The organism is Mesorhizobium sp. (assembly GCF_017306585.1).
Lineage (GTDB): Bacteria > Pseudomonadota > Alphaproteobacteria > Rhizobiales > Rhizobiaceae > Mesorhizobium.
On record NZ_JAFKIC010000119.1, the window covers coordinates 37,023 to 92,517 of the forward strand.

The 55,495-nt window shown below is 64.2% G+C and carries 58 protein-coding genes (1 of these 58 running past the window's edge); 37 read left to right on the top strand and 21 right to left on the bottom strand.

Going from position 1 to position 55,495, the window contains the following annotated elements; all coding sequences use genetic code 11:
• The 5 genes from J0I79_RS09320 to deoA all read left to right on the top strand — a co-directional run.
• Positions 1-677 (top strand): ABC transporter permease (locus J0I79_RS09320; RefSeq protein WP_292856734.1); only part of this gene is annotated, 677 nt, incomplete at its 5' end.
• A 1-nt stretch (position 678) separates the two neighbouring features.
• Positions 679-1,749, top strand: a complete 1,071-nt coding sequence (locus J0I79_RS09325) for an ABC transporter permease (RefSeq protein WP_292856736.1) — start codon at positions 679-681, stop codon at positions 1,747-1,749.
• Between the two features lie 67 nt (positions 1,750-1,816).
• Complete coding sequence (gene cdd, locus J0I79_RS09330; protein ID WP_292856738.1) at positions 1,817-2,209, top strand: cytidine deaminase; 393 nt, start codon at positions 1,817-1,819, stop codon at positions 2,207-2,209.
• Positions 2,210-2,222: 13 nt separating this feature from the next.
• On the top strand, positions 2,223-3,032 hold the full coding sequence (locus J0I79_RS09335) for a purine-nucleoside phosphorylase (RefSeq protein ID WP_292856740.1): 810 nt from the start codon (positions 2,223-2,225) through the stop codon (positions 3,030-3,032).
• A complete protein-coding gene (deoA, locus tag J0I79_RS09340) occupies positions 3,032-4,348 on the top strand; it encodes a thymidine phosphorylase (RefSeq protein ID WP_292856742.1) in 1,317 nt (438 codons plus the stop codon). The genes J0I79_RS09335 and deoA overlap by 1 nt, the downstream gene beginning before the upstream one ends.
• Here deoA and J0I79_RS09345 read toward each other — a convergent pair whose 3' ends face one another.
• The 3 genes from J0I79_RS09345 to J0I79_RS09355 form a co-directional block, all read right to left on the bottom strand.
• Complete coding sequence (locus J0I79_RS09345) at positions 4,349-4,912, bottom strand: TIGR02281 family clan AA aspartic protease (protein WP_292856744.1); 564 nt, start codon at positions 4,910-4,912, stop codon at positions 4,349-4,351.
• A 224-nt stretch (positions 4,913-5,136) separates the two neighbouring features.
• The gene (gene upp, locus J0I79_RS09350; protein ID WP_137932929.1) at positions 5,137-5,766 is read right to left on the bottom strand and encodes a uracil phosphoribosyltransferase; all 630 of its coding nucleotides are present in this window, start codon (positions 5,764-5,766) and stop codon (positions 5,137-5,139) included.
• Between the two features lie 145 nt (positions 5,767-5,911).
• Positions 5,912-6,886 (bottom strand): adenosine deaminase, encoded by a 975-nt coding sequence (locus tag J0I79_RS09355; RefSeq protein ID WP_292856747.1) that lies wholly within the window; start codon positions 6,884-6,886, stop codon positions 5,912-5,914.
• Positions 6,887-7,020: 134 nt separating this feature from the next.
• On the opposite strand from J0I79_RS09355, the gene ubiE reads away from it, so the two are divergent.
• The 3 genes from ubiE to coaBC all read left to right on the top strand — a co-directional run bounded on the left by ubiE (position 7,021) and on the right by coaBC (position 10,991).
• A complete protein-coding gene (gene ubiE / locus J0I79_RS09360) occupies positions 7,021-7,797 on the top strand; it encodes a bifunctional demethylmenaquinone methyltransferase/2-methoxy-6-polyprenyl-1,4-benzoquinol methylase UbiE (protein ID WP_292856749.1) in 777 nt (258 codons plus the stop codon).
• A gap of 70 nt (positions 7,798-7,867) precedes the next feature.
• The gene (gene ubiB, locus J0I79_RS09365) at positions 7,868-9,442 is read left to right on the top strand and encodes a 2-polyprenylphenol 6-hydroxylase (RefSeq protein WP_292856751.1); all 1,575 of its coding nucleotides are present in this window, start codon (positions 7,868-7,870) and stop codon (positions 9,440-9,442) included.
• A gap of 64 nt (positions 9,443-9,506) precedes the next feature.
• On the top strand, positions 9,507-10,991 hold the full coding sequence (gene coaBC, locus J0I79_RS09370; RefSeq protein WP_292856753.1) for a bifunctional phosphopantothenoylcysteine decarboxylase/phosphopantothenate--cysteine ligase CoaBC: 1,485 nt from the start codon (positions 9,507-9,509) through the stop codon (positions 10,989-10,991).
• A gap of 108 nt (positions 10,992-11,099) precedes the next feature.
• Here the strand turns inward: coaBC and J0I79_RS09375 are convergent, their stop codons facing one another.
• Positions 11,100-11,681, bottom strand: a complete 582-nt coding sequence (locus J0I79_RS09375) for an invasion associated locus B family protein (RefSeq protein ID WP_292856755.1) — start codon at positions 11,679-11,681, stop codon at positions 11,100-11,102.
• 35 nt (positions 11,682-11,716) lie between these two features.
• Positions 11,717-19,426: an autotransporter outer membrane beta-barrel domain-containing protein gene (locus J0I79_RS09380; RefSeq protein WP_292856757.1), complete on the bottom strand. Its 7,710-nt coding sequence runs from the start codon at positions 19,424-19,426 to the stop codon at positions 11,717-11,719.
• A 3-nt stretch (positions 19,427-19,429) separates the two neighbouring features.
• On the opposite strand from J0I79_RS09380, the gene J0I79_RS09385 reads away from it, so the two are divergent.
• From J0I79_RS09385 to J0I79_RS09395, 3 genes are all read left to right on the top strand, one after another.
• Positions 19,430-19,663 carry a hypothetical protein gene (locus tag J0I79_RS09385; protein ID WP_292856759.1) on the top strand — a complete coding sequence of 78 codons (234 nt, stop codon included), beginning with the start codon at positions 19,430-19,432 and terminating at the stop codon, positions 19,661-19,663.
• Positions 19,664-20,460: 797 nt separating this feature from the next.
• Positions 20,461-20,769, top strand: coding sequence for a hypothetical protein (locus tag J0I79_RS09390; protein ID WP_292856867.1), 309 nt, complete (start codon positions 20,461-20,463; stop codon positions 20,767-20,769).
• A gap of 126 nt (positions 20,770-20,895) precedes the next feature.
• The gene (locus J0I79_RS09395; RefSeq protein ID WP_292856761.1) at positions 20,896-21,372 is read left to right on the top strand and encodes an NUDIX hydrolase; all 477 of its coding nucleotides are present in this window, start codon (positions 20,896-20,898) and stop codon (positions 21,370-21,372) included.
• A 45-nt stretch (positions 21,373-21,417) separates the two neighbouring features.
• On the opposite strand, the gene J0I79_RS09400 is transcribed toward J0I79_RS09395, so the two are convergent.
• Positions 21,418-21,612, bottom strand: a complete 195-nt coding sequence (locus J0I79_RS09400) for a hypothetical protein (RefSeq protein WP_292856763.1) — start codon at positions 21,610-21,612, stop codon at positions 21,418-21,420.
• A 264-nt stretch (positions 21,613-21,876) separates the two neighbouring features.
• Between J0I79_RS09400 and J0I79_RS09405 the strand changes: the two genes are divergently transcribed.
• The gene (locus J0I79_RS09405) at positions 21,877-24,369 is read left to right on the top strand and encodes an EAL domain-containing protein (protein ID WP_292856869.1); all 2,493 of its coding nucleotides are present in this window, start codon (positions 21,877-21,879) and stop codon (positions 24,367-24,369) included.
• Here J0I79_RS09405 and J0I79_RS09410 read toward each other — a convergent pair.
• On the bottom strand, positions 24,366-24,917 hold the full coding sequence (locus tag J0I79_RS09410; RefSeq protein WP_292856765.1) for a GNAT family N-acetyltransferase: 552 nt from the start codon (positions 24,915-24,917) through the stop codon (positions 24,366-24,368). The two genes, J0I79_RS09405 and J0I79_RS09410, sit on opposite strands and share 4 nt — an antisense overlap.
• A gap of 251 nt (positions 24,918-25,168) precedes the next feature.
• On the opposite strand from J0I79_RS09410, the gene J0I79_RS09415 reads away from it, so the two are divergent.
• On the top strand, positions 25,169-25,624 hold the full coding sequence (locus J0I79_RS09415; RefSeq protein ID WP_292856767.1) for a DUF2214 family protein: 456 nt from the start codon (positions 25,169-25,171) through the stop codon (positions 25,622-25,624).
• Here J0I79_RS09415 and nth read toward each other — a convergent pair.
• Positions 25,612-26,424 (bottom strand): endonuclease III, encoded by an 813-nt coding sequence (nth, locus tag J0I79_RS09420; RefSeq protein WP_292856769.1) that lies wholly within the window; start codon positions 26,422-26,424, stop codon positions 25,612-25,614. The genes J0I79_RS09415 and nth overlap by 13 nt on opposite strands.
• A gap of 22 nt (positions 26,425-26,446) precedes the next feature.
• On the opposite strand from nth, the gene J0I79_RS09425 reads away from it, so the two are divergent.
• Entirely contained in the window at positions 26,447-26,941 is a 495-nt protein-coding gene (locus J0I79_RS09425) for a DUF2244 domain-containing protein (RefSeq protein WP_292856771.1), read from the top strand.
• Positions 26,942-27,003: 62 nt separating this feature from the next.
• On the opposite strand, the gene J0I79_RS09430 is transcribed toward J0I79_RS09425, so the two are convergent.
• Entirely contained in the window at positions 27,004-27,819 is an 816-nt protein-coding gene (locus tag J0I79_RS09430) for a class I SAM-dependent methyltransferase (protein ID WP_292856773.1), read from the bottom strand.
• Positions 27,820-28,032: 213 nt separating this feature from the next.
• Here J0I79_RS09430 and J0I79_RS09435 point away from each other — a divergent pair, with 213 nt between their 5' ends.
• From J0I79_RS09435 to J0I79_RS09480, 10 genes are all read left to right on the top strand, one after another.
• Positions 28,033-28,911: a bifunctional helix-turn-helix domain-containing protein/methylated-DNA--[protein]-cysteine S-methyltransferase gene (locus tag J0I79_RS09435; protein WP_292856775.1), complete on the top strand. Its 879-nt coding sequence runs from the start codon at positions 28,033-28,035 to the stop codon at positions 28,909-28,911.
• Between the two features lie 222 nt (positions 28,912-29,133).
• Complete coding sequence (locus J0I79_RS09440; protein WP_292856777.1) at positions 29,134-29,604, top strand: hypothetical protein; 471 nt, start codon at positions 29,134-29,136, stop codon at positions 29,602-29,604.
• Positions 29,605-29,626: 22 nt separating this feature from the next.
• Positions 29,627-30,019 (top strand): hypothetical protein, encoded by a 393-nt coding sequence (locus J0I79_RS09445; RefSeq protein ID WP_292856779.1) that lies wholly within the window; start codon positions 29,627-29,629, stop codon positions 30,017-30,019.
• Complete coding sequence (locus J0I79_RS09450) at positions 29,986-30,501, top strand: hypothetical protein (protein WP_292856781.1); 516 nt, start codon at positions 29,986-29,988, stop codon at positions 30,499-30,501. The genes J0I79_RS09445 and J0I79_RS09450 overlap by 34 nt, the downstream gene beginning before the upstream one ends.
• Entirely contained in the window at positions 30,476-30,958 is a 483-nt protein-coding gene (locus J0I79_RS09455; protein ID WP_292856783.1) for a hypothetical protein, read from the top strand. Before J0I79_RS09450 ends, J0I79_RS09455 begins: the two co-directional genes overlap by 26 nt.
• Positions 30,959-31,142: 184 nt before the next feature.
• Positions 31,143-32,048 (top strand): ribokinase, encoded by a 906-nt coding sequence (locus J0I79_RS09460; RefSeq protein ID WP_292856785.1) that lies wholly within the window; start codon positions 31,143-31,145, stop codon positions 32,046-32,048.
• A gap of 9 nt (positions 32,049-32,057) precedes the next feature.
• Positions 32,058-33,506: an amidase gene (locus J0I79_RS09465; protein WP_292856787.1), complete on the top strand. Its 1,449-nt coding sequence runs from the start codon at positions 32,058-32,060 to the stop codon at positions 33,504-33,506.
• A gap of 105 nt (positions 33,507-33,611) precedes the next feature.
• Positions 33,612-34,226, top strand: a complete 615-nt coding sequence (locus J0I79_RS09470; RefSeq protein WP_292856789.1) for a LysE family translocator — start codon at positions 33,612-33,614, stop codon at positions 34,224-34,226.
• A 102-nt stretch (positions 34,227-34,328) separates the two neighbouring features.
• Positions 34,329-34,649 carry a hypothetical protein gene (locus tag J0I79_RS09475; protein ID WP_292856791.1) on the top strand — a complete coding sequence of 107 codons (321 nt, stop codon included), beginning with the start codon at positions 34,329-34,331 and terminating at the stop codon, positions 34,647-34,649.
• A gap of 218 nt (positions 34,650-34,867) precedes the next feature.
• Positions 34,868-35,215 carry a hypothetical protein gene (locus tag J0I79_RS09480; protein WP_292856793.1) on the top strand — a complete coding sequence of 116 codons (348 nt, stop codon included), beginning with the start codon at positions 34,868-34,870 and terminating at the stop codon, positions 35,213-35,215.
• Between the two features lie 6 nt (positions 35,216-35,221).
• Here the strand turns inward: J0I79_RS09480 and J0I79_RS09485 are convergent, their stop codons facing one another.
• Positions 35,222-36,163 carry a nucleoside hydrolase gene (locus J0I79_RS09485; RefSeq protein WP_292856795.1) on the bottom strand — a complete coding sequence of 314 codons (942 nt, stop codon included), beginning with the start codon at positions 36,161-36,163 and terminating at the stop codon, positions 35,222-35,224.
• A gap of 301 nt (positions 36,164-36,464) precedes the next feature.
• Here J0I79_RS09485 and J0I79_RS09490 point away from each other — a divergent pair, with 301 nt between their 5' ends.
• Together J0I79_RS09490 and J0I79_RS09495 are read left to right on the top strand one after the other, a co-directional pair.
• The gene (locus J0I79_RS09490) at positions 36,465-36,890 is read left to right on the top strand and encodes an Hsp20 family protein (protein ID WP_292856797.1); all 426 of its coding nucleotides are present in this window, start codon (positions 36,465-36,467) and stop codon (positions 36,888-36,890) included.
• Positions 36,891-36,966: 76 nt separating this feature from the next.
• Positions 36,967-37,224 (top strand): DUF1150 family protein, encoded by a 258-nt coding sequence (locus J0I79_RS09495; protein WP_137932812.1) that lies wholly within the window; start codon positions 36,967-36,969, stop codon positions 37,222-37,224.
• Positions 37,225-37,293: 69 nt separating this feature from the next.
• Here the strand turns inward: J0I79_RS09495 and ptsN are convergent, their stop codons facing one another.
• The 6 genes from ptsN to lptC all read right to left on the bottom strand — a co-directional run bounded on the left by ptsN (position 37,294) and on the right by lptC (position 42,612).
• Positions 37,294-37,758, bottom strand: a complete 465-nt coding sequence (ptsN, locus tag J0I79_RS09500) for a PTS IIA-like nitrogen regulatory protein PtsN (RefSeq protein ID WP_292856799.1) — start codon at positions 37,756-37,758, stop codon at positions 37,294-37,296.
• A gap of 59 nt (positions 37,759-37,817) precedes the next feature.
• Complete coding sequence (raiA, locus tag J0I79_RS09505; protein ID WP_027043252.1) at positions 37,818-38,402, bottom strand: ribosome-associated translation inhibitor RaiA; 585 nt, start codon at positions 38,400-38,402, stop codon at positions 37,818-37,820.
• Positions 38,403-38,668: 266 nt separating this feature from the next.
• Entirely contained in the window at positions 38,669-40,195 is a 1,527-nt protein-coding gene (gene rpoN, locus J0I79_RS09510; RefSeq protein ID WP_292856803.1) for an RNA polymerase factor sigma-54, read from the bottom strand.
• A 293-nt stretch (positions 40,196-40,488) separates the two neighbouring features.
• On the bottom strand, positions 40,489-41,307 hold the full coding sequence (lptB, locus tag J0I79_RS09515) for an LPS export ABC transporter ATP-binding protein (protein ID WP_292856805.1): 819 nt from the start codon (positions 41,305-41,307) through the stop codon (positions 40,489-40,491).
• A complete protein-coding gene (locus tag J0I79_RS09520) occupies positions 41,307-41,912 on the bottom strand; it encodes an LptA/OstA family protein (protein WP_292856807.1) in 606 nt (201 codons plus the stop codon). Before J0I79_RS09520 ends, lptB begins: the two co-directional genes overlap by 1 nt.
• Positions 41,899-42,612: an LPS export ABC transporter periplasmic protein LptC gene (gene lptC, locus J0I79_RS09525; RefSeq protein WP_292856809.1), complete on the bottom strand. Its 714-nt coding sequence runs from the start codon at positions 42,610-42,612 to the stop codon at positions 41,899-41,901. The genes J0I79_RS09520 and lptC overlap by 14 nt, the downstream gene beginning before the upstream one ends.
• Positions 42,613-42,970: 358 nt before the next feature.
• On the opposite strand from lptC, the gene sppA reads away from it, so the two are divergent.
• The 4 genes from sppA (at position 42,971) to J0I79_RS09545 (ending at position 45,681) form a co-directional block, all read left to right on the top strand.
• Positions 42,971-43,927 carry a signal peptide peptidase SppA gene (gene sppA / locus J0I79_RS09530; protein WP_292856811.1) on the top strand — a complete coding sequence of 319 codons (957 nt, stop codon included), beginning with the start codon at positions 42,971-42,973 and terminating at the stop codon, positions 43,925-43,927.
• A gap of 79 nt (positions 43,928-44,006) precedes the next feature.
• Complete coding sequence (locus J0I79_RS09535; protein ID WP_006200394.1) at positions 44,007-44,291, top strand: integration host factor subunit beta; 285 nt, start codon at positions 44,007-44,009, stop codon at positions 44,289-44,291.
• Positions 44,292-44,345: 54 nt separating this feature from the next.
• Positions 44,346-44,678 carry a DUF1049 domain-containing protein gene (locus J0I79_RS09540; protein ID WP_292856813.1) on the top strand — a complete coding sequence of 111 codons (333 nt, stop codon included), beginning with the start codon at positions 44,346-44,348 and terminating at the stop codon, positions 44,676-44,678.
• Positions 44,679-44,715: 37 nt separating this feature from the next.
• Positions 44,716-45,681, top strand: a complete 966-nt coding sequence (locus tag J0I79_RS09545; protein ID WP_292856815.1) for an ornithine cyclodeaminase family protein — start codon at positions 44,716-44,718, stop codon at positions 45,679-45,681.
• On the opposite strand, the gene J0I79_RS09550 is transcribed toward J0I79_RS09545, so the two are convergent.
• Genes J0I79_RS09550 through J0I79_RS09560 form a run of 3 tightly spaced genes read right to left on the bottom strand, consistent with a single transcriptional unit; the run spans position 45,678 to position 47,263 of the window.
• A complete protein-coding gene (locus J0I79_RS09550; protein ID WP_292856817.1) occupies positions 45,678-46,112 on the bottom strand; it encodes an EVE domain-containing protein in 435 nt (144 codons plus the stop codon). The two genes, J0I79_RS09545 and J0I79_RS09550, sit on opposite strands and share 4 nt — an antisense overlap.
• Positions 46,109-46,504 (bottom strand): VOC family protein, encoded by a 396-nt coding sequence (locus J0I79_RS09555; protein ID WP_292856819.1) that lies wholly within the window; start codon positions 46,502-46,504, stop codon positions 46,109-46,111. The genes J0I79_RS09550 and J0I79_RS09555 overlap by 4 nt, the downstream gene beginning before the upstream one ends.
• Before the next feature lie 54 nt (positions 46,505-46,558).
• Complete coding sequence (locus J0I79_RS09560; RefSeq protein ID WP_292856821.1) at positions 46,559-47,263, bottom strand: YafY family protein; 705 nt, start codon at positions 47,261-47,263, stop codon at positions 46,559-46,561.
• A gap of 132 nt (positions 47,264-47,395) precedes the next feature.
• On the opposite strand from J0I79_RS09560, the gene J0I79_RS09565 reads away from it, so the two are divergent.
• The 7 genes from J0I79_RS09565 (at position 47,396) to J0I79_RS09595 (ending at position 54,732) form a co-directional block, all read left to right on the top strand.
• Positions 47,396-48,481 (top strand): class I SAM-dependent rRNA methyltransferase, encoded by a 1,086-nt coding sequence (locus tag J0I79_RS09565; protein WP_292856823.1) that lies wholly within the window; start codon positions 47,396-47,398, stop codon positions 48,479-48,481.
• Position 48,482: 1 nt separating this feature from the next.
• Positions 48,483-49,340 (top strand): RNA methyltransferase, encoded by an 858-nt coding sequence (locus J0I79_RS09570; protein WP_292856826.1) that lies wholly within the window; start codon positions 48,483-48,485, stop codon positions 49,338-49,340.
• Between the two features lie 13 nt (positions 49,341-49,353).
• Positions 49,354-49,851: a signal peptidase II gene (lspA, locus tag J0I79_RS09575; protein ID WP_292856828.1), complete on the top strand. Its 498-nt coding sequence runs from the start codon at positions 49,354-49,356 to the stop codon at positions 49,849-49,851.
• Positions 49,852-49,907: 56 nt separating this feature from the next.
• Complete coding sequence (locus J0I79_RS09580; protein ID WP_292856830.1) at positions 49,908-50,897, top strand: MDR family oxidoreductase; 990 nt, start codon at positions 49,908-49,910, stop codon at positions 50,895-50,897.
• A gap of 141 nt (positions 50,898-51,038) precedes the next feature.
• Positions 51,039-53,321, top strand: a complete 2,283-nt coding sequence (locus tag J0I79_RS09585; RefSeq protein WP_292856832.1) for a PAS domain-containing hybrid sensor histidine kinase/response regulator — start codon at positions 51,039-51,041, stop codon at positions 53,319-53,321.
• A 171-nt stretch (positions 53,322-53,492) separates the two neighbouring features.
• Positions 53,493-54,380 (top strand): GNAT family N-acetyltransferase, encoded by an 888-nt coding sequence (locus tag J0I79_RS09590; protein ID WP_292856834.1) that lies wholly within the window; start codon positions 53,493-53,495, stop codon positions 54,378-54,380.
• Complete coding sequence (locus J0I79_RS09595) at positions 54,349-54,732, top strand: MmcQ/YjbR family DNA-binding protein (RefSeq protein WP_292856836.1); 384 nt, start codon at positions 54,349-54,351, stop codon at positions 54,730-54,732. Before J0I79_RS09590 ends, J0I79_RS09595 begins: the two co-directional genes overlap by 32 nt.
• Before the next feature lie 2 nt (positions 54,733-54,734).
• On the opposite strand, the gene J0I79_RS09600 is transcribed toward J0I79_RS09595, so the two are convergent.
• Positions 54,735-55,367, bottom strand: coding sequence for a trimeric intracellular cation channel family protein (locus J0I79_RS09600; RefSeq protein WP_292856838.1), 633 nt, complete (start codon positions 55,365-55,367; stop codon positions 54,735-54,737).
• 101 nt (positions 55,368-55,468) lie between these two features.
• Positions 55,469-55,495: the end of a nucleotide exchange factor GrpE gene (gene grpE / locus J0I79_RS09605; protein ID WP_292856840.1), read on the bottom strand. Its footprint extends 606 nt past the window's final position; 27 of the gene's 633 nt are visible here — the last part of the coding sequence; its start codon lies off the right edge, out of view; it ends in the stop codon at positions 55,469-55,471.

The following is a 55,495-nucleotide window of genomic DNA, read 5'->3' on the forward strand; positions in this document are numbered from 1 at the left end:
TCGCGGCGTCGATCATGGTCTACCTGCTGGTCGGCCCGCTCAAGCCGGCCACCTCGCAGGCGCCGCAGACCCGCAACTTCCTCGCCGGCGCGGAATTGCCGAAGCTCAACTGGATCATCGAGCTGTTCGGCGCCAAGATCCGTTCGGCGCCGCTCAACATCACCTTCCTGCTGGCGCTCATCATGGCCTTCCTGGTCTGGCTGCTGATCTGGCGCACCCGGCTCGGCTACGAGATGCGCACCTATGGCCACAGCCCGAAGGCGGCACGCTATGCCGGTATTTCGGAGACCCGCATCATCATCACCGCCATGATGATATCCGGTGCTCTCGCCGGCATGATGGCGCTCAACCCTGTCATGGGCGACCAGCACAATGTGGCGATCGATTTCGTCTCTGGCGCCGGCTTCGTCGGCATCGCGGTGGCCCTGATGGGCCGCCTGCATCCTGTCGGCATCGTGCTGGCGGCGATCCTGTTCGGCATGCTCTATCAGGGTGGCGCCGAACTCGCCTTCGAGATGCCGGCGATCAGCCGCGACATGATCGTCATCATCCAGGGCCTGGTCATCCTGTTCGCCGGCGCGCTCGAACACATGTTCAGGCCTTACATCCAGGCGCTGTTCGCCTCGTTCAGTCCGAGGTCGGTGGGGATGGAAGCGGTCAAGGGAAAGGGCGCCTGAGATGGATACCGTCAACGCCATCGTCCAGGTCCTGGACTCCACCATCCGCCTCTCGGTGCCGCTGCTGCTTGCTTGCCTCGCCGGCCTCTATTCCGAGCGCTCCGGCATTTTCGACATCGGTCTCGAAGGCAAGATGCTGGTCGGCGCCTTCGCGGGTGCCGCCGCGGCCTCCGTCTTCCATTCCGCCTTCATCGGCCTCGGCATGGCCATCCTGATCTCGGTCGCCTTCGCCATGGTGCACGGCTTTGCCTCGATCACCCATCGCGGCAACCAGATCGTCTCGGGCGTCGCCATCAACTTCATTGCCGCCGGCTCGACAATCATCCTCGGCCAGGCCTGGTTCCAGCAGGGCGGGCGCACGCCCGCGCTTGGCCCGGGCGAACGGTTCGAATCGATAACCGCCGACGTGATCTCGAACTTCCTCGCCACGTACAGTTTCAGCACCGCCAGCTTTGCCGATCTGCTAGTTTCGATACGCGGGCTCATCCTCTACCTCCCGGCGCTGTTGTTCGACGCCATTGCAAGAATCCCCGGCATCGGTCCGATATTCGCCGAGCTTGTGCTGGGCCATTCCATCCTCGTCTACTTCGCATTCGCCATGGTGCCGTTCACCTGGTGGGTGCTGTTTCGCACCCGCTTCGGCCTCAGGCTGCGCGCCGTCGGCGAGAACCCGGCCGCCGTCGACACCGCCGGCATTTCCGTCGCCTGGCTGCGCTACCGTGCGCTGATCTGCACCGGCATCCTCACGGGCGTCGCCGGCGCCTATCTGTCGATGGTGCAGAATGGCGGCTTCGTGAAGGACATGACCGCCGGCAAGGGTTATATCGCGCTGGCGGCGCTGATCTTCGCCAAGTGGAAGCCGGTCAACGCCATGTTCGCCTGTCTGCTGTTCGGCTTCCTCGACGCAGCGTCGATCCGCCTGCAGGGCTCGCCGCTGCCCGTCATCGGCAAGGTGCCGGCGCAGTTCATGCAGGCCCTGCCCTATGTGCTCACCGTCATCCTGCTTGCCGGCTTCATCGGCAAGGCGATCCCGCCGCGCGCCGGCGGCGTTCCCTATGTCAAGGAACGCTGAGCGCAATGCTCGACCCGGTGCGCCGAAGCGCCGGGTTTTGGACATGATCATCGGAGAGAACTGCTGAATGTCGCATGATCTGTTCGAAGCCGCCAAGGCTGCCATGGCCAAGGCCTATGCGCCCTATTCGAAGTTTCCGGTCGGCGCCGCCCTGCGCACCGAGGATGGACGCGTCTTTACCGGCGCCAACATCGAGGTCGCCTCCTATCCGGAAGGCTGGTGCGCCGAAACGACGGCGCTTGGCCACTACATCATGGCCGGCGGCGGCAGGATCGTCGAGATCGCCGTGCTCGCTGAACGCATGGCCAAATGTTCGCCTTGCGGCGGCTGCCGCCAGCGACTGGCCGAATTCTGCCGCCCCGACACAAAACTCTATCTCTGCGATAACGCCGGCGTCGCCGAGACAGTGACAATGGGCGATATGCTGCCCTACGGGTTCCGTGGCGACATTCTCAAATAGAGAGCGGGCTGACATGACGGAAAAGACGGTGGACCATCTGATCGAAAGGCTGGACGGCCTGGCGCCGTCGACTGCGATGGTGCTGGGATCGGGGCTCGGCGTCCTGGTCGACCGGATAGAAAATCCGGTCCGTGTCTCCTATGCCGATCTGCCCGGTTTCCCGAGCAGCGGCGTCAGCGGCCACGCCGGCGAGGTGGTGGCCGGCCTTTTTGCCGGCACGCCGGTGCTGATGCTGTCCGGCCGCGCCCACTACTATGAGCACGGTGACGCGGCAGCCATGCGCCCGGTGCTGGAAGTGCTTGCCGGCATCGGCATCACGAAACTGATCCTCACCAATGCCGCCGGCTCGGTCGATCCCGATATGCCGCCGGGCTCGGTGATGCTGATCACGGACCACATCAATTTCTCCGGCACCAACCCGCTGATCGGCGAGCCCAGCGACCGCCGCTTCGTCGGCCTGACCGAGGCCTATGATGCCGGCATCCGCAACGCGATCGAGCGTGCCGCGAAGGCGACCGGCACCCAACTGCACAAGGGCGTCTACATGTGGTTTTCCGGCCCGTGCTTCGAAACGCCGGCCGAAATCCGCATGGCGCGCATCATGGGCGCCAATGCCGTCGGTATGTCGACCGTGCCGGAAGTCATTCTCGCCCGTTTCCTCGGCCTGCGCGTCGCCGCCTGCTCCGTCATCACCAACCTGGCGGCCGGCATGACCGGCGCCGAGCTTTCGCACCAGGAGACCAAGGACATGGCGCCGGTGGGCGGATCGCGGCTGGCCACGGTCCTGCAGCGTGTGTTCCGCGACGGGCTGCTGGAGAGCTGATGCTTCCCCAGGAGATCATCCGCCACAAGCGCGACGGGCAGAGGCTGCCTGCTGCCGAAATCGCGGCCTTCATCGAAGGCGTGACGTCGGGCGCCATCACCGACGGCCAGGTCGCGGCTTTCGCGATGGCGGTGTTCTTCAACGGCATGAACCGCGACGAAGCCGTGGCGATGACGCTGGCCATGCGCGATTCCGGCGACGTGCTCGACTGGTCGGACCTGCCGGGCCCGGTCACCGACAAGCATTCCACGGGTGGCGTCGGCGACAATGTCTCGCTGATGCTGGCGCCGATTGTCGCCGCCTGCGGCGCCTATGTGCCGATGATCTCGGGCCGCGGTCTTGGCCATACCGGCGGCACGCTGGACAAGATGGACGCGATACCGGGCTATGTCAGCCAGCCCGACATCGCCCTGTTCCGCAAGGCGGTGCTGGAGACGGGCTGCGCCATCATCGGCCAGACCGCCGATCTCGCACCCGCCGACCGCCGGCTCTATTCTATCCGCGACGTGACGGGAACCGTGGAATCGATCCCGCTGATCACCGCCTCGATCCTGTCGAAGAAGCTCGCGGCCGGCCTGCGGTCCCTGGTGCTGGACGTCAAGGTCGGCAATGGCGCCTTCATGGAGAAGTCGCGTGACGCCACGGCACTTGCCAATAGCCTGGTCGAGGTCGCCAGCGGCGCCGGACTGAAGGTCTCGGCGCTGATTACCGGCATGAACGAACCGCTGGCCTCGGCCGCCGGCAACGCCGTCGAGGTGCGCAACGCCGTCGATTTTCTGACCGGCCGCCTGCGCGACCATCGGCTGGAGGATGTGACGCTGGCGCTGGCCGCCGAAATGCTGCAATCGGCAGGCCTGGTGTCGTCCAACCAGGACGGCATGCGGCGCGCGACCGAGACGCTGGCCAGCGGCCGCGCCGCCGCGACTTTCGCGCGCATGGTGACGGTGCTTGGCGGCCCCGCGGATTTTGTCGAGAGGCCGGAAAAATACCTGCCGCGGGCGGCAACGGAGTTGGCGGTCCGGGCCTCGGCGGACGGCTTCGTCACCGGCATCGCCACCCGCGATATCGGTCTCGCGGTCGTTGGCCTCGGCGGCGGACGCACACGGCCCGACGACAAGATCGATCCGGCCGTCGGCGTCACCAGGCTGCTGCCTATTGGCGCTGAAGTGCAGGCCGGAGATACGCTGGCGCTGATCCACGCCCGTTCACCGCTCGACGCCGAGGCGGCGGTCGCGACCGTGCTGTCGGCCTATGCGATCGGCAGTTCGAAACCGCCGGCCGACAAGACCGTCATCCGGCGCATCCTGCCGCGCTAGTTACTGCACCAGCAGCAATGTCCCGTTCTCGACCTGATATTTGCCGAGCCGGCTGAGGAAGCTCATGCCGATCAGGTTGGTTTGCAGGGCTTTGTCGTCGAGCACCATGGCTTGCACGTCGTTGACGGTGATGCTGCCGATCTGCAGGCGATCGATCATCGCCACGGCTGCCTTGATCGTGCCGTTGGCGGTGTTGACCTCACGGTTGAAGTCGGACGCATTCAAGGACAATCCGATCCTGCGCGCCGTCGAGCTGTTGATGGCGACCAGCGTCGCCCCGGTGTCGATCATGCCGTCTATCTGACGGCCATTGAGCTTGAAGGTCGACGAGAAATGCCCGCGCCCGTCCGCGCTGACCACCACCTTGCGGCCGGTCGGCAATGGCGCCAGCGGCTTGTCGGGAACGGAGGCCAGGTTGACCTGCGGCTCGGCGTCGGCGGCGGGCTTGGCCGTCACCGCCGACTTCAGCAGATGCTCGAACATCTCTGGGTTCGACTGGTAGACAACCGGGATCGATGCCGATGCACCGGCAAAGACGCTGAGGATGAGAAGCTTGCGCAACATGGATCGGCCCCGCCGCATGACCCCCGAAACCGTGACCGATTTTCGGAAAGGATCATGCGCAAAATCAGAGTGCTACAGCGTCCTTTGCGCGTCCGAGTCGACGCGTGGCCCTGTAGTGAGTGCCAATCCTTTAGCGCTACATGGTATTTGCCGCTTTAACGCAGGCGAAAACCCCGCCATTGCGTAAACATTCGGTAAATCGCCCCGATCGCCTTTGCCGGGTACTACTTGGTCCCGTACATGCGGTCGCCCGCATCACCAAGGCCGGGCATGATGTAGCCCTTCTCGTTGAGCTGGCGATCGATGGACGCCGTGAACACCGGAACGTCGGGATGCGCCTTGGTGAAGCGCTCGATGCCTTCGGGCGCCGCCAGCAGGCACAGGAACCGGATGTTGGTGGCGCCGCGCCCTTTCAGCTTGTCGATCGCCGCAATCGCCGAGTTGGCTGTCGCCAGCATCGGATCGACAACGATGATCAGCCGGTCGGCGAGATCGCTCGGCGCCTTGAAGAAGTACTCGACCGCCTCGAGCGTCTCATGGTCGCGGTAGAGGCCGATATGGGCCACACGCGCCGCCGGCACCAGGTCGAGCAGGCCTTCGAGCAGGCCATTGCCGGCGCGCAGCACCGAGGCGAACACCAGCTTCTTGCCTTCCAGCGTCGGCGCTTCCATCTCCTCGATCGGGGTTTCGATGGTGGTGGTGGTCAGTTCGAGATTGCGCGTGACCTCATAGCCGAGCAGCAGCGATATCTCGCGCAGCAACCGCCTGAAGCCGGCCGTCGAGGTCTCCTTCTTGCGCATGATTGTCAGCTTGTGCTGGACAAGCGGATGATCGACGACGGTGACGCCCTTCATGATGTTCTCCTGATGCGTGTCGCTCCCAAGCACGGATGGACCTTGCGGACATGTCGCGCTTCAAGCTGCTTGGGTGAACCCTAGCGGCAATGCACCGGCCAAGGAACCGCTTGGCCGGCACCGACCACAGTTTTGTCGGGAGAAATCAGCGGGCGGCGCCGTTCAGCCGCGCAAGAAGTGCTGCCTTGGTCTTCCTGTCGACGAAAGCCGCCTCGATGGCCGTTCGCGTGACGTTGGCCAAGGCCTTCTCGTTCATCGCGAAATGATCCGACGCGATATCGTATTCGCGCTTCAGCGAGGTCCAGAAATAAGGTGGATCGTCCGAATTGAGCGTCACCTTGCAGCCCGCCGCCTGAAGCGCGGGAAACGGGTGGTCGGCGAAACTGTCGAACACCTTGAGCGCGATGTTGGAACCTGGGCAGCATTCCAGCACCACGCCCTCATCCGCGATGCGGCGGACAAGGTCCGGGTTTTCGATGGCGCGCACGCCGTGGCCGATGCGCGAGGGACGGATATGGTCGAGCGCGGCCTGGACCGTCTCCCAGCCCGTCAACTCGCCGGCATGCACGGTGATGCCGAGCCCGGCCTCGCGCGCGATCTCGAACGCCCTGACATAGTCTTCCATCTCGCCCATGCGCTCGTCGCCGGCAACGCCGAAGCCGGTGACCAGCGGGTGCCCGCAGCGCGCCGCGAAACGCGCCGCCTGCTCGATCGATTCCACGCCGACATGGCGCACGCCGGTGACGATCATGCGGCCCTCTATGCCGGTCTTGGCCTTGGCGCGCGCCATGCCTTCGCCGAGCGCGTCCGTATAGGCCTTGGGCGACAGCCCGGCCTTCGTCGCATGGTCCGGCGAGGTGAACACTTCCGAATAGATCGCGCCGTCGCGGGCGAGGCTGGTCAGGTAATGATCAGCCAGCCGCGCATAATCCTCCTCGGTGCGAAACAGATCGGCCGAAAAATCGTAAGCCGCGAGGAACGAGGTGAAATCATGCCAGACGAAGGAGCCGTTCTGGATATAGGGCGAGGTATCCTTGCCGTATTTCTGCGCCTGGCGGATGACGAGCTCGGGCGCCGCTGCCCCTTCAATGTGGCAGTGCAATTCCGCTTTCAAAGGCATTCAAACATCCCGTCGGTCAGTCCAGGTCTTCAAAACCCACCACCTGGAAGCGCGGCTGAACACCGCGCCTTAAACAATAGCGCCCGCACCATCGATCGGCTATGGTCCCGCCGGTTTTATGACGGATCAAAAAAATGTCAGTTGAGAGAACCACGGCCGCGGGCGGCATGGAAACCTCCTATGGTTTCAAGCGTGTGGGGGAAGGCGAGAAGCAGTCCCTGGTCAACGATGTTTTCCACAGGGTCGCCAACCGCTACGACCTGATGAACGATCTGATGTCGGGCGGCCTGCACCGGCTGTGGAAGGATGCAATGGTCGCCTGGCTCAACCCGCCGAAGCGGTCGGGCTGGAAAGTCCTGGACGTGGCCGGCGGCACCGGCGACATCGCCTTCCGCATCATCGATGCCAGCCGCGGCAACGCCCATGCCACCGTGCTCGACATCAACGGCTCGATGCTTGCCGTCGGCCGTGACCGGGCCGAAAAAAAGGGCTTGGCTAGCAGCACCGACTTCGTCGAGGCCAATGCCGAGGAATTGCCTTTCCCCGACGCCACCTTCGACGCCTACACCATCGCTTTCGGCATCCGTAACGTGCCACGCATCGATGTCGCGCTTGGCGAGGCCTTCCGCGTGCTGAAGCCCGGCGGGCGGTTCCTGTGCCTGGAGTTTTCCGAGGTCGAGATGCCGCTGCTCGACAAGGCCTACGAGGCCTGGTCCTTCAACGCCATTCCCAGGATCGGCAAGATGGTCACCGGCGACGGCGAGCCTTATTCCTATCTGGTCGAGTCGATCGCGAAATTCCCCAACCAGCAGAATTTCGCGGCGATGATTTCCCGCGCCGGTTTCGATCGCGTTTCCTTCCGCAACTATTCCGGCGGCATCGCGGCACTGCATTCGGGCTGGAAACTTTGAGGCTGCGCCGCATGTCCCAGCCCCGATTTGTCCCGCGCCGGTTCGAGGAACCGGCGGGACGGAAGCGGCCATGAGCACGGTCAGCGCGGGATTCCGGCTCGTGCGCGCCGGCTGGGTGCTGGTGCGCGAGGGCGTCGTTGCCGCCCTGCCGGGCGAGGAACTGTCCGGCCTGCCGAAATTCGGCTGGCGGCTGGCGCGCCTGTTCACCCGCCGCCGCGCGCTCGCCTATGAACGCAGCGACCGGCTGGCCAAGGCCGTGGTCCGGCTCGGCCCGTCCTACGTCAAGCTCGGCCAGTTCCTGGCGACAAGGCCCGACGTTGTCGGCAACGACATGGCGCTCGATCTCGCCATGCTGCAGGACAAGATGCATACCTTCCCGAAGGCAGAGGCGGTTGCCGCCATCGAGGCTTCGCTCGGGCGCAAGATCGGCGATCTCTATGCGCAATTCGGCGATCCCGTCGCTGCCGCCTCGATCGCCCAGGTTCATGCCGCCGAGACAGTCCGCGACGGCACGGCGACCAAGGTCGCGGTCAAGGTCATCCGGCCGGGCGTGCGCCGCCGCTTTTTCCAGGACCTCGAAAGCTATTTCCTGGCTGCTCGCCTGCAGGAGAAATACATCCCCTCCTCGCGCCGGCTGCGGCCCGTGGAGGTGACCGAGACGCTGGCGCAGACCACCAAGATCGAGATGGACCTGCGCCTTGAAGCCGCCGCGCTCTCCGAGCTTGGCGAGAACACCAGGGATGATCCGGGCTTCCGCGTGCCCTATGTCGACTGGGAGCGCACCGGCCGTGACGTGCTGACCATGGAATGGGTCGACGGCGTCAAGATGAACAACATCGCCGGGCTCGAGGCCGCCGGCCACGACTTGAAGGCGATCGCCGCCAACCTCATCCAGTCGTTCCTGCGCCACACGCTGCGCGATGGCTTCTTCCACGCCGACATGCATCCCGGCAATCTGTTCGTCGAGGCCAACGGCACCATCGTCGCCGTCGACCTCGGCATCGCCGGGCGCCTCGGCAAGAAGGAGCGCCGCTTCCTCGCCGAAATCCTCTACGGCTTCATCCAGCGCGACTACCTGCGGGTCGCCGAGGTGCATTTCGAGGCCGGCTATGTGCCGCGCCAGCACAATGTCGCCGCCTTCGCGCAGGCGATCCGGGCGATCGGCGAACCGATCCATGGCCAGCCGGCCGAGACCATTTCGATGGCCAAGCTGCTGACCCTGCTGTTCGAGGTGACCGAACTCTTCGACATGGCGACGCGCCCCGAACTGATCCTGCTGCAGAAGACCATGGTCGTGGTCGAGGGCGTGGCGCGCACGCTCGATCCGGCCTTCAACATGTGGAAGACCGCCGAGCCGGTGGTCGGCGGCTGGATCGCCGGAAACCTCGGCCCGCGCGGCATGATGATCGATGCCCGCGACGGCGCCAAGGCATTGCTGACGCTCGCCCGCCAGGCGCCCGAGCTTGCCGCGCGCACCGAACGGCTGTCGCGCGAGATCGACCTCATGGCCGAGCACGGCCTGCGCTTCGACGAAACCACCGCCCGCGCCATCGGCAAGGCCGAGGCGCGCTACAGCCGCTCCGGCCGGGTCGCGCTGTGGGTGATCGCGCTGACCTTGGTCTACATAGCATGGAAGTTGCTCTGAGTGCATGCAATGCTAGCATTGCTGTCACGTCGCTCATTGCTTATCCTAGGGCAAGGAGCAAACGATGAGCACGATAACAATCCGCAATCTTGACGACAGCGTGAAGCAAGTGCTTCGCGAGCGCGCCGCCGCGCGCGGTGTTTCCATGGAGCAGGAAGTACGGGACGCCCTGAGCGAATCCGTGGCTGCCGCTCCCAGTGCTCAAAGTCAAACGTGGCGATTGGCGGCATCACCTGACGAAATCCTCGCACTCGGGCAGAAATCGGAAAAATCGCCCAGGGCGCTTGTCGACGCTGGACAAAAAACGGTCCCGGCCATGACCCTCTCCGATAAACGCATCCTGCTCATCATCGGCGGCGGCATAGCGGCCTACAAGGCTCTCGACCTGATCCGCCGGTTGCGTGAGCGCGGTGCGGCGGTGCGCGTGGTGATGACGGCCGGCGCCCAGGAATTCATCACCACCCTGTCGGCCGGTGCGCTATCGGCCGACCATGTCTTTACCGAACTGTTCGACCGGAACGACGAACACGATGTCGGCCATATCAGGCTGTCGCGGGAGGCCGATCTCCTCGTCGTCGCTCCGGCCACGGCCGACCTGATGGCCAAGGCCGCCAACGGCCACGCCAATGACCTCGCCTCCACCGTGCTCCTGGCAACCGACAAGCCGGTGCTGATGGCGCCGGCGATGAACCCCAGGATGTGGGCGCATCCCGCCACCCGGCGCAACCGCGCCACGCTGGGCAGGGATGGCGTCGCCTTTGTCGGCCCGGCCAAAGGCGAGATGGCCGAAAGCAACGAGGCCGGTGAAGGCCGCATGGCCGAACCGCTTGAGATTGTTGCCGCCATCGAGGCGCTGCTCGATGCCGGCCCCAAACCACTGTCCGGCCGCAGGATCATCGTCACCTCTGGCCCGACGCACGAGCCGATCGATCCGGTGCGCTATATCGCCAACCGCTCGTCCGGCAAGCAGGGCCATGCGATCGCGGCCGCTCTGGCGCGGCTCGGCGCCGATGTGCACCTTGTTTCCGGCCCCGTAAATATTGCCGACCCGGCGGGCGTAAAGACCATCCATGTCGAGCGCGCGCAGGAGATGCGCGACGCGGTCGAGCAGCTGCTGCCCGCCGATGCGGCGGTCTTCGTCGCTGCGGTCGCCGACTGGCGTACCGAGAATTCGGCCGGCGAAAAGATCAAGAAGGTCGCGGGCGAAAGCCCGCCGACGCTGCGGATGGTTGAGAACCCCGACATCCTCGCCGGGGTCGGCCATCACGGGCAAAGACCCGGCCTGGTGATCGGCTTCGCCGCCGAGACACAGGGCCTCTTGCGCAACGCCGAAGCAAAGCTGGTGAAGAAGGGCGCCGATCTCATCGTTGCCAACGATGTCTCGCACGAAAGCGGCATCGGTCCCTCAGGCGTGATGGGCGGCGACCGGAACCGGGTGCGTATCGTATCGAAGGCCGGCGTCGAGGAATGGCCTGAAATGACCAAGGACGAGGTCGCGGCGCGGCTTGCGGCCCTCATTGCCGAACGGCTCAAAACGACCGTCGTCTGAGCTCTGCGCGCGGCACCGGATTGCTGCCGGATGCCCTGAAAGAACACAGCGCCTGCCGCTTCATGACGGCAGACGCTGCGGATTGTCGAAGATCCGGCGACTTGCCGGTCAGTTGGCCAGCAGTTCAGCCGTGCGGGTGAGCGCGCCGCTGAAGCCGTTGAGCGGGATGGAAAAGCTCACTTGCTGACCCGTGTCGGCGGCAAAGGCGTCGATCTTGAGCGTCGTGCCCGCCTTGAGCATCGGCGTGACGGTCGCATCGAACGCCACCGGCACCAGGCAGCCGACGACCTGGCAGGTGTTGAACGGCAGGCTGCCGTCGAGCTTCTGGTCGTCGATCGTCAGCGTGACGCCCTTGGCGAGCGCAAGCCCGAACGGCAGGGCAAGGGTTCCACTGGCATCCTCGCCGGTCTTGCTCGACAGTTCGATCGCCAGCAGGCGCTGGTTGTTCTGCTTGTTGAATTGCTGATGCGACAGGCTGCAGACCTTGGCCGTGCCCGATATCTGGCAATTGACCGTCCAATCGCCATGGGTTTCGGACAAGGCCGATGCACCGCCAGGCAGTTGCGGGGCGTCGGCCGCGGCCGGAGGCGTTGCCGCCACCTTGTCGCCCTTGGTCTGCGCGGCAACAGCCGGCAACCCTGCGATGCAGGCCGCACCCAGCATCACCGCGAAATACACGTACTTCCTCATCAAGACCCCTCCCGCCCGGCTCCGCCTCGAGCCAGCTAGAAACTGACCTTGAGCGACGCGCTGACTGCGTTCTGTTTTACCGTTTCGCCGAAGGCGCCGTTATACCTGACCGACAGGCCGACGCCATTGACGCCATTCAGCTCTAGCCCGGCGCCGACCCGATAGAGCGGCGAATCGACGGCTTCCGTCAAGTGCAATGCCGGGTTGCCAGGCAGATTCTGCGCCGCGGTGAACTGGCCCTCGATTTCCCACTCCTTGTTGGAGAACTCCGCCCCGGCCCTTCCGTAGACGCGAAGGCTGGCGATGTCGCTGAGCGCGATGTCGGTGCCGATCTCGATAGCGGGCGTTGCAGAATAATAGGTATTGGCGCTGCCGCTGAAGGTGAAGGCCGCAACCGAACCCTCCTCCTGGCCGGAAACACGCAGCCAGCGGGCATCCAGCTGCAGCGTCGGCTGCAGGTAGAACGCACCCATCTCCTGGGTAAAGCCGAGACGGGCCGAGCCGCCGAACATCGCGGTTTTCTGGGTGTAGGTGACGCTGTTGCCGATACCGGGCAGTTCTTCCTCGGGCAGATAGACACCTTCGAGCGTCTCGCCGGGAATGAAGAACGCCGGATCGATATGGGTATCGCGTTCGCCCTGGAACGAACCGGTGCCGCCGCCGAGCGCGAAATCAACGAAGTAGTTCTTGTCGGCATATTTGGCCAGCGCATAGGCCTGCCAGGCCTCGCCGGTCGTTTCCGACAGCTGGGCGCCATTGAACCCGATTTTCGAATCGAACTCAGTCCGGCCGATCGTCGCGCCGAGCGACCAGTTGTGGCCGACCTCGCTGATGCCGCCGAGCGACATGGTCTTCAGCACATCGTCGCGGCTTGTCGTCCCGGCGCCCGCATCGCGGCTGTACTCCGCCTGCGGGCTGATCGAGGCCCATATGCAGCGGCCATCGGGATTCTTGTAGGCGGGCACGCCGGTGCATTCGCGCGCCGCGTCAAGCATCATGTCGGCTTCGCGGTTGATCATGTCGAACGTATGCACCGCGTAGTTCGGCGTCAGCCGCGTCAACGCCGCGCCCAGTTCCTCTTCGTTGGGTAGGAAGCGCAGCATGTTGATCAGCCGGGCCATCGGATTGTCGGGGCTCGATGCAGCCTCGACGTCGTCGAGATACTGCGCCATCTGAAATACGCCGGGATCGGTGGTGCCGGAGCCCGGATCCTGCGCCAGTTGGAGGAAAGTCTTGTTGTCGGTGTAGAGGACCAGGTCGTTACCGTCGACCTTGGTCAGGAAGTTGAAGCCGACATAGGGATGCAGCGTCGTCGGCTTCAGATAGTTGTCGGCCATCGAGGAACCCGTCGCCAGCACGTACTGCGTGAACAGCTTGTCGATGGACAGGAAGTTGAGCGGCGCGGTGCCGTCGAAAATGCCGGCACCGGTCAGGATCAGCTTGTCGGTGATCTGGTTGTTGAGGTCGATATCGGTGACGAAGCTGCCGCTGACGTCCTGCGTGAATGCGCCGGTGACGTCGACCGACGCGACCACGCCGATTCCCTGGTTGGTGTACAGCCCGTCATTGGTGAACAGCCCGCCGCCGAGGTCGATGGTCTTGAGGGCAACCATCGAGGCGCCAGCGAAATTGTGGAAGCTATTGTTGCCGCCGCCAAGGTCGATATTGCCGATGACGCGGCCGAGTGTGTCCCCCGTCGGCGAATTGTCGATATGATCGTCGCCAGACGTGCCGGTGATGGCGAACGGGCTGAAGTCGTCCAGAAGCGATGCCAGGATCGCATCGGTCGGCACGACCGGGCCCGGCGCCAGCAGCAAGGTATGGAACGCCTGGAGTTGCGACGCCTGGACCTGGAATGTCGGATTTGGCCCCATCGCATAGAGCAGGCTGTGATTGGTCAGCGTGTTATCAGCGCCGCCGACGAGCATGGCGGCCACGCCCGTTCCGGACCCGCCGATCGTGTACTTGCCATTGAGATTGATGGTGATGTTGCCTTTGCCATGCTCGGCGGTGCTTTCGCCATAGACGGCAACCGAATCCGCGCCCTGCGCGAACAGGCTGTCGCCCGCCGTCAGGTCGACCGCATGCGCGTTGCCGTCGCCGGTCGCGCTCTGGCCGAACATGGCGTAGGAACTCGCGCCCTTGACCCACACCTGGCTGTCGGTGCTTGCGGATGCCGCGTCGGCATCGCCGATGCCGCCTTGTGAACCGGCCGCCGAACTGCCCATGGCCAGCGAATCCGTGCCGCCCGCGCCGCCGCCACCGCCAACCGCCTGGGCAACGATGCCGTGCGCGCGGTCGCCATCGGTCTCGATGGCGCCCGACTGGATGATTTTGACGATGCCGCCGGTGCCCTTCGTCCCGCCAGGCGTGTTGAAGCCGATCGCATTCGGCCCGCCACCATCGTCGTCAGCGCCGAAGCGGCCGAAACCCGCGCCGCCGAAACCGCCGCCGCCGCCGACCGACTGGGCGAAGATGGCGATGGAATCCTTGCCGGTGGTCGTGATCGTGCCGGTGCGGATGACGGTAACGTTGCCGCCGTCGCCACCATTGCCCCCGGTGCCGCCAATGGCCAGCGCATTCGAACTCTTGCCCTTGGCATCGCCACCGTAGCCGCCACCGCCGCCGATCGATTGCGCGACCACGCCATGCGCGCGTTCGCCATGGGTGATGATGGTGCCGGAAACGGTCACATCGACCTGGCCGCCATTGCCACCATTGCCACCGAAGCCGCCGAGCTGCAATGCAACCGAATTGTCTCCCGCCGTATCAGCCGACACCACGCCGCCATAACCGCCGCCGCCGCCAACCGACTGGGCGAAGATTCCGATCGCCCCGTCCTTCCAGGTCTCGATGGCACCATCATTGTTCACTGTGACGTGGCCGCCATTGGCGCCGTCGCCGCTCGGCAACGAAGCCGCGCCGCCGATCGTCATATCGGCCTTGGATGTGTTGGCCGCCGCGCCCGATGCGCCGCCACCGCCGCCAACCGATTGCGCGAAGATACCGTGCGAAAGATAGCCCAGGGTTGTGATCTGGCCATGATTGTCGACAAGCACGTCGCCGCCGCGGCTGCCTGAGCCACCCAAGCCGCCGATCGACATCGTCACCGAAGTGTCGGCGCTGCCCGTCTCGGTCGAGCCACCACCTGCCGCGCCGCCGCCGCCGCCGATCGATTGTGCGAAGATGCCGTAAGAACTGTCGCCCTTTGTCAGGATCGTGCCCGATGCGGAATTGGTGACATGAACGAGATCGCTGAAGCCGCCATCGCCACCGGCACCGCCGAGGCTGAATGTTATCGCTACATTGGCATCTTTGGCGGACGTACCTGAAGCGCCGCCGACGCCGCCGCTGCCGCCGATCGACTGCGCCAGGATGCCATGCGAATAGGCCTTCTCGGTATGAATATAGCCGTCGTTCTCGACGTTCACCTTGCCGCCATTGCCGCCGACGTTGCCCGATCCGCCAAGCGAGAGATTGACGCTCACTTCCGAGCTGTCGGTCTTGCCGGTGCTCTGGCCAGCGCCCCCGGCGCCACCACCGCCACCCACCGACTGGGCGAAGATGCCGATCGAACGTTCCTGCTTGGTCCAGATCTCGCCTGTGGCAAGATTCGTGACATCAACCTGGAGACCGTTGCCGCCGCCGCCGCCTGCCCCACCGAGCGCGCCACCGATGGCATATTTACCAATGACTCCCGATGTCGCCGACCCGCCGACGCCGCCGCCGCCGCCTATTGAATTGGCGCTGATGCCGTACGAATCCGCGCCATCTGTTACGATCAAGCTGCGGTTCGTCACCGAAACCGTGCCGCCATTGCCGGCCCCGCCCGCGGCAAGGCCGATCGCCGCGCCAATGCCCACCGACGTGTCGCCTTCGCTGCCGCCGCCGACGATCTCCTCGTCGGTGGAAGCCGCGCCGCCGCCGCCACCGCCGCCGCCGACGGACATCGCCAGGATGCCTATGGAGTTGAAGCCTTGGGTCCGAATCTCGCCCGAATTGTCGACATGCACGCCGGTGCAGATGACGTTTCCGTCATTGTCCAGTTTTGAGCACGCCGCGTCGTTACCGGACCCGCCTTTGCCGCCAATGCCGACATTCACGCTAACGCTGGTCTCGCTGGTGCCGCCGACGTGAAATGCCTTGGCATTGCTCGCCCCGCCCATGCCGCCGCCGCCGCCCAGCGATTGCGCCACGATGCCCGAGGAGAAATCGCCCGTCGTCGTCAGGTTGCCGCTGTTGATCACATCGACCGCGCCCGACATATTGCCCGAGCCGCCACCGCCGCCGACACCAACATTGACCGCGACATTGACCTCGCTGCCGCTGAGATCCGCCGTCGCGCCGTTGGTGGAGCCACCATTGCCGCCACCACCACCAACCGACTGCGCGAGGATCGCCGCGCTCATGTCGCCCGCTGTCTGGATTGTCATGGCATTGGTGACATCGACATTGCCGGCGATATTGCCCTTGCCGCCGCCACCTCCAATGCTAACCGTCGCATTGACGCTCACATCGGAGCCGAAACCGCCCGCTGCCGCCCACGAATCGCCGCCGTTGCCGCCGCTGCCGGCGACCGACTGGGCGAGAATGCCGACGGCCTGATAGCCTTTGGTAACGATGCTGCCGCCGCCATTGATGCCGGTTTCGACCGTCACCAGATCGCTAAGGCCGCCATCACCGCCCCAACCGCCAACTGTCACGCCGAGGCTGATGCTGGCGTTGGTGCTGACCGCGCCAGTCATGGTGACTGCCCGGCCGCCGTTGCCGCCGCCGCCGCCGATCGACTGCGCGACGATACCGCCAGAGCCGACCGCGTCGGTATCGGCGATGATGTTGCCATCCGCTTTGACGGTAACCTTGCCGCCGGGGCCGCCATTGCCACCCGCACCGCCAACAGACACGCCTACAGCGGCGGAAGCGTAGAGGCCACCGCTGAAAGCACCAGAATAGGCAGCACCGCCATTGCCACCGCTTCCACCGACAGATTGTGCAAGAATGCCCTTTGAACCAAGGCCCGCGACGTGAATGTCTCCTTTGTGGGTAACGGTAACGTCCTTGCTGAGGTTGGCGTCGCCGCCACCGCCACCGATCGCCACGCTGGCTGCGCCAAACACGCCGGCGGCAAGGGCTCCCGTACTGCCGCCATTGCCGCCGCCGCCGCCGATCGATTGCGCTAGTATGCCATTCGAGAGTGCTCCGCTGGTTGTGATGTTGCTGTTGTTGATGACCTCTACGACGCCACCCTCGCCGCCAGCGCCGCCAGCGCCACCGACGCCGACAGCTGCGAAAAGCCCGGCCGCCAAGGCAAAGCCGCCATCGCCACCTGAACCGCCGACCGATTGCGCGAAGATACCGTTGGACAGGTCGCCACCCGTAACGATCTTGCCGGAGTTGTTTACGAAAACTTTCATGCTCTTGCCGGCCGCTGCGCCGGAGCCACCTAGCGACAAGGACGGGCCACCGGCCGTGACGCTGAACCCGCCCGAACCGCCGCCGCCGCCGATCGACTGCGCAAGCAGCCCGTGCGAATTGTATCCGCCTGTGGTCAGGGCAGCCGAGTTGATGACGTCAACGGTTCCTGCGGTGCCGCCGCCGGCACCCTTGCCGCCGATCCCGATATTGACACCCAGGCCGAGCCCTACGACACCCCCGCCATTGCCGCCGCCGCCGCCGATCGACTGTGCGACCATGGCTGAAGACCGGTCATGCGTGGTGGTGACGGAGCCGCCATTGTCGGTGAGCTTGACCGCGCTGGCGTCACCCGCCGTGCCGCCGCTGCCGCCGATGCCGACGGAGGCTGCCAGACCGAGGCCGCCGACGAAACTGCCATTGCCGCCACCGCCGCCGATCGACTGGACAAGAATGCCGATCGAATCGGCGCCGTCCGTCTTCACCACCGAATTGTCCGTATAGAAGCTCGCGGCCAGACCCTTGCCGCCACCGCCGCCGCTGCCGCCCACGCCAACGTTCACGCCAGTGCTGCCGCTGATCACCGCACCGGCATTGCCGCCGCCGCCACCGATCGATTGCACGATAATGCCTGCGGAACGACCCTGGGATGTGGTCACATTGCCATTGGAGCGCGCATCGACAACGCCGCCGTCACCGGCGGCACCGCCGCTCCCGCCAACACCCACTGAAACGATCGCCGACACCGCGATGGAAAAGCCGCCATTGCCGCCGCCGCCCCCGACCGACTGCACGATGATGCCCGCCGAATCCGTGCCGTGGGTCGTGACATCGGACTGGGTACCGTTGAACGTCACCGCATCACCGATGCCGCCACCGGCACCCTTCCTGCCGATCCCGACGCTGACGCCGGCGCTGCCCGAAACGCTTCCGCCGCCATTGCCGCCGCCGCCGCCGATCGACTGTGCGACGATACCGGCGGAGCGGTCCTGGAAGGTTTCGACACTGCCGCCGGTCGTCATGTCGACCGTGCCGCCCTTGCCGCCCGGTCCGCCTTCGCCGCCAACGCCGACCGAGACGAGTGCCGAGATGGCCAAGGCAAAGCCGCCATTGCCGCCGCCACCACCCACCGACTGGGTCAGTATGCCGGTAGAATCGGTTCCGTGCGTCGTCACATGCGACGTGCCGACATTGTAGATGACGTTGCCGCCCTCGCCCCCGGCGCCACCCTTGCCGCCAACCGAAACCGAGACGGCTCCACTGACTGTATAGGCCCCACCGCCATTGCCGCCGCCGCCGCCAACCGATTGCGTTAGAATGCCGATAGCGGAGGTTCCACTCGTTTCGACCGTCGGACCGGCTGCTGCCTGCTGGACGTTAACGTTCCCGCCATTGCTGGCAGCTCCGCCGGAACCGCCGACGCCGACAGCCGCGACCGGGCCGACACCAATCGCGAAGCCGCCATTGCCGCCGCCGCCGCCGACCGACTGGATGACGATACCATGAGCTCCGTTGCCGCTGCCGTCGGCACCGGTCGTGATGCTGCCGCCGATATTTCCGAAGACATCGCCGCCCTTGCCGCCGCCGCCGCCCGATCCGCCCAATGCGATCGACCCAATCGCGCCACCGCCGTCGCCGCCACCGCCGCCGACAGATTCGACAAGCATGCCGATGGAGCCGACGCCGTTGGTAATAATGGTCCCGGTATTCGTGCCGGTGACCGTACCGCCGTTGTTGCCGTCCTTGCCCGCCCCGCCGCCGCCGAACAGTCCGAACGCGCCTCCACCGTCGCCGCCGCCGCCGCCCACGGATTGGACGACCATTCCGCTGGCATGGTCACCGCTGGTCTCAATCCTGCCGTTGTTGGTGCCGGTCGCCGATCCGCCGATTGTGGCCGGGCCGCCGTTGCCACCGCTTGCAATAATGCCAGGAATAATGCCGCCGGCGCTGCCGCCGCTGCCGCCGGCCGCGCCGGCCGATCGTATCAACATGCCCGTTGAAAAATTTCCGATGGTTGTCACGTTACCATCGTTTGTCGCCTCGGCGCTCCCCCCTGATCCGCCGCCACCGCCATTGCCGGCGTCCTGAGCCGACAAAGGGCTGAGGCCGCTGATACCACCACCGTCGCCGCCAAATCCGCCTTCCGATCGGGCCAGAATGCCAAAGGCGTTCGGACCTGTGGTGCTGATGACGCTTCCCACACCGGCGTTGGCGGTCGCCGAACCGCCGCTGCCGCCGCTGCCGGCATCGCCGCCGCTGGAGACCAGCGCATTGCCAATACCGGTAACCGACCCTCCGTCGCCACCGCGACCACCGATCGATTCGGCGACCAATCCATGGCCGCCAGCCGCGCTGCCTGTCAGGGTTCCAGTGTTACCTGCTGTAACAGTTCCGCCTGTCGCTCCACTATTGCCATCGCCACCAAGCGCTACCGGGGTACACAATGGGCAAATTCCCACGCCAATGGCATTGCCACCCTTACCGCCGGCACCACCAGTGGATATGGCGCCAAAGACTGGACCGCCGCTGGAAATCACCAGGTTGTTGTTGACGACAAGTGGATCCGGTGATGGTGCATGACCGGGACCGCCGTTGGTTCCAGTCACAACAACGTTGCTTCCATTATTGCCCGCAGCGCCGGTGACGGTGGTGACCTGCGCGTGGAGTGAGACCGGCACGAGGGAAACGAGACCAGCCAACGCGGTGAAGGTCAGGAACCGGGATAGGCGCCACGGCCGGATTTCTCGCCCTGCCGATGAAACCGATGTAGCGGGTCCAACTTTGTACAATATCTGCGAATGCGCGGCGTGGGACGAACAAAGTGAAAGGCGAGGCAACGCCTCGCCCGAGTCCGCAGCATGCCCAAACAATTTCGCAATGCTGGAATTGCCCACGCTACCAGAGCGAAATCCAGTCGATGAGCTCGGACGCGATTCGTCCGCAACGACGCTCACGCGCCTTGAAAACAAAGCCATGCACTTACCCCCCGTTTCGCGGTCGCCCTCAATCCCTCCTTGAGTTCGGCGCCGCGTCCATGGTCAGTCCATGCAGTAGAAATGCCGGCACGTTGCAGTAAGGTTCAATGCTTCAGAGCCCGCGCACTCGCATTCCCACTTATGCAGCTCTGGCTCAATTAGAATACATTAACTTGTGCCAGATGGAATCGAAAACTTACGTAAGGGACACTGACCAAAGCCGCCGACATTGCCTAGTCGTCATATGACGACTGTCTAATGGTTCTCGGCCGGGGTGTGGCTCGCGGGTGATGCGGCGGCTATTTCAACCGGCCCAGGCCCGGTTTTATGGCATTGCCGCGTGGACGTCCTATATCAACGGTAGCGGGTGTTCTGTTTCCGGGAATGAGCTGATGTCGGCATTTCGAGCATCAATGGTTTGCATATCGGCCGTAATGGCCACGACAGTCATTGCGGGTTTGTGTCTGCCGGCCTCGGCGCAGATCGTCATTCCCTCGACCAGCGGCGGTGCGCAGATCCAGCAGAACGACCTGCAGGCGTTGCAGAACCGGATCCAGCGGCAGCAATTTCAGCAGCAGCAACAGCAATATCGCGCCCAGGACCGGGTGATCGTCCAGCAGCCGCCGCCTGTCGTGCCGCAGGTCAGGCCGAGCTGCCAGACCCAGATAATCGGCAGCACTGCGGTGAGCACCTGCCGCTGACGCCAGGCTCTGCTTTTATTTAGCCGACTTACATGCTAGGGGCATTCATATGCCCCAGCGGCAGTTTGGATTTTGCAAAGGCGCCGCATCACGCTATGGGGCACTGCACAGACCGGATTTTTATGAATGGCAGCCACCAACAAAAAGGCCGTGCGCAAGGCCAAGAAAGGGGAACGGATCCGCCAGGTGGCGGCCATCCCCTTTCAGCTGAACGAACGCGGCGATATCGAGGTGATGCTGGTCACGTCACGGACGACGCGGCGCTTTATCGTCCCCAAGGGCTGGCCGATGAAGGGCAAGAGCGGACGCAAGGCGGCCGCCATCGAGGCGCAGGAGGAAGCCGGCGTGCTCGGCAGGACGCTGAAGCAGCCGGCCGGCACTTATTCCTACTGGAAACGGCTGGCCAACCGCTTTGTCCGTGTCGACGTCATCGTCTACCTGCTCGAGGTGACGGAGGAACTCGCCGACTGGCAGGAAGCCAGACGCCGGCAGCGCGCCTGGCTGACGCCCGCCGAGGCGGCGATGCTTATCGACGAACCCGACCTCTCGACGCTGGTGAAGACCCTGAAGCTTCCTGATCCCGAGCCGGTCGACCAGGAATAGGCCTATCTCGCTGTCGGCGACCGTGATCCCGAAACATCAGGCGTTTCAGCGCCTGTCTTCGGGCCGGGCCGGGTCCTGCTCGGCGCCATGACGCTGGCCGGTCCGAGCACCCGCGTCGACGCCGCGTTCCTTCAGCGCATGAAACGTCCGCTGCTCGAGGCGGCCGCGCGCGCCACCCGCGCTTTCGGCGAGGACGCCTCCCTGCTCGAAGAGACGAGTGCCCAGGCTGGCTGTTAGCAAGCGACAGCTATCTGCTCGCGAGATCCGGAAGCACCACGAATACACCGGATTTCAAAGCAACTCATGACGCTGCGTAATATTCGGCCGCCTCACCCAAAGAATCAGCCGCCCGGCGGAGCCGAACTATTTATCCGCTGTTAAGCCCCTCATGATAACCGGGTCATGTCGCCCATAGAGCGACATGAGGAAAGAACATCGTCTCAACCGACGGGTGAAACAGTCGGACAGACGCGCTGACAGGATCATGGCACGTCCATGAAGTCGATGAAGCTGTCATCGATGGACGCCAGCCCCCGTCTTCTCGGGCTCGTCTGGCCATTCATCGCGGTTGTCCTCACCCAAGCCCTGGTCGCCAGCCTGAGCCTCTATACGCTTTCGGCGGTACGCGCCTATGTCGGCGGCGAAAGCCAGTGGTCGAAGGGGCAGAAGCACGCCATCTACTTCCTCAGTCTCTATGCCGACACCGGCAGGCAAGAGTTCTTCAACGAGTACCGCGAAGCGATCGCCGTTCCACTGGCCGACCGTTCTGCCCGATTGGCCCTGGAACAACCGGAACCCGACACGAAGGCGGCCCGCGCCGGCTTCCTGCAGGCCAGGAACCATCCGGACGACGTTGCCGGGCTGATCTGGCTCTTCCAGAATTTTCGCGGTTTCAGCTACCTCGACGCCGCCGTGAGGCACTGGACGGCGGCCGACACCATGATCCTGGCCATTCAACGGCTCGGCGACACGATACATGAGGAACTGGGCAAGGGGCCGGCCTCGGCAGGTCAGATCAATGACTGGAAAACACAGATCCACCAGCTCGACAGCCAGATAACGCCCTTGTCCAAGGCTTTCTCCGACAGTCTCGGCGAAGGATCGCGCTTCATCCGCGTTCTGCTCACCTTTGCCAATCTCATCACCGCCGCCTTGCTGATCCTGCTCGCTGTTTGGCGCACGCGCAAACTGCTTGCCCAGCGCCAGGCCTTCCAGTCGGCACTCAATGCGGAGCGCGAGCGCGCCCAGATCACCCTGGCCTCGATCGGCCAGGCCGTCATCAGCATCGATCCGGATGGTCGCCTGGACTATATGAACGCGGTCGCCGAGACGCTGCTTGCCTGTCCGTTCGCGACGGCGAGGAGCAGGCCGGTCGCATCGCTGTTTCGCCTCGTTGACAAGGAGACCAGCGTTGAGGAACCTCGGCTGCTCGAGCGCCTGCTGGCAGGCGAGCCGCGCCGCTCAAGCCCTCGCCCGCAATTGCTGCAGCGGCCGGACGGGTCCGTGGTTCCGGTCGCGCTGACCGGCGCGCCGCTGCTGGTTGCCGGCCAGATCGTCGGCGCGGTGCTCGCCTTCCACGACATGACGCGGGAAGAGGATTACATCGAGCGGCTCTCCTGGCAGGCTTCGCATGACGCCTTGACCGGGCTCGCCAACCGGCGCGACTTCGAAAGCCGGCTGGAACGCACGATCGTCGAATTGCAGGGCCGCCCCCGGCAGCATGCCTTGATGTATCTCGATCTCGACCAGTTCAAGCTGGTCAACGATACGTGCGGCCACGCAGCGGGCGATCAGCTGCTGCGCCATATTTCCGCACTGCTGACCAATGAATTGCGTTCCGGCGATGTGTTGGCCCGGCTCGGCGGTGACGAATTCGGTGTCCTGCTGATCGATTGCGAGGCCGCCAACGCAGCCGACATCGCCGAGCGGCTGCGCGCGGCCGTGCAGGACCTGCATTTTTCCTGGGACGGCCGGCCCTTCAACACCAGCGTCAGCATCGGCATGGTCCAGATCGTCAATGCGCAGGTCACCCTGGAGGAAACGCTGCGGGCCGCCGACGTCGCCTGCTACATGGCCAAGGAGAAGGGCCGCAACCGTGTGCAGATCCACAGCGACGGCGATATGGCCCTGCGCGAACGGTTCGGCGAGATGGCGTGGGTGCAGCGCCTGCACGCCGCGCTGGAGCAGGATCGCTTCAGGCTTCACGCCCAGGAAATCCGTCCGCTGAACGATGGCGTCGCCGAGGCGGGCGCGCATATCGAGATTCTGCTGCGGCTAACCGACGAGGACGGCAGCTTCGTCACGCCGCAGAGCTTCATTCCCGCTGCCGAACGTTACGGCCTGATGCCGTCGATCGACCGCTGGGTGGTGCGCAACACCTTTCGCGTCCTGGCCGCGCGGCGGGCCGATCCGGGCATACAGCCGATCGCCACATGCGCCATAAATCTTTCCGGAGCGACGTTCGGCGACGAGACCTTCCTCGATTTCCTGCGCGAGCAGTTCCTCGTCCATCGCATCTCGCCCGCCACGATCTGCCTGGAGATCACCGAAACCAGCGCCATCGCCAATCTCACCAGCGCCATGCGCTTCATCGCCGATCTGCGCGGCCTCGGCTGCCGTTTCGCGCTCGACGATTTCGGCTCGGGCATGTCGTCCTTTGCCTATCTGAAACATCTACCGGTCGACTACCTCAAGATCGACGGCAGCTTCGTCAAGGATATGCTGGACGACCGCATCGACCGCGCCATGGTCGAGATGATCCATCACATCGGCAAGGTCATGGGCAAGCGCACCATCGCCGAGTTTGTCGAAAACGACGGCATTGCCACTGCATTGAAGACGATCGGCGTCGACTATGCCCAGGGCTACGGCATCGCCCGGCCGCAGCCTTTCGACGCCTCGACCGTTTTGCTCGGCCCCGGCATCGGACCGGCCGGCAAGACCGACGCCGATCCATGGAGCGATCTGGCGCAGGCGCTGCGCCGCAAGGCCGGTTAGGCTCCGGTTCGCGACAGCCGCTCGAGCAGCACGGTTGGACCATCGTGATAGGTGGTGCGCAGCACTTCGCTGTAGCCGACCTTGCCCGCGACATTCAGCGACGCGGTGTTCTGCGGATCGATGATACAGACGGTTTTCCCAGGCCCGAATGTTTCTTCGCCCCAGGCCAGCACGCGGCCGACGACCTCGGTGGCGAGCCCTGCCCCGTGCACGGCAGGCGCCAGCGCCCATCCGGCCTCCGGAATGCCTTCGATCGACGGCTCCATGTCGCGCTTCAGGTCGTGAAATCCGGCCTCGCCGACGAAGCGGCCGGTCGCCTTCTCCTCGATCGCCCAGAAGCCGTAGCCGAGCAGCGACCACAGGCCGGCATGGCGCAGGAAGCGCATCCAGCTTTCCTCGCGCGTGCGGGGCTTGCCGCCGATGAAGCGGGTGACGGTGGGGTCGGCCCACATCGCCGTGTAGGCATCGAAATCATCGAGCCCGTGCGCCCGCAGGATTGTTCGCTGGGTCTCGATGACGGGGGCGGTGGTCGGTTGTACGGTTTTCATGGAATGGCCTCGCTCATATCGTGCGCGCTTAGCAAATCGCTGGTGGTCCGCAAGGGCCAAGCCGGCGCGCGCCACTATCCAGGACGGACGCGTCGGCGCCGGGACCGGACGTCAAAATTGCCGACGGCCTGCGCAAGCTCGGCTATGGGAATTCGGACCGACGGTGTTATTTTCCGCGCAGGCTGATTCAGCATCCTGGCAACGCGACTTTCCTCAAGTTCCAGTTGGTGCTCAAACCCAAGAGGAAAAGCATGGACACGACCGATCTTGTGCTTGCCATCGTCCACCATCTCCTGGTGTTTTCGCTGGCGGGGATCATCGGCGCGGAGTTCGTGCTGATCCGCGGCGACCTGCCCGCCGCCACGCTCAGGCGCCTTGCCGGCATCGACCGCCATTACGGCATCTTCGCCGCGCTGATCATCATCGTCGGCATCGGCCGTGTCTTCTGGGGGCTCAAGGGCTGGGAGTTTTACATCTACAACTGGGTATTCTGGGCCAAGATGGCGGCGTTCGCGGTCGTCGGCCTGCTGTCGATCATCCCGACCGTGCGCTTCATTTCCTGGAACAGGCAGGCCAGCGCCGATCCCGGCTTTGCCGTTCCGGCGGGCGAACTGGCCTCGGTGAAGGCCTATATCCGCGCCGAGGCCTTCGTGTTCCTGCTGATCCCGGTCTTCGCCGCCGCGATGGCGCGCGGCTACGGCATCTGATCCCCGGTCTCCGCCGCCGCAAGCGGTGCGATCGGCACCAGCGGCGCCGGAATGCTGGTGGTCTTCTCCGCGGCCTTGCAGATATCGGCGATGACGCAGGCCGGGCAATCCGGTTTGCGCGCCTTGCAGACATAGCGGCCATGCAGGATCAGCCAGTGATGCGCATGGCGCATATATTCGTCCGGAATGATTTTCAGAAGTCCCTGCTCGACCTGTTCAGGCGTCTTGCCCGGCGCCAGGCCAAGCCGGTTGCCGATGCGGAAAATGTGCGTGTCGACCGCCATCGTATGCTGGCCGAAGGCCATGTTGAGCACGACATTGGCGGTCTTGCGCCCCACGCCGGGCAGCTTGACCAGTTCGTCGCGGTCATCCGGCACCTCGCCGCCATGGTCGCGGATCAATGCTTCGGATAGCGCAATGACGTTCTTGGCCTTGTTGCGCCACAGGCCGATGGTCCTGATATGATCGCCGACCTTGGCCTCGCCCAGCGCCAGCATCTTCTGCGGCGTGTCGGCGACCTTGAACAAGGCTCGCGTCGCCTTGTTGACACCGGCGTCGGTCGCCTGCGCCGACAGCACCACCGCCACCAGCAGCGTGAAGGCGTTTACGTGCTCGAGTTCGCCCTTCGGTTCCGGCCGCTGCACCGAAAAGCGCCGGAAGATCTCGTGCACTTCGGCCAGGCTGTAAAGCGGCCGCGACCGCGCGGGCCTCGGACGCGGCTTGGCGTTGGAGCCGTCGCGCCGTCCGGCCGGCAACTCTTTTTTGGGCATCGGGGATTCTTTGGACTTGGGGCTCGCCATTCCCTTCCTATAATATCCAGTCATGAGCGACACAAACGCCTCATTCCAGGCCGACGAGCCTTTCTTTCACGCGCTGCTGACCCCGCACCGGTCGCTGGGCCGGACAGGTTTCCTCATCCTGATGGGGGCACTTATGTTCGGCTGGCTGGTGACAGGGGCTTTTTTCCTGTCGCGCGGCGCCTGGCCGGTGTTCGGTTTCTTCGGCCTCGACGTGGTCGCGGTCTACATAGCCTTCCGCGCCAACTACCGGGCCGCCCGCGCCCGCGAGGAAGTGTCGGTCTCGCGCACCAGCCTCGACATCCGCAAGACCGCGCCTTCGGGCAAATCGGAAGCCCATCGCTTCAACCCGTTCTGGACCCAGTTCTCGGTCGCCCGCCACGCCGAGATCGGCATCACGCGGATGACCGTGGAAGCACAGGGCAAGAATGTCTCGATCGGCGGCTTTCTCGACCCCGATTCCCGCGAGAGCTTCGCCACCGCCTTCTCTCGGGCATTGGCAACCGCCAAGACACGCTGAACCAAGCACTTCTGGGAACAGGCGAGCGCTCTTGCAACGGCAATTGCGTCGAGAGACCAGATTCAGAAACGATAGCGCAGAAGCCTGCCGACCTTGCGCAAGGCCGGAATGTATCTCCACAGCCGAACGAAGAGTTTGGCGGACCAGCCCATGCGGGCGGCATGTTCGGGCTTGTAGGCGGAAATATCGTCAACGAACCGCAGCTTCGGAACGGCTCGCTCCAGCTCATGCGGATCGTCGATCGCCCAGTGGACCTCGGCGCCTGTCGCCCTGATGGTCGCATTGAGCCGAAGCAGCTTGAGGCCGAAATGGCTGTAGGCGTCAAACATCAGCTCGCCGCTGGCCAGATGCGAGACGAGGCGGGCGAGCAGGCGTGGTCCTTCGTCGGCCGGCAGATAGGGTGTCAACCCTTCCGCCACCACGATTGCGGGGCGATTGCGCGGCACCTGGGCGAGCCAATCAGGCTCGGTCACGGACGAGGCGATCAGATGATAATGGTCACGGGACGGATAGAGCTTGCGCCTGAGCTCGATGACCTCGGGATAGTCGACATCGAACCAGTCCACGCCTGACGGCGGATCGACACGGAAGATGCGTGTATCGAGCCCGCAGCCCAGATGCAGCACGATGGCGCCGGGATTTCTGGCGAGAAAATCCTGAACGCGCAGGTCCAGTGTCTTGGCCCGGATCGCCAGGCCGACGCCGAGATTCTCGTCGACCTTGAGCCTGGAGAAATCATAGTCGATCTTGCGCACAGCCTCGTCGGCGAAATGATCCCTGAGCAGCGATTGCGGCAGCCGGCTCTCCAGTGCCTTGCCGTAGAGCGTCATGAGCAAGGTTTCCTTTGCCCCGGTCAGATTCACTTTCTCGCCGGCCATGAGTGACTCCTCGCAAGAGCATGATCCCGAAAAGTGGATGCCGGTTTTCGGAAAAGATCATGCTCGAACACAAAGATAGAGCCCCATCCCTGCACATCGGGATGGAACAGGCTCACGAAATGCGAGTCTATCTGGGCATGCGCGGCAGGAAGGCAAGTTTCGGGTGGCGGACGGCGCCCCAAGGGGCGATATTCCGGGCCAAGGAGATTTTCCATGAGCACGCACACAGCAGTCCTCAAGAAGGACATCACACCCGAAGGCAGCGACTACGAGATCGTGCGTCGCGCCATCGAGAAGATCAGCCTCGACTATCGCGACCAGCCGTCGCTCGAGGAACTGGCCGAAGAGGTTGGCGAGACGCCGACTGGCCTGCAGAAACTCTTCACCCGCTGGGCCGGCCTGTCGCCCAAAGCCTTCCTGCAGGCGGTGACGTTGGACCACGCGCGCCGGCTGCTCGATTCCGGCATGCCGCTGCTCGAAACTTCGTTTGAACTGGGCATGTCCGGCCCCGGCCGGCTGCATGACCTGTTCGTCACCCATGAGGCGATGTCGCCGGGCGACTACAAGACGCGCGGCGCCGGGCTCACCATGCGCTACGGCTACCATTCGTCGCCTTTCGGCACCGCCTTGATCATCGCCACCGACCGTGGCCTCGCCGGCCTCGCCTTCTGCGACCCCGGAGAGGAGCGCGCCGCCTTCGCCGACATGTCCGGCCGCTGGCCGAACGCCCGCTTTGTCGAGGACATGGCCGCGACCGGCCCCTATGCCGCGCGCATCTTCGATCCGACGCTGTGGCGGCCGGACCAGCCGCTGCATGTCGTCATGATCGGCACCGACTTCCAGGTCCGTGTCTGGGAGGCGCTGCTGCAGATCCCGATGGGCAAGGCCCGCACCTATTCCTCGATCGCGGCCAGCATCGGCTCGCCAAGCGCCAGCCGGGCCGTGGGCGCCGCCAACGGCGCCAACCCGATCTCCTTCGTGGTTCCCTGCCACCGCGCCATCGGCAAGTCCGGCGACCTGACAGGCTACCACTGGGGCCTGACCCGCAAACGCGCGATCCTTGGATGGGAGGCGGGTCAGGTATCGCCTTGAAATATCGATTTTTCCGATTTCCACTGAAGCAATATACAAATATTGGAAATTCAAAGTATTGGTACGAATTTCGTCGAGATATTTGTTTACAACCGGACACAACCCTCGGTTTTTCAAAGAGTTTTATTTCGAACGGATACTTAAGTTTACCCTAAATTAACCACGATAAAACGATGATGACTCCTGTTAATTCGGGCAATCCGATTTAATAGGAGGGTCACAATGAAATTGTTTCGCGCCACTATCGGCGCAGCCTTGCTGGTCGCCTCCCTGGGTGAGACCGCATCGGCCACGACGCAAAATGTCATTTTCAATGGCACGATCACCCCGACCTGCACGCTTGTCATTGCCACCAATGGCACGATGACGGTCAGTCCCGATCTCCAGTCCCTCAGTTCGCACAACAGCGGCGGCTCGGCTGGAACTGTCACGCTGACGACAACCGGAGGCGTGTCGCTGAGTGTCGATCCCGTAACCACCACGACGGTGCCGTCGGCCGACACAACGTCGACCACCTGGACACCGACCTACTCCGCCGCGGGCGCGCATTCCATCGTGGAGACCGGCTCGGCCACCGCAATCACCACACCCGGCGCCGACCTCGTCTCGGTCAATCTCGCCGGCACCAAGGGCGGCAGCAACCGCTTCGCCAACGGCAACTATCAAGCAACGGTAACGCTACGCTGCGAATAACGCCGCCGCAAAGGAGGGGGCCTTGAAACATGCACGAATCCTGGCGACGGCGCTTGCCGTCAGCCTGATACCCATCGCCGCCGGCGCCCAGTCGATGTCGCCGATGCGGGGCGAGGTCAACAGCTTCACCGATGCCTTCGCGGTGCGCGTCTTCCCGGCCAATCCATACGACCAGAAGATCAAGGTCGAAGTCCACGTCTATGACCAGGACTTTCAGCCGGTCGACGCCAGAATCTCTCCGAGCGTCTTCCAGCTGGGCGCCCAGGCTTCCCGCCCCGTCCTCGTGGTCGTGCCCTTCGGCGGCGCCGCCGAGCGTAAAGTGCGTATCTGTACCGAGAGCATCCCCTTTCCCAATCAACAGACGCAGATAAGGGCACAGATATGCGGAAAGTTCTTTGGGCACCGCAAGTCCTGACGCTGGCACTTGCGGTTGCTGTGACAAGCACCGCTCCAACCCAGGCCCAGGAACAGATCTACAATCTCAACCAGAACGAGAACGGCTTCAACTTGCCCGGTGTCACCTTGCCCCAAGGCCAGGACGAGGTCCATGCCGCGGACGGCACCACTTGCCGTTCCGCCGTTTCCGGCTCCGGTGCCTATCTCGATCTCGGCGTCATCAGGGGCAACAGCCAGACGGACAATGGCGTCGCAACCTATGGCCGGGTGGTGATTCCGATCGGCCGCACGCCCAAGCGCCTCGATTGCAGCCGCCTCTACGAGCTCGAGGTCGAGCGCCTGCAGCTGGAGCTGAAACTCCTCAAGATGGGCGTCGGCGCCGACGGCCAGCCGGCGAGCGTGGCCGCCGCTGCCCCCACAACCGCATCGCCCGGATGGGCCAATGAGGGCTGGAGCATCAGGACCGGCAATAGCGATGGCAAGAAAAAGAAGAGGAAATAACCGGGCGCTGCTCGCGGCGGCGATATTTACCGGCCTCTGCCTTCCGGCACGAGCCGCGATCGTCGGCACCTGCACCATCATGGTCGGGTCATCGGGGACGATGATGGCAAATCCGACCATAAACACATTGAGTTCCAAGCAGGCGGGCGGATCGAGCGCGAACGCCACCGTCGTGGCGAGCTCCCTGCTCTGCTCGTTGCTCAATTTGCTCGACTGTTATTCGGTTTCAGCGCCGGCGCCCGCCGCATTCTCGTCCGCGCCGAGCGGCGGCGGCACCAATGTCACATTCACCTCGGTGTTTCGCCTCGATGGTTCGGGGGCCGATGTCTCGGGAAGCGTGCCGCAGCGGGTTGCCAACGGCACGCACCCGATGCAGATCGATCTCACCGCGACCAGGTCGAGCGGCATTTTTCCCGCCGGCAGCTACCAGGGCACGGTCACCGTCCGGTGCGAATGACGCGACAAATCGCGTTTGATCCCGGCATGGTCTGGAAAGTCGTCTTATGAAGCGGTAGCTTCCCGCGCGATCGGGTAACGTGCGTCCATTTTGATGCGCAAATGAGCCCCAACGTCTTGAATCAACATCGTGCTTTCCGAAAGTCGATCCAGATTTTCCGGCCGGCGCTGGCAGGAGGCATTCCTTGATTATCGTCATCGGTTCGATCAACCTCGACCTCATCGCCAATGTCGACCGTTTGCCGAGTCCGGGTGAAACGGTGAGCGGGTCCGGTTTCGCCACCGCGCCCGGCGGCAAGGGCGCCAACCAGGCGCTTGCCTCGGCACGCGCGGGCGCACAGGTGCGCATGGTGGGCGCCGTCGGCAAGGACAGCTTCGCCGCCGAGGCGCTGGCGCTGCTGCGAGAAGCCCGGGTCGACCTATCCGGCGTCGCCGAGACCTTTGCCTCGACGGGCACGGCGCTGATCATGGTCGGCGACGATGGCGAAAACATCATCGCCGTGGTGCCCGGCGCCAATGCTTCCGTGTTGCCCGGCGACCTCTCCAAGGCCTTTCTGAAAAAGGGCGTCGTCGTGCTCCTGCAGCACGAAATCCCGCTGGGGACCGTCGATGCGGCGCTCGACCAGGCAAGGGCGGCCGGCGCCATCACCGTGCTCAACACGGCGCCGTTCAACGGCGCCGCGGCAGCGTTCCTCGGCAAGGCCGACTATGCGGTCGCCAACGAGACCGAATTCGACCTCTATGGCGAGGCGCTGTCGCTGAGCGGCCGGGACCGCGCCGCGCGCATGCGCGACTACGCCTCGAAGACTGGTCGCACCATTGTCGTCACGCTTGGCGGCGACGGCGTCATGGCGGCGACGCCAGACGATTTCCTGACCGTTCCGGCCATGAAGATCACGCCCGTCGACACGGTCGGCGCCGGCGATACGTTCTGCGGCTATTTCGCTGCCGCCCTCGCTTCTGGCCTCACACTCGACAAGGCGCTGGCGCGCGCGGGTGCTGCGGGTTCTCTGGCATGTCTCAAGCCGGGCGCCCAGCCGGCGATCCCGCTGGCCGCCGAAGTCGACCAGGCACTCCAGACGTCCCGCTGAGGCAAACGCATGCGTCCTGAGACCAAACACGCCGTGCCGCCGGCCGGCGACATCTGCCGCCTGTCCGCGATCGAACTGGCCGCCGCGATCCGGCACGGGAAATTGTCGGTGCGCGAGGTGGTCACGGCCTTTCTCGACCGCATCGAGGCGGTCAACCCGCAGGTCAACGCCATCGTCTCCCTGCGCGAGCGCGCCGACATATTGCGCGAGGCGGATACCGCCGACGCCAGGCGACAGCACGGCGAGCAAAGCGGCTCGTTGTTCGGACTGCCGATCGCGATCAAGGATCTCGCCTCGACCACGGGCCTGCGCACGTCCTTCGGTTCGCCGATCTTCGCCGATTTCGTGCCGGAGGAAGACGATTTCTTCGTCGAGCGCATCCGCGATGCCGGCGCCATCATTATCGGCAAGACCAACGTTCCCGAATTCGGGCTCGGCTCCAACACCTACAACAACGTGTTCGGGCCGACGCTCAACGCCTTCGATCCCGCGCTCACCGCCGGCGGCTCGAGCGGCGGCTCGGCGGTGGCGCTGGCGCTCGACATGGTGCCGGTCGCCGACGGCAGCGATTTCGGCGGCTCGCTGCGCAACCCGGCGGCCTGGAACAATGTCTACGGTTTCCGCCCCTCGCAGGGGCTCGTCCCCGGCGGACCGGATTTCGAGGTCTTTCACGCCCAGATGGGCGTCGAGGGGCCGATGGGCCGCAACGTCGCCGACATGGCGCTGCTGCTCGACGTACAGGCGGGTTACCATCCGCAGGCACCCTTGTCTTACGATAAGCAAGGCTCCTTCCTTGAGGGATTGGCGACACCGTCGACAGGCGGCCGCGTCGCATGGCTCGGCGACCTTGGCGGTCACCTGCCGCTCGAAGCCGGCATTCTGGATCTGTGCGAGGCGGCGCTTGGCCGGTTCGCGGACGCATCCTTCACGACCGAGCCCTTGCTGCCGGACTTCGATTTCGAAACGCTCTGGCAGGCTTTCGTCACTCTGCGCCAGGCCAGCAGCGGCTGCGCGCTGAAGGTCCATTATGACGATCCCTCGAAGCGCGGCCTGCTGAAGCCGGAAGCAGTCTGGGAGGTGGAAAACGCCATGCGGCTGACGGCGCCGCAGATCCGCACGGCCTCTGTCGTGCGCACGTCATGGCATCGTACACTGCTTTCGATCTTCGACCGCTTCGACCTGGTCGCGCTGCCGACCGCGCAGGTCTTCCCTTTCGATGTCGGCACGCATTGGCCGCGCGAGGTCGCCGGCCGGGCGATGGACAGTTACCACCGCTGGATGCAGGTCTCGGCCTACGCCACGCTGGGCGGCTGCCCGGCGGTCAACGTGCCGGTCGGCTTCGACGACAGGGGCCGCCCGATGGGCATGCAGCTGATCGGCCGGCCGCGCGGCGACCTCGCCGTGCTCAGGGCCGCCGCTGCCTATGAAAAGACGCTGCCCTGGCCCGCGGGCGCCTGATCCGCGTGTGGCGGCGCGGCGTTTCGCGGCCGGCTTGCATCGGCCCTGCCGTCATGCATTGATTGCCCAAAGCCGCGCCGCACAGGCGCGCCAGAGGGAAAAATCATGTCGCTCGAACTTTACGCCGCCTATGTTGTCGCCTGCATCGTCATCATCCTGGTGCCGGGGCCGACGGTCACGCTGATCATCGCCAACAGCATCCGCCATGGCGCCCGCGCCGGGCTCGCCAATGTCGCCGGCACGCAGGCCGGGCTCGCCATCATGATCGCCATCGTCGGCATCGGCCTCAACACGCTGATATCGGGCATGGGCCACTGGTTCGAATGGGTGCGGTTGATCGGCGCCGCCTACCTGATCTGGATGGGTGTGCAGATGTTCCGCTCCAAGGGCACGCTGAACGCAGACGGAACAGCCCGAAAGCCGCGCGGCGGCTTCTTCCTGCAGGGCTTTCTGGTGGCGCTGAGCAACCCCAAGACGCTGATCTTCTTCGGCGCTTTCTTCCCCCAGTTCATCGCGCCGCAAGGCAATTATTCGCTGCAGATTATCGTCATGGGCCTGACCGCGATGATCTTCGCCGCCATGTCGGACTCGACCTATGCGCTCGCCGCGGGCCGCGCCGGCCGCATGCTGTCGGCCAGCCGCGTCAAGCTCCTGTCCAGGATCAGCGGCAGCTTCATGGTCGGCGGCGGCCTGTGGCTGGCGTTTTCGAGGTCGAAGTAGAAGCCCGTGGTCATGGGTGGCCGACGCACTGCATGGCATAGATACGGCCTCACCGATTGAAAGTCTGCGTGCGCTCGTTACATGAAGGACATTGAGGGATTGATGTCTGGACTGTCGGCCTATGAGGGTTTGAAGAAGAACGCGCCAAGTGTGCTCTTGTTTGCCGGTTTGTTCGCTATATTGGTCATGTCAGCTCAGAACAAATGGGCCAATGACGCAACCCCGATCCGATCGGTGGACAAGGTCGGCGCCACGGTCAAAAGCGTCCAATGGGCCAAAGGCCCGGCCATCTACGTCCTGGCTCTCGATAGTGGTCCGTCGGTTCTCGTCGAGGACGAACGTCCGCACCTTATCGGCTCGCGCGTTGGCATAGAGCGTGTCACGCGCGCCAACGGCCTGATCTTCTACAGGTTTGCCGATTGAGGGTCGCCGCCTCTTGCGTGGCCTGCGACATCACGTCGAGGACTACCGGACCGAACGCTGCGATCGAATGGAAGCACAGCGAGAATACCGGCGGAATAAGCTTTGCGTCGTCTGGATCAAATTTGGCGATAATATTCCAGGAAATCCCATTGAAGTCGGCTTCATGCTTTACTTAATTATAGGGCATGGGACCGACAGGACTCTCTTTCAGGAACCGCTTGCTTCTGCTTGAGACAGAATATCGCGATTTCGTGGTCGGCATAGTGATGTTTTGCGCTCTTGGCCTCGCGCCGCTGATGTTTGCCGCGATGAGGCAGCCTGGCCCCATTGTCGGCACACAACAGGTAGAGGGCAGCGTCGAATATGTCACGACGATGCCTCTCAATCCAAAAATCGCGGTCGGCCAAGGCTTTCACTACCGATATGAAGTCCGCCTCCAAGACACCGCCGAACTGGTGTTTGTCGATGGCGAGATCGAGACCCCCCATGTCATCGGTTCGACAGTGTGGGTCGAGCGGCAGCACCACCGGAGCGGCGCCGACACCTACCGGCTCCTCAATGGATGAAATGGCCTAAAGCCGCCCCAGCCTCTCCACCAGCAGCGCGAAGAAGCCGTCATGGTCGATGTCGCGCATCACCATGGCGTTCTTTTCCCGCTTGGTCACGCCCCACCAGTCGACCACGGTCATGCCCATGGTGAGTTCCGAGGCGGTCTCGATGCTGACATTGCAGTGGCGTCCCTTGAACAGCTCAGGCTTGATCAGGTAGGCGATGACGCAGGGATCGTGCAGCGGCCCGCCATCGGTGCCGTATTTGCCCTCGTCATAACGCTCGAAGAATTCCAGCATGTCGGCGGTGGCGATGCCGACCTTGGTGCCGAGCTTGCGGAAGGCCTGGGTGCGCTGGGTGGTGGTCAGCGCCTTGTGGGTGACGTCGAGCGGCATCATGACGATCGGAGTGCCCGACCGGAACACGATGTCGGCCGCATGCGGGTCGACATAGATGTTGAACTCGGCCGCCGGCGTGACATTGCCGCCTTCGAAATAGCCGCCGCCCATCAGCACGATTTCCTTGATGCGCGGCGCGATCCTCGGTTCGCGGATCAGCGCCAGCGCGATGTTGGTCAGCGGCCCGAGCGGGCAGAGCGTGATGGTGCCGCTCTCTTCCCGCATCAGCGTCTCGACGATGAAATCGACGGCATACTGGTCCTGCAGCTTCATCGCCGGTTCAGGCAGCTGCGGCCCGTTGAGGCCGGTCTGGCCGTGCACCTCTTCGGCGGTGACGAGCTGGCGCACCAGCGGACGGATGGCGCCGGCATAGACCTTGATCTCGGGCCGGCCGGCCAGCTCGCAGATCTTGCGGGCATTCTTTTCGGTGAGCTTCAGCGGCACGTTGCCGGCCACGGCCGATATGCCGACGATCTCCAGTTCAGGACTGCCAAGCGCCAGGAGAATGGCGACGGCGTCGTCCTGGCCGGGATCGGTGTCGATGATGATCTTGCGTGGCTGGGGCATTTCAATTCCTTGTTTGGTTGGCCGTGAGCTCACCGGGCCGGGCATGCCCGCTAAGAACGCCGAACCGGCTGCAAGCCGCCGAAGCGCTCGATCGGGAACAGCCCCGACCCGCGCTTCTCCTTGCATCCGCGCGTCGTTTCAAGCGCCATGTCGATTATTCCTGTGAGTCCACGACCGGGACTTTTTGGGCGGGTCCTTTGATGGCTTGAACTTGGCCGCGGAGCGGACCATATCAAGGGCATCGGGAAAAATGCCAGCAGGGTTTTTCCAGTTTATGTCGCTCTTGAGAGGACAGTGTAACATGAGCCGAATGACGCCTTTCTCCAGCCCGCTTCTCCTGGGTTTCGACGCCATGGAAAAGACCCTGGAGCGTCTGGCGAAATCCGGCGACAGCTACCCTCCCTACAACATCGAGCGCCTCAGCGGCGTCGACGGCAAGGCCGAAAGGCTGCGCATCACGCTTGCCGTGGCCGGTTTCGCCGAAAGCGATCTCGATGTGACGACGGAGGAGAACCAGCTGGTCGTGCGCGGCCGTCAGACCGACGACACCGAGCGCGAATTCCTCCACCGCGGCATCGCCGCGCGCCAGTTCCAGCGCTGCTTCGTGCTGGCCGACGGCATGCGGGTGATCGCGGCGGAACTGAAGAACGGCCTTTTGTCGATCGATCTCGATCGGCCGGAAGCCGAACGGCTGGTACGGAAAATAAACATATCGGTGAAAGACTGATCTTTGCCGATGGCTCTCATGCGGGATGGCCTGTTGCCCCAGGACGGGGCGGCGTCTCGCGCCAAGGAGGCTTGAAATGACCAGAACTGACGAAACCATCACCATGACTAGCGGTGAATTCGCCCATCTCGGCGAAGGCTCGGTCGCCTATCTGCGCAAGGTCTCGAGCGACGAATTGCTCGGCCGCTTTCCCAACATCGGCGAAATCGCGCCCGGCATGGAACTCTGGGCTCTGTTCGCCGCCAATGGCCAGCCGATCCTGCTCTCCGATGCGCGCGACCGCGCCTTGGCCGGCGCCATGGAAAACGACCTGACCACCGTCGCCATTCACTGACGGCGGTTGGCGGGCCGAAAGGAAAAGGGCCGCTCGTGGCGGCCCTTGCAGAGTCCCGTTAAAAATGGCTCAGGCCGCGTGCGAGGCCGGCGTATCCGACAGGAGCGCGTGGATCGCCGTGGCATCGCGCGTCCCTCTGATCTTGGCCACCGTATCGGCGTCGCGCAGCACCCGCGCAATGCGTGACAGCGCCTTCAGATGATCGGCGCCCGCCCCTTCCGGCGCCAGCAGCAGAAACACCAGATCGACAGGCTGGTCGTCGAGCGATTCGAAATCGACCGGCGTCTCCAGCCGCGCGAAAACGCCGGCGATGCGCTTCACCCCGGCAAGCTTGCCGTGCGGAATGGCGATGCCATTGCCGACGCCGGTCGAGCCCAGCCGCTCGCGCTGCAGGATGGTGTCGAACACCTCCCGTTCCGGAATGCCCGAAATCGCCGCCGCCCGCTCGGACAGCAGTTGCAGAAGCTGCTTTTTGGAGTTCGCCTTCAACGCCGGCAAAATCGCCGGAACGCTGATAAGATCGCTCAGATCCATTCTTGAAAATCCTTGTTCGCCTGCCGTCGCCAGTCCCCACCCCTCGTGCGGCTGGCTTTTTATCCCTGTGCGACTTTGGTCGTGGACGGGTCGATCCAGCCGATATTACCGTCGGGCCGGCGATAGACGATGTTGAGATGGTCGGTTCCGGCATTGCGGAACACGAACACCGGACTGTCCTTGGTATCGAGTTCGATGACGGCTGAAGCCACCGACATGGTCTTCAGCGTCATGGTCGATTCGGCGACGATGGCCGGCGCGAAATCCTCCGGGATTTCCTCGTCGTCATCGGCGAGCGGCGCCATGACCGTATAGGCGATGTCGGTCAACTCGCCATTGCCATTGCCTGAATTGTGCGATTTGAGACGGCGCTTGTAACGCCTCAGCCGGGTCTCCAGCCGGTCGGCCGCCGCCTCGAAGGCGAGCGTCGGATCCTGGGCATCGCCGGTTGCCTGCAGCGAGGCGCCGGAATCCAGCCGGATCATGCAATCGGCCGAATAGCGCGAGCCCGATTTGATGACGGTGACGTGGCCCGCAAAACCGCGATCGAAATATTTGCCGATGGCTTCGCCGACACGATCGTTGATGCGTGTACGGAACGCATCGCCGATATCCATGTGTTTTCCCGATATGCGCAGATTCATCTGAAAACTGACCTTCCTTGCTCAGGCTTCAAACTGTCCCGAGTTTATACTCGTGGTCCGTGCGCACAAGCTTTGCGGCGTCACTCGCGCCGATTTAAATCCGAACTTTCCGGTTGATCACAAGCCGCCTTTTTGACCGTCCCGAGGTCATTGTCGTGACGGACCATCCGCTAGCGGGCCTCAAGCCCGTCTCATGCGGGCGGGCTTCTAGCCACTTCACCGCGGCTTGTCAATGAAGCTCGAAAGCTGTGGAAAAACGGCGGGCCTCAGCGCCCGGCGCTGGCCAGCGCCCGCTTTTCGCGCCGCCGCTGCACCGACGAGGGAATATTCATGCCTTCCCGGTACTTGGCGACTGTGCGCCGCGCGATGTCGACGCCGCTTTCCCGCAGCATGTCGACGATGGCGTCGTCCGACAGCACATCGACGGGTTTCTCCTCGTCGATCAACTGCTTGATGCGGTCGCGCACCGCTTCCGAAGAATGCGCGTCGCCGCCGCCCGACGCCGCGATCGAGGCCGTAAAGAAATAGCGCAATTCGAACACGCCGCGCGGCGTCAGCATGTATTTGTTGGCGGTGACGCGGCTGACGGTCGATTCGTGCATGCCGATGGCATCCGCCACCGTGCGCAGGTTGAGCGGCTTCAGATGGCGCACGCCATGCACGAGGAAAGCATCCTGCTGGCGCACGATTTCGGAGGCGACCTTCAGGATCGTCTTTGCCCGCTGGTCGAGGCTGCGCGTCAGCCAGTTGGCGCTCTGCAGGCATTCGGCCAGGAAATCCTTTTCCGCCTGGTTCTTGGCGTGCGGCGAGACCTGGGCGAAATAGATATGGTCGACCAGCACGCGCGGCAGGGTTTCGGCATTGAGTTCCACGGTCCAGCTGCCATCATTGGCGGCGCGGACCTCGACATCGGCGACGATGGCATCGCTGGCGCCGCCCGAAAACGCCATGCCCGGACGCGGATCCAGCGCCCGGATTTCAGCCAGCATGTCGAGCAAATCCTCCTCGTCGACGCCGCAGAGCCGCTTCAGTGTCTGGAAATCACGCCGCGCCAGAAGCTCCAGATCGGCGACCAAGGCCTTCATCGCAGGATCGAGCCGGTCGCGCACGGCAAGCTGCAGCGAAAGACATTCGGCAAGATCGCGGGCGAACAGCCCCGCCGGCTCGAAGGTCTGGCACACCGCCAGCACCTTGCCCACGGCGGCTTCGTCGGTGCCGAGCCGCGCGGCGATCTCGGCCATGTCAGCCCTGACATAGCCGGTTTCATCAAGCCCGTCGGCGAGTTCGCCGGCGATCAGCCGTGCCGCGGGATCGGCGAAGGCTAGCGCGATCTGTTCGCCGACGTGATCGCGCAAGGTGATCGCGGCGGCAGCCATGTCGCCGGCGTCGAGCCCTTCGGAAGAGGAGCCGCCACCGCTGCCCGAAGCCGACTTCCATTGCGCCGTCAGGTCGGGGCCCAGCCGCTCGCTGGTGCCGGGATCGTCGGGAAACAGGTTTTCCAGCGACGTATCGAGTTTTTCCGAGATCGCCTCGGCGCTCCATCCCACCTCGTTCTCGAACCAGTCGCCGTCGGCGGCCGCCTGTGGCTCCGCCTCGGTCTTCTGCGTCTGGTCGCTCGCCGCATCGTCCTGCGGCTCGGCGCGTTCCAGCAGGGGGTTGCGCTCGATCTCCTCGTCGATGAAGTGCTCCAGCTCGACATGGGTGAACTGCAGCAGCCGAATCGACTGCATCAGCTGCGGCGTCATCACCAGCGACTGCGACTGTCGGAGCTGTAGCTTCGCCGCCAACGCCATGGTTCGGTCTCAAACGCCTCCTGTACGCATCCGGACTTCCGGAAATGAATTTCGCGGCCGGCTATAGAAACTGGCCCGGCTTTTGCTTGTCAAGGCAAAGCCTAGCAAAGCCCGCTTACCGGAGCGTTAGCCCGGAGCAAAATCGCCGAAAAACGGGCCGCCGCACGCAAAAAGCCGCGCCAGGAAACAATTTTTCCAAGCAGAGCAATTTTCCGGGAAGCGAAACCGATCCCGCCATTGCGCCAAAAAACAAGGAGACTGGATGGCCGCCGCTCCATGAAGCGGCGAGCCGCCTACAGCGTGAAACCCTCGCCGAGATAGAGCCGCCGAACGTCGGGATTCGCCACGACTTCGTCGGCCCGGCCATGGGTCAGCACCTGGCCGGCGTGGATGATGTAGGCGCGGTCGATCAGGCCCAGCGTCTCGCGTACATTGTGATCGGTGATGAGCACGCCGATGCCGCGTGCCGTCAGGTGGCGCACCAGCTGCTGGATGTCAGCCACCGCGATCGGATCGATACCGGCGAACGGCTCGTCGAGCAGCATGTAGGCCGGGCGCGTCGCCAGCGCGCGTGCGATTTCCAGGCGCCGCCGCTCGCCGCCGGACAGCGACATGGATGGCGACTTGCGCAGATGGCTGATGTGGAACTCCTCGAGCAGTTCGTCGAGGTTGCGTTCGCGGACCTTGCGGTCCTTCTCGACCACTTCGAGCACGGCTCGGATGTTCTGCTCGACATTCAGCCCGCGAAAGATCGAGGCCTCCTGCGGCAGGTAGCCGATGCCGAGGCGCGCGCGGCGGTACATCGGCATCGAGGTGACATCGAAACCGTCGATCTCGATCGACCCCTCGTCCACCGGCACCAGCCCGGTGACCATATAGAAGCAGGTCGTCTTGCCGGCGCCGTTGGGGCCAAGCAGCCCGACGGCCTCGCCGGCGCGCACGCCGATGGTCACGCCGCTGACGACTTTGCGGCCCTTGTAGCTCTTGGTCAGGCCCTTGGCGATCAAGGTTCCCTTGAATTTACCCGCATCGACGGTCACCGTGGCCGGCGCCGAAATCTTGCCGGCGGCCCGTCCCGGAAGACGCGCCGTCAGCGACGACAGGCTGGCCATCAGGGGTTCGTCGCTCCCGATTTCGACCCATCCGATTTCGGCGGGGGCGTGATCGACATCTGGACGCGCTGCCCAGCGCACGGATCGACCTGGGCCAGCCCGCTCTTCATCTGCACGGTGAGTTTGCAGCCCACCAGCACGTTGTCGTTTTGCGACAGCACGACCTTCTTGCCCGAAAGCACCAGAACTTGGCTCTTCATGTCGAAGCTGCCTTGATCCCCGGTCGCCACCTGCTGGTCCGACTTGATGTAGACCTTGTCGGAGATTTCCAGATGGTCGATGTTGGCCGAGCCCGTCATCGCAGCGCCGGCGGCTTCCGTGCCCTTGGCCGCGGCATTGGGATCCTTGATGTAATAGACCATCATTTTGCCGGCCTTCATCAGTGTCGGCCCCTGGACGACGGTGACATTGCCCGTGAAGATGGCGACATTTTCGGCCTGCCGGACTTCCAGCTTGTCGCTTTCGATCTGGATCGGCTTGTCGCCCGCCAGTTTCAGGCCTGACACCTGACTGGTGGCGCCCGACTGCGCCAGCGACGGCACAAGGCCCAGCAGGAGTAGCGCCGAAGTCGCGGCCGCAAGCCGTATTGAACTATTGAGCCACATTCGCTTCTTTGCCCTCTGCCTCAGCCGCCTTCAGAGCGGCAGGATCGATGTTGACGCGCACCCTGTTCTCGAACACCAGGATCTTGCCATTGTCCTGGACCGTCAGGGAATTCGCAGTGATCTGTGACCCGCCACGGCTGACATCGACGGGATCATCCGTCTTCATAGTGCCTTTGCCCATGTCGAGGAAGACCGATTTGAACTTGGCCTGCATGCCGTCGGTCGTGGTGATCGTGACGTCGCTGTTCAATTTCATCGTATTGCCTTCGCGATCGTAGGTTCCGCGCGAGGCTGTTACCGCCGCGACATTGTCGGGAGCGATCGGCACCTTGGCGTCGATGCCTTCGAGTTCGATGATGCCTTGCGTGTTCACATCCTGTATGGCCCGCAGCGCGGTCATCGAATAGGGCTGTTTCTGCTTGGTGAAGCCGTTGAGCTTGGGATTGGCCATCACCAGCTTGCCGTTTGAAAAGGCCGTGCCTTCCGCCTGCACCGCAACGGAGACGGGTGCGGCAAGGTAGGAATAGACGGGGAAGGCGATGGCGATCAACGCCGCGGCCAGCGGCACGGCGAATTTGAGCACCCGCACACGGCGCGAATGACGCTGGGCGCGGTCGAACGCATCGCTGCGCGACCGGCCGTCCGCCGGGGGAGCCAACTCCGTCTCCGGGCTGGTCGGTTCATTCGATCGCGCTAACATGACTGCTTTCTTCTAAAATCCCGCCCGCCGGGGAATACCGCCTATAGGTGGGACGCCAGTGCCCTCACGCAAGCACAAGCCGACGAAAACCGCAAAAATGTGACAGCTGTCCTTGTACAGGCGAAAACCAGATCAGCACAACAGCCCGTGCTTCATAGCAGAAATAGACGTCTTTGCGTCGTTTTTCATCACCATGGTTGCTCTCCCTTACCTTGCGCCCGTGACGCGGGCCAATCACAAAACGTACAGCATGAGGGCCGCCCGCGCGGATTGCCGCGCCATAGGGAAGACGGAACTGCTTCCCGATGGAGACGTCATGGTCTAAAAGCGTCTCTTCCCGCCGACTGAGAGGCTGACCATGGCATTGAGAGCCGACGACCTGATCGACCGCCGCCGCTTGCGGCGCAAGCTGACCTTCTGGCGTGTCGTTGCCCTGGGCATCGTGGCGCTCGGCGTGATCGCGCTGTCGGCATGGTTCTATCGCGACGATCTCGGCGGCTCCGCGGTCGACCATATCGCCAAGGTCAAGATCGAAGGCACGATCACCGAGGACGAGGAACTGATCAAGCGGCTGGAGAGCATCCGCAAATCGCCGAAGGTAAAGGGCGTGATCCTTGCGATCGACTCACCCGGCGGCACCACCGTTGGCGGTGAAGAGATCTACGAGGAAGTGCGCAAGGTGGCCGCCGACAAGCCTGTCGTGGCCGAGGTCGGCACGCTTGCCGCATCGGCCGGCTACATGATCGCAAGTGCGGCCGACCACATCGTTGCCCGCAAGACCTCGATCGTCGGCTCAATCGGCGTGCTGATCCAGTATCCTGACGTCAGCGGCCTGATGGACAAGCTCGGCGTCAAGCTGGAAGAAGTGAAGTCCTCGCCGCTCAAGGCTTCGCCCTCGCCCTTCAAGCCGACCAATGACGACGAGCGCGCCATGGTTCGCAAGCTCATCCTCGACAGCTACGACTGGTTCGTCGGCATCGTCGCGGAGCGCCGCAAGATGACCCACGAACAGGCGCTGGCGCTTGCCGACGGCTCGATCTTCACCGGTCGCCAAGGCCTCGCCAACGGGCTGATCGACGCCGTCGGGGGCGAGACCGAGGCGGTCGACTGGCTGGCGACCAAGGGTGTGGACGCCAAGCTCAAGGTGGTCGAATGGAAGGACACTGAGCGGCGCGGCAGCTTTCTGTGGTCGAAGGCCATGGTGAAAACCATCGGCAGCGCGCTCGGCCTGCCGGACTATGGTGGCGACATCATCCAGGAACTCGGCGCCGACCGCTTGTTTCTTGACGGTCTCGTCTCGGTCTGGCACCCTTGAGGACCGTCTGGGACTGCTGAAAAAGCCAACAAAATCATCCTCATAATTTTGACCGCACTGCTTCACGGGGACCCGTCTGATGATAAAGTCCGAACTTGTGCAGATAATTGCCACGCGCAATCCGCATCTTTTCCTGCGCGACGTCGAAAACATCGTCGGCGCGATCTTCGATGAAATCACCGACGCGCTTGCCGAGGGCAACCGGGTCGAGCTGCGCGGCTTCGGCGCCTTTTCGGTGAAAAACCGTCCCGCGCGCACCGGCCGCAATCCACGCACAGGCGAATCCGTCGAGGTCGAGGAGAAATGGGTGCCGTTCTTCAAGACCGGCAAGGAATTGCGCGAAAGGCTGAACGGCGGCAAGTAGGCGCAACATCAGCGCCGGACGGCCCTGTCCCGCCCGCTCGCGACGGAAGATATCATGCTCAATCGCTTCATGCTCATCGTGGTCTTCGTGCCCCTGGCGATCATCCTGATCGCGCTGGCCGTCGCCAATCGCGAACTGGTCGCCTTCACGCTCGACCCGTTCAACCCCGGCAATCCGAAACTGACGCTCAGCCTGCCGCTGTTCATCTTCCTGTTCCTGGCCCTGGCCATCGGCATGATCGTCGGCAGCCTGGCGACCTGGGTCAAGCAGGGCCGCTACCGCAAGCTGGCGCGCCAGCGTGGTGTCGAGGCGGAAAGCCTCCGCCAGGCGGTCAGCCGCGCGCCCGCGGCGCCGCAGGGACCGGTGCTGCCGAAGCCGGCCCCTTGAACCGCCGGCCGGCGATTTTCGTTCCACGGAGCTTTCCATGCTGACCATTTCGGCCGCCGAGGTCGATCGTGCGCTTACCTTCCCCGGTCTGGTCGAGACATTGCGCGCGGCCTTTCGCAAGGGTGCGGTGCAGCCGGTAAGGCATCATCATCCGGTCGAGCGCCCCGACGGAGCGGCCTCGACCTTGCTGCTGATGCCGGCATGGACCGACTTCAACGCCGCCGGCACGTCTTCCGGAGGCCATATCGGCGTCAAGATCGTCACCGTCTCGCCCGACAACAATACCATCGGCAAGCCAGCGGTGATGGGCCTCTATCTCCTGCTCAACGGCGCCACCGGCGAGCCAGAAGCCCTGATCGACGGGCAGCGGCTGACACAGTGGCGCACGGCCTGCGCCTCGGCGCTGGCCGCATCCTACCTGGCGCGCAAGGACGCATCGCGGCTGCTGGTGATCGGCGCCGGCGCGCTGTCGCCGTTTCTGGCCAAGGCGCATTCGGCCGTGCGGCCGATCACCGCCATACGCATCTGGAACCGCACGCCGGCCAATGCCGAAAAGGTCGCGGCGGAACTGCGCGCGGAAGGTTTCGCGGCGCAGGCGGCTGGCGATCTCGACGCGGAGCTGAGCGAAGCCGATATCATCTCGTCGGCCACAATAGCCACGGATCCATTGATAAAGGGGGCTCGCCTGAAACCGGGCGCTCACGTCGACATGGTTGGCGGCTTCACTCCGACGATGCGCGAGAGCGACGATGACGCGATAAGGCGCGCACGCGTCTATGTCGACACCCGTGCCGGCGCCACCAAGGAAGCGGGCGACATCGTCATCCCGCTCGCCTCCGGCGTGCTGAGGCCGGAAGCGATCATAGCCGACCTGCATGAACTGGCGCGCGGCGAGAAAAAGGGCCGCGCGAGCCAGGACAAGATCACGCTGTTCAAGTCGGTCGGCGCGGCGCTTGAAGACCTCGCCGCCGGCATCGCGGTATACGAGGCCCTGAGAGGCTAGGCGGCGACCGCGATCACGGCGCCCATGGCCTGCGCGATAAGCGCGAAATCGGCCGCACTTACCTGGAACAGGCCAAATCGAAGCTGATATCCCCAGTTCAGCTTGCCGGCTGTGAATTCAAGCCGCTCGAGCAGCGGCTTGATCGGCGCTTCTTCAGCCGCCGCCCATTCGACATCGTGCCGGAACGGCGTGAAGCCGCCGCCCATCTCGCCCTGATAGGGTTCTCCGTCCCGCACCGTGCCGATTGCGGTAAAGGCCTGCAGGCCGTCCTTTTGGCCCAAAATGGTGGTCGGCGAATAGTAGACGATGCCATCGCCGGGCCTGATGCGGCGCAGCGGCGCCGCTTTGCCGTGGTTAACCTGCATGAAGCCTTCCTTGCGGCCACGCCGGACATGCTGCGCGGACGCTACCGCGATCCAGTTCGAGCTCATTTCTGCTCTCCGCCGGCCTGGTCCGCGTCATTCAACCAGTAAACGCGCAAGCGGTGATTGTCGGGATCGAGCGCCACGAAAGTGCGGCCGAAATCCATGTCGGTCGGCGCTTGCAGGATGTTCAGGCCGCGCCCCGACCAGTCGGCATGGGTGGCATCGACGGCCTGGGGCGTCTCCAACGCGAAGACGATCTCGGAACCGCCGCCAGCGGCCGCGGCAGCCGGCTCGACAGTATGGCGCGACCACAGCCCGAGCTTGAACCCGCCGTCGAGCACGAACAGCACGAAGGTCGGCGAGCTTTCGACCGGCTCGCGTCCGAGCAGCGCGCTGTAGAAGGCGCCGCTGCGTTGCGGCTGGTCGACATAGAGGATGACGAAGTTCGGGGTGATCATGTCTGGTCTCCAGGATCTGGCGTTTCGATTTGGAGAGCATAGGGCCGGCTACTGTCAGATTCTGGCAGCAGCCTGATCACGAGGCTTGTCGAGCGTGGCCCGCCACTCCCTGAGCATTGCGTGGCGGCGGCGCGGGTAGCGGGTGTCGATTATCTTCAGTTCGGCGATGCGGTCGGCGCGAAAATGCCGGAAATCCTGGCGCGTCTCGCACCACGCCACGACCACCCGCACCTTATCGAAGAAGCCGAGCGCGAACGGCCAGACGACGCGCTCGGAGGCGGCGCCGCCCGCATCGCGATAGAAAAACGCCAGCTTGCGCTCGTTGCGGATCGCCTGCCGCACCAGGCCGAGATCGATGGTCTCTATGGCCGAAGCCGGCGGCCCGACCAGCAGCGTCGAGGCATCGAGATCCTCACGCAAATCCTGCGGCAGGACGGCCGCGATCTTGGCCAGCGCGTTGGAGGCCGCGTCGGAGAGCCGCCGGTCCGGCTGTTTGGCCACCCAGCGCGAGCCGAGCACGATGGCCTCGATCTCCTCGTCGGAAAACATCAGCGGCGGCAGCATGAAGCCGGGCTTGAGCACGTAGCCCAGTCCAGCCTCACCCTCGATCGGCGCGCCCTGCCCCTGCAAGGTGGCGATGTCGCGGTAAAGCGTGCGGATCGAAATCCCGAGTTCATCGGCCAGCGTCCGCCCGCTCACCGGACGGCGGTGCCGTCGCAGGCACTGGATGAGGTCGAGCAGGCGTTCGGAGCGTGACATGAGCCAGATTTGCCCGTTTCTTTGACATTGGTCCATTCCTTGCCGACATGAACGCCAGCGGCGGCGGCGGACTTGGTTGCGTAGCCGGTTGCCCTATGCCAAAAGCGGCACGCCGTTTGGAGATGCTCCTGCTTGAAGTCTTTTCGCGACAAACGCCGCGACAGCCGCCCGCCCGCGAAAGGCGGTCCGCAACAGGCGCGTCCGCATGAGAATCGCGGAGCGGCCCGGCCGGACGCAAGGCCGCGTGAGCAACAGGCGATAAAAACGGATAACCAGCCGGAACAGAAAGCGCCGCCGCGCATTCTTGCCCGCCGCGACGGCGCCCTGCCTGCCGAACGATTGCCGCTGATCCTGGAAGTCGCACCCAATGCCGACTACGCGCTACTCGACAGCGGCGCCGGGGAAAAGCTCGAACAATACGGTCCCTATCGCATCGTGCGCCCTGAAGGTCAGGCGATCTGGCAAAAGGCGCTTCCGGCGAAGGAGTGGGAGCGCGCCGACGCCATCTTCACCGGCGACACCGACGAGGAAGGCATCGGCCGCTGGCGCTTTCCCAAGATGCCGCTCGGTGAAACCTGGCCGATGAAACATGACGGCATCGACTATCTCGGCCGCTTCACCTCGTTTCGCCATGTCGGCGTCTTTCCTGAACAGGCTTCCCACTGGGACCACATGGCCGGGCTGATCGAGGCCGCGAAACGCCCGGTCAAGGTGCTGAACCTGTTCGGCTATACCGGGCTTGCGTCCCTGGTGGCGGCCCGCGCGGGCGCCGAGGTCACCCATGTCGATGCCTCCAAGAAGGCTATCGGCTGGGCCCGCGAGAACCAGGAAATGGCCGGACTTGGTTCCAGGCCGATCCGCTGGATCGTCGACGACGCGATGAAGTTCGCCGAGCGCGAGGAGCGCCGCGGCAGCCGTTACGACATCGTGCTTTTCGACCCACCGGCCTATGGCCGTGGTCCCAAGGGCGAGGTCTGGCAATTGTTCGACGACCTGCCGGCGCTGACCGATCTCTGCCGCGCTATCCTGACGCCAAAGCCGCTTGCCGTGGTGCTGACCGCTTATTCGATCCGCGCCTCCTTCTTCGCCATTCACGCCTTGATGCGCGACACCTTTGCCGGCATGCGCGGCAGGGTCGAATCGGGCGAATTGATCATCCGCGAAAAGTCCGCCGGCCGGGCCTTGTCGACCTCACTGTTTTCGCGCTGGGTGGCCTGAAATGAACGAACGGCATGCCGGGGCACCGGGCCAGGTTAAGGAAGTCACCAGCCTCGCCAATCCGCTGGTCAAGGACATCAAGGCGCTCGCCTTGAAGAAGTTCCGCGACCAGCAGAACGCCTTCATGGCCGAGGGGCTGAAACTGGTCATCGACGCGCTCGATCTCGGCTGGCAGATCAGGACGCTTGTGTTCGCCAAGGCCGGGCGCGGCAACCCGGCTGTCGAAAAGGTCGCGGCACGCACCGTCGCCGCCGGTGGCACCGTGCTCGAAGTCTCGGAGAAAGTGCTTGTCGCCATCACCCGCCGCGACAATCCGCAGATGGTGGTCGGCGTCTTCTCGCAGAAATTCCTGCCCCTGAAGGACATCCGCGCCGACAATGGCGATGTCTGGGTGGCGCTCGACCGCGTGCGCGACCCCGGCAATCTCGGCACCGTCATCCGCACCGTCGATGCCGTCGGCGCCAAGGGCGTCATCCTGGTCGGCGACACCACCGATCCGTTTTCCGTGGAAACGGTGCGCGCCACCATGGGCTCCATCTTCGCCGTCCCGGTGGCGAAGGCAAGCACCGAGGCATTTCTCGCCTGGCGCGGCGGCTTTTCGGGCCTCGTCGTCGGCACCCATCTGAAAGGCGCCGTCGACTATCGCTCGGTCGATTTTTCGCGTGGGCCGGTGTTGCTGATGATGGGCAACGAACAGCAGGGCCTGCCCGAAACCCTGGCGGCAAGCTGCGACAGGTTACTCCGGATCCCGCAGGCCGGCCGCGCCGATTCGCTCAATCTTGCCGTCGCCACCGGCATCATGCTGTTCGAGATCCGGCGCGGCGCGCTGAAGCTCGACCCCATCGCGGACTCGAAATGAGGGCTATCCAAACTTGAAATCGTGGTCCCCCTACGCCCTGCTCGTCGTCTTGGCCATCGCGCTCGACCAGTGGATAAAACACCTGGTCGAGACCGCCCTGCCCTTTCAGGAAAAAATCGACCTGGTGCCGTTCCTGGCGCTGTTTCGCACCTATAATACCGGCATCGCCTTCTCGATGTTCTCCTCCTTCGGCGACACCGGCCTGGTGGCCGTGGCCGTGCTGGTTGTGGCTTTCGTTCTCTATCTCGCCACGCGCACGCCCGCGGGCCACATCGTCGCCCGCACCGGCTTTGCCCTGATCATCGGTGGCGCGCTGGGCAATCTCATCGACCGCGCCGTTTACGGCCATGTCATCGATTACATCCTGTTCCACACGCCGGTCTGGTCGTTTGCTGTCTTCAACCTCGCCGACGCCTTCATTTCGGTGGGTGCGGCATTGGTCGTTTTCGACGAACTCATCGGCTGGCGGCGCGAGCCCAAACCATCGGACGCCAAACCTTCCAAAGATTGACCCAGGGCGCCACGCGCCGCACAGTTCACCCGCCAGGCAAGTTCGCGGAGAAAAAGATGTCTGAAATCTTCAAGGCCATCCTCGTTTCACGCGATGCCGAGAAAAGACAGTCGGTAGCCGTGACCGACCTGACCGATGCCGATCTTATGGAGGGCGACGTCACTGTCGCGGTCGAGGCAACGACCGTGAATTACAAGGACGGTCTGGCCATTACAGGCAAGGCCCCGGTGATCCGCCGCTGGCCGCTGGTGCCGGGCATCGATTTCGCCGGCACAGTCGTCTCGTCCTCGCATGCCGGCTGGCGCAAGGGCGACAAGGTGATCCTGAACGGCTGGGGTGTGGGCGAAACGCATTTCGGCGCCTATGCGGGACGCGCCCGCGTCAATGGCGACTGGCTGGTGCCGCTGCCGGAAGGCATGAGCGCACATGACGCGATGGCGGTCGGCACCGCCGGCTATACCGCCATGCTCTGCGTTATGGCGCTGGAGCGCCACGGCATCCTGCCCGATCGCGGGCCCGTGGTGGTGACCGGCGCGGCCGGCGGCGTCGGCTCGGTCGCCGTCTCCATCCTGTCCAGCCTCGGCTATCACGTCATTGCCTCGACCGGCCGCAACGCCGAAAGCCCTTACCTGATCAACCTCGGCGCCGCCGAGGTGATATCGCGCGAGGAGCTCAACCAGCCGGCCAAGCCGCTCGCCAAGGAACGCTGGGCCGGAGGCATCGATTCGGTCGGCAGCCACACGCTGGCCAATGTGCTGTCGATGACGTCCTATGGCGGGGCGGTCGCGGCATGTGGGCTCGCCGGCGGCATGGACCTGCCGTCGAGCGTGGCGCCCTTCATCCTGCGCGGCGTTTCCCTGCTTGGCATCGATTCGGTGATGGCGCCGAAACCTGTCCGCCTGGAAGCCTGGCGGCGCCTCGGCTCCGATCTCGATGTTCACAAGCTCGCCAGCCTGTCCACCACCATCGGCTTCGACGGCATCATCGACGCGGCGCGCGACATTGTCGACGGCAAAATACGCGGGCGCGTCGTGGTCGATATGTGACCTGGTTTTCGAACAGTGGGCGGTGGCCGGAAGGTCGCCTGCGTCCACAAACCTCCGGTTTCCGACGCAAATAACACCATCCGCTAAAATTCGAACGATCCCCCGCAGGCTTCCCTAATCTTCCTCTGCCAAGGATTTCGCATGAGCGCGCAATCCGGCATGCGAGAAGCGGACACGGGCGACGACGACGATGCGGTACCCGCGCCGGCGCGGCGGTTCGTCGTCGCGCCGCCCTTGGTTCCCAGGCAACAGGCCGGGGGGCACGAAACCCTGCTTTTGCTGACATTCATTGCCATCGTCGGGCTTGCCGGCATGGCGCACCTGGCCGGAGCGCCTGCTTTCATCAGCCTTGCTTTGCTGGCGACCGGGCTTGCCGGCCTCGCCATGCACCTTCATGCCAGACGCAAAGTCCATCGGACCTCCGCCCTGCTCGACGAGACCACCGCGCGCAGCCGCGCCGAGATCGAGACGCTGGCCGACCGCATGTGGGAAATGCAGGAGAGCGAAGAGCGCTTCCGCGGCCTGATCGACGCGCTTGGCGACCTCGTAATCCATCGCGATCGCGACGGCTACATCGTCTACGCCAACAAGGTCTTCGCCGATCTCGTCGAAGCCGACCAGCGCGACCTCGCCGGCAAGACGCTGGCCGAACTTGGCGTCGAGGTCGGCATCGTCCCCGACGCCGCCTTCTCCGACCATGAGTGCCTGAGTTCCACCGACGTCGCCATACGATCCCCGAGCGGCCCGCGATGGTTCTCGTGGATCGAACTGTCGGTGCGCGACAAGGACAGCGGCGCGGTTTCGCACCGCGCCATCGCCCGCGACATCACCGCCCGCAAGCGCGCCGAATCCTCCCTGATCACCGCACGCGAGCGGGCAGAATACGCAAGCCAGGCCAAATCGCGCTTCCTTGCCACCGTCAGCCACGAAATCCGCACGCCGATGAACGGCATCATGGGCATGGCCAGACTGCTCGCCGACACCAGGCTGTCGCCGGAGCAGCAGACCTATGTGGGGGCCATTTCGACCTCGGCCAGCGCCTTGCTCGCGCTGATCGAGGATCTGCTCGACTATTCCAAGATCGAGGCTGGTCGCTTTGATCCCGAACCGCAGCCGATGTCGGTGCGCGAGATCACCGACAACATCATCGAACTGATGGCCGCGCGCGCCTTCGCCAAGGATATCGGCCTCGGCTGCCACGTCGAGCCTGATGTGCCGCACATGATATCGGCCGATCCGGGCCGCGTCAGGCAGGTGCTGCTCAACCTGATCGGCAACGCCATCAAGTTCACCGACAGCGGCGGCGTGCTGGTCAGCGTCGCGCGCGCCCGCACCGAGACCAGCGACCGCATCTGTTTTGCTGTCACCGACACCGGCCCTGGGCTGCGCGACGAGGACATGGAGCGTATCTTCGACGAATTCGAGCAGGCCGACGGCACTTCCACGCGCACGCATGGCGGGGCCGGTCTTGGCCTTGCCATCTCCAGGCGCCTCGTAGCCGCCATGGGCGGCACCATCTCGGTCTCGAGCCGGCTCGGCCAGGGATCGGAATTCGTTTTCGAAATACCGGCCACGGCGGCGACCGAACCGCCGCAAGGCCGGCTGAACGCGCTTGCGGGCAGGCGCGCCGTAATCCTGTCCAGGAACACCGTCGAGGCCGACGCCATCGCCCGCACCATCCGCGCCAATGGCGGCACGGCCGGTATCGCCTCCACCGCGCAGCAGGCGGCATCCCTGGCTGACGGCTGTGATGTCCTTCTGGTCGACGCGGCCATGGAAGAAAGTGACGGACGGCTGCTCAAGCGGCTACGCCAGAGCGGCTTCTCCGATTGCGAAGCCATCACGCTGATCGCGCCCACCGATCGCGGCATGCTTGGCGAGTTCCGCGCCAGCGGTTACGCGACCTTCCTTGCCCGGCCGGTGCGCGGAGGCACACTTTTGCGTGTCCTTTTGAGCAGCCAGGCGCCGGCGCCGGCACAGCCGCCGCAGGAAAAACGCCGCGCGCCGTCCCATCGCATCCCAAATGAGCGCCAGCAGGGCCTGTCCGTGCTGATCGCCGAAGACAACGACATCAACGCCATGCTGGCGCGCGCCACGCTGCTGAAGGCAGGGCATCGCGTCAAGGTGGTCGGCAACGGCAAGGCCGCCGTCGAGGCGGTAACCAGTGCCGGGCACAAGAATCGCTACGACGTGGTGCTGATGGATCTCCATATGCCGGTCATGGACGGGCTGGATGCGATTGCCGCGATCCGCCGGCATGAAGAGGAAACCGCCGTACCGCCCGTGCCGATCATGGTGCTGTCGGCGGACAGCCAGGAAAAGACCCGCCATACGGTGCTTGCCCACGGCGCCAGCGGCTTCGTCACCAAGCCGCTCGACCCCGACGCGCTGGTCAACGCGGTCGAAGGCCAGGTCGCCGCCTGAGCCGATTTTTTCCGGCGCACGGCCGCATCGCTTCACGCAACGTAGCCGGTTGATCGTTTTCGCCAGCCGACGAAGTATTGCCCGCGACGCCGTATCACGGTACTGTCACAATCCTGTTGCACCTACACCGTATCCCCGTGCCAAGAGGGATGGCTCGAAGGAGAATCACTCGTGCATACAGTTATGCCGGAATGTGACACTCGGCCGAACGCCAGCAGCGCCATGCTTGCAGGACGTAACGTCGATTCCGTCATAAAAGGCGCAGCGCTCGGTCGTATCGGCAACCTCGAAGTGCGGCTCGCCCGCAACGAGGCCGAGATCGCGGCCGCGCAGGAAGTGCGCTACCGGGTATTTTACGACGAGCTCGGCGCCAGGAAGGACCTGTTCCAGGTGCAGGATCGCCGTGACGCCGACCGGTTCGATCCGCTCTGCGATCACCTGCTCGTCTTCGACAATTCGATTTCCGGCCCTGAGCATCGCCGCATCGTCGGCACCTATCGCTTGCTGCGGCAAGAAATCGCGGCCGCCGCCGGCGGCTTCTATTCCGAAGGCGAATTCGAGCTTACCAAGCTTATCGCCCGTCACCCCGGCCAGCGTTTTCTCGAACTCGGCCGGTCCTGCGTTCTGCCCGAATACCGCTCGAAGCGCACCATCGAGGCGTTGTGGCAAGGCATCTGGGCTTACATCAATCACTATGAAATCGGCGTGATGACCGGTTGCGCGTCCTTCCACGGCACCGTACCGGCGGCGCATGCCGAGGCGCTCACCTATCTCGCCCATCACTGCCGCACCAACTCGGCCTGGGACGTGCGCGCGGTGTCCGGACGCTATTGCTCCATGGACCTGATGCCGATCGAGGCGGTCAACACCAAGGCGGCGATCGCGGCGATGCCGCCGCTGGTGAAGGGCTATCTGCGCGTCGGCGCCCGCATCGGCGACGGCTGTGTCATCGACCGCGAATTCTCGACCGTCGACGTCTTCGTGGTGATGCCGGTGAAGGAAATCGGCGCCCGTTACGTCAATTACTATGGCGGTGAAGGGCAGCGCTTCGCCGCCTGACGGCGACCTTTCGGCCGCGTTCGACGTGCTGCGGCGCGCGGCCGGCGGCCTGTTGGAAATTGTCGAGACGACCTCCTACGGCACGCCGGCGCTCAAGGTCGGCAAGAAATTAATCGCACGCGTCAAGGACGCCGAGACGATCGTTTTGATGTGCCCGCTCGACGAGAAGGAGATGCTGCTGGAAGCGGCGCCGTCCATCTATTTCGAGACCGACCATTACAAGGGCTGGCCGGCCCTGCTCGTGAGATTGAGCGAAATAGGACCCGATGAGCTGAAGCATCGGCTGGAGCAGGCCTGGCTCAGACTGGCGCCGAAGAAGCTGGTTGAGACTTGGCGGGGCGCCAAGGGCTGAATTCAGGGAATATCCTCGGGCCGCCTGCCAGGGCGGCTTTTGTAGGATGGAAACGACCAGCCGAATTTGAGCGCGCCGCCGCGCACCACAAGGGCTGCCACGAACCCCGCAAGGCTGGAAACCAGCGACGGCAGGCCGGACACGTCGCCAGCCGTGAAGACAGCGGCGCCCACGAGGGCGGCGGTGACATAAATTTCGGGACGAAGCAGAACCGAAGGCTCGCCGGCCAGGAGATCGCGCAATATGCCGCCGAAGGTCGCCGTCAGCATGCCGGTAATCACCGAAACCGCGGGCGAGCCGGTGATCGCCAGTCCCTTGGCCGCGCCCATAACCGAAAAGGCGGCCAGCCCGATGGCGTCGAGCCACAGCAGCAGCTTGTAACGGGATTCGACGCGGTGCGCGGTGAAGAAGACGAGAACCGCCACGACCGCGCAGATCAGCAGATAATCCCGGTTCGTCACCCAGAACACCGGCACGCTGAGAATAAGGTCGCGGAACGTGCCGCCGCCGATACCGGTGACGCTGGCCAGGAACAGGAAGCCGATAATGTCGAGCTGCTTGCGCGAAGCCGCCAACGCCCCGGTGGCCGCGAAAACGGCAACGCCGGCATAGTCGAGTAGGGCGATGGGATTCATAGGATGAGGCAGTAGGGAGTAGGGAATACGGCAGTAGGGATCAAACTAACACGAAGCCGTCGGATTGATACGCCCCTACTGCCTACTGCCTAATCCCTGAACTACGCGTCCTTCTCGGCCTGCTCGTT

Bases quoted from the DNA above. Each gene is read 5' to 3' on its own strand.
- J0I79_RS09325 (WP_292856736.1), top strand. From the start codon at position 679: ATGGATACCGTCAACGCCATCGTCCAGGTCCTGGACTCCACCATCCGC.
- cdd (WP_292856738.1), top strand. From the start codon at position 1,817: ATGTCGCATGATCTGTTCGAAGCCGCCAAGGCTGCCATGGCCAAGGCC.
- J0I79_RS09335 (WP_292856740.1), top strand. From the start codon at position 2,223: ATGACGGAAAAGACGGTGGACCATCTGATCGAAAGGCTGGACGGCCTG.
- deoA (WP_292856742.1), top strand. From the start codon at position 3,032: ATGCTTCCCCAGGAGATCATCCGCCACAAGCGCGACGGGCAGAGGCTG.
- J0I79_RS09345 (WP_292856744.1), bottom strand. From the start codon at position 4,912: ATGTTGCGCAAGCTTCTCATCCTCAGCGTCTTTGCCGGTGCATCGGCA.
- upp (WP_137932929.1), bottom strand. From the start codon at position 5,766: ATGAAGGGCGTCACCGTCGTCGATCATCCGCTTGTCCAGCACAAGCTG.
- J0I79_RS09355 (WP_292856747.1), bottom strand. From the start codon at position 6,886: ATGCCTTTGAAAGCGGAATTGCACTGCCACATTGAAGGGGCAGCGGCG.
- ubiE (WP_292856749.1), top strand. From the start codon at position 7,021: ATGTCAGTTGAGAGAACCACGGCCGCGGGCGGCATGGAAACCTCCTAT.
- ubiB (WP_292856751.1), top strand. From the start codon at position 7,868: ATGAGCACGGTCAGCGCGGGATTCCGGCTCGTGCGCGCCGGCTGGGTG.
- coaBC (WP_292856753.1), top strand. From the start codon at position 9,507: ATGAGCACGATAACAATCCGCAATCTTGACGACAGCGTGAAGCAAGTG.
- J0I79_RS09375 (WP_292856755.1), bottom strand. From the start codon at position 11,681: ATGAGGAAGTACGTGTATTTCGCGGTGATGCTGGGTGCGGCCTGCATC.
- J0I79_RS09385 (WP_292856759.1), top strand. From the start codon at position 19,430: ATGGCCGCCAGCCGCGCTGCCTGTCAGGGTTCCAGTGTTACCTGCTGT.
- J0I79_RS09390 (WP_292856867.1), top strand. From the start codon at position 20,461: ATGTCGGCATTTCGAGCATCAATGGTTTGCATATCGGCCGTAATGGCC.
- J0I79_RS09395 (WP_292856761.1), top strand. From the start codon at position 20,896: ATGGCAGCCACCAACAAAAAGGCCGTGCGCAAGGCCAAGAAAGGGGAA.
- J0I79_RS09405 (WP_292856869.1), top strand. From the start codon at position 21,877: ATGAAGCTGTCATCGATGGACGCCAGCCCCCGTCTTCTCGGGCTCGTC.
- J0I79_RS09410 (WP_292856765.1), bottom strand. From the start codon at position 24,917: ATGAAAACCGTACAACCGACCACCGCCCCCGTCATCGAGACCCAGCGA.
- J0I79_RS09415 (WP_292856767.1), top strand. From the start codon at position 25,169: ATGGACACGACCGATCTTGTGCTTGCCATCGTCCACCATCTCCTGGTG.
- nth (WP_292856769.1), bottom strand. From the start codon at position 26,424: ATGGCGAGCCCCAAGTCCAAAGAATCCCCGATGCCCAAAAAAGAGTTG.
- J0I79_RS09425 (WP_292856771.1), top strand. From the start codon at position 26,447: ATGAGCGACACAAACGCCTCATTCCAGGCCGACGAGCCTTTCTTTCAC.
- J0I79_RS09430 (WP_292856773.1), bottom strand. From the start codon at position 27,819: ATGGCCGGCGAGAAAGTGAATCTGACCGGGGCAAAGGAAACCTTGCTC.
- J0I79_RS09435 (WP_292856775.1), top strand. From the start codon at position 28,033: ATGAGCACGCACACAGCAGTCCTCAAGAAGGACATCACACCCGAAGGC.
- J0I79_RS09440 (WP_292856777.1), top strand. From the start codon at position 29,134: ATGAAATTGTTTCGCGCCACTATCGGCGCAGCCTTGCTGGTCGCCTCC.
- J0I79_RS09450 (WP_292856781.1), top strand. From the start codon at position 29,986: ATGCGGAAAGTTCTTTGGGCACCGCAAGTCCTGACGCTGGCACTTGCG.
- J0I79_RS09455 (WP_292856783.1), top strand. From the start codon at position 30,476: ATGGCAAGAAAAAGAAGAGGAAATAACCGGGCGCTGCTCGCGGCGGCG.
- J0I79_RS09465 (WP_292856787.1), top strand. From the start codon at position 32,058: ATGCGTCCTGAGACCAAACACGCCGTGCCGCCGGCCGGCGACATCTGC.
- J0I79_RS09470 (WP_292856789.1), top strand. From the start codon at position 33,612: ATGTCGCTCGAACTTTACGCCGCCTATGTTGTCGCCTGCATCGTCATC.
- J0I79_RS09475 (WP_292856791.1), top strand. From the start codon at position 34,329: ATGTCTGGACTGTCGGCCTATGAGGGTTTGAAGAAGAACGCGCCAAGT.
- J0I79_RS09485 (WP_292856795.1), bottom strand. From the start codon at position 36,163: ATGCCCCAGCCACGCAAGATCATCATCGACACCGATCCCGGCCAGGAC.
- J0I79_RS09490 (WP_292856797.1), top strand. From the start codon at position 36,465: ATGAGCCGAATGACGCCTTTCTCCAGCCCGCTTCTCCTGGGTTTCGAC.
- J0I79_RS09495 (WP_137932812.1), top strand. From the start codon at position 36,967: ATGACCAGAACTGACGAAACCATCACCATGACTAGCGGTGAATTCGCC.
- ptsN (WP_292856799.1), bottom strand. From the start codon at position 37,758: ATGGATCTGAGCGATCTTATCAGCGTTCCGGCGATTTTGCCGGCGTTG.
- raiA (WP_027043252.1), bottom strand. From the start codon at position 38,402: ATGAATCTGCGCATATCGGGAAAACACATGGATATCGGCGATGCGTTC.
- rpoN (WP_292856803.1), bottom strand. From the start codon at position 40,195: ATGGCGTTGGCGGCGAAGCTACAGCTCCGACAGTCGCAGTCGCTGGTG.
- lptB (WP_292856805.1), bottom strand. From the start codon at position 41,307: ATGGCCAGCCTGTCGTCGCTGACGGCGCGTCTTCCGGGACGGGCCGCC.
- J0I79_RS09520 (WP_292856807.1), bottom strand. From the start codon at position 41,912: ATGTGGCTCAATAGTTCAATACGGCTTGCGGCCGCGACTTCGGCGCTA.
- lptC (WP_292856809.1), bottom strand. From the start codon at position 42,612: ATGTTAGCGCGATCGAATGAACCGACCAGCCCGGAGACGGAGTTGGCT.
- sppA (WP_292856811.1), top strand. From the start codon at position 42,971: ATGGCATTGAGAGCCGACGACCTGATCGACCGCCGCCGCTTGCGGCGC.
- J0I79_RS09535 (WP_006200394.1), top strand. From the start codon at position 44,007: ATGATAAAGTCCGAACTTGTGCAGATAATTGCCACGCGCAATCCGCAT.
- J0I79_RS09540 (WP_292856813.1), top strand. From the start codon at position 44,346: ATGCTCAATCGCTTCATGCTCATCGTGGTCTTCGTGCCCCTGGCGATC.
- J0I79_RS09545 (WP_292856815.1), top strand. From the start codon at position 44,716: ATGCTGACCATTTCGGCCGCCGAGGTCGATCGTGCGCTTACCTTCCCC.
- J0I79_RS09550 (WP_292856817.1), bottom strand. From the start codon at position 46,112: ATGAGCTCGAACTGGATCGCGGTAGCGTCCGCGCAGCATGTCCGGCGT.
- J0I79_RS09555 (WP_292856819.1), bottom strand. From the start codon at position 46,504: ATGATCACCCCGAACTTCGTCATCCTCTATGTCGACCAGCCGCAACGC.
- J0I79_RS09560 (WP_292856821.1), bottom strand. From the start codon at position 47,263: ATGTCACGCTCCGAACGCCTGCTCGACCTCATCCAGTGCCTGCGACGG.
- J0I79_RS09570 (WP_292856826.1), top strand. From the start codon at position 48,483: ATGAACGAACGGCATGCCGGGGCACCGGGCCAGGTTAAGGAAGTCACC.
- J0I79_RS09580 (WP_292856830.1), top strand. From the start codon at position 49,908: ATGTCTGAAATCTTCAAGGCCATCCTCGTTTCACGCGATGCCGAGAAA.
- J0I79_RS09585 (WP_292856832.1), top strand. From the start codon at position 51,039: ATGAGCGCGCAATCCGGCATGCGAGAAGCGGACACGGGCGACGACGAC.
- J0I79_RS09595 (WP_292856836.1), top strand. From the start codon at position 54,349: ATGGCGGTGAAGGGCAGCGCTTCGCCGCCTGACGGCGACCTTTCGGCC.
- J0I79_RS09600 (WP_292856838.1), bottom strand. From the start codon at position 55,367: ATGAATCCCATCGCCCTACTCGACTATGCCGGCGTTGCCGTTTTCGCG.